The organism is Microlunatus endophyticus (genome assembly GCF_014646195.1).
In the GTDB taxonomy this organism is placed as follows: domain Bacteria; phylum Actinomycetota; class Actinomycetes; order Propionibacteriales; family Propionibacteriaceae; genus Microlunatus; species Microlunatus endophyticus.
Genome location: NZ_BMMZ01000012.1, coordinates 1 through 57,671, shown reverse-complemented (window position 1 = coordinate 57,671; position 57,671 = coordinate 1). Strand labels below are relative to the sequence as shown.

Here is a 57,671-nt window from a genome sequence, read left to right as displayed (position 1 = left end):
GGCAACAACAACGAGCGCGACGCCGGCCTCCGCCTCTGCTAGCCGGCCTTTCGCCGAAGGGTCACATTTTCACTGACGCGTGCGGCATGTCGCGGATCCGGGTCAACCGGTCTCCACGACACGCCGCACAGATTGAGGATTATGTGACCCCTCGGCGGGTTTGGTGCGACCTTCGCCCAACAGCCGCACCAGATGCTGCGAGCCGCACCGTATGTGCACGGTGCGGCTCGCAGGAGGTGGTGCGCGGGTGGCTGACGGGCAGGCGCCCGTCACCCGGTCAGGCGGGGAGCTTCGTGTCGCTCGGGTCGACCTGGATGCCCGGGCCCATCGTCGTGGACACGGTCACCTTCTTCAGGTACTTGCCCTTGGAGCTGCTCGGCTTGAGCCGCAGTACCTCATCGAGAGCGGCGAAGTAGTTCTGCGTCAACTGCTCCGTGCTGAACGACGCCTTGCCGATGATGAAGTGCAGATTCGAGTGCCGGTCGACCCGGAACTCGATCTTGCCGCCCTTGATGTCGGACACGGCCTTGGCCACATCCATGGTGACAGTGCCGGTCTTCGGGTTCGGCATCAGACCACGCGGACCGAGCACGCGGCCGAGCCTGCCGACCTTGCCCATCAGATCCGGGGTGGCGACGACCGCGTCGAAGTCCAGGTAGCCGCCGGCCACCTTGTCGATCAGCTCGTCGGAGCCGACCTCGTCGGCGCCCGCTGCTTCGGCCTGGGCGGCCCGATCCCCGGTGGCGAAGACGAGGACCCTTGCCGTCTTGCCGGTTCCGTTGGGGAGATTCACGGTGCCGCGGACCATCTGGTCCGCCTTCCGCGGGTCGACACCCAGCCGCATGGCCACATCGACGGTTTCGTCGAATTTGGCCGAGCTGCCTTCCTTGGCCTTGGTCAGGGCTTCAACCGGGTTGTGGAGCTCCTCCGGGTTGATCTTCTCCGCGGCTGCGTTGTAGTTCTTGCTGCGCTTCATGGCTAGTTACCTCTCAACTAGTTCTGGTGCGGGCCGCGCCGGCCCTCCCAGGGTGAGCAATCCCTCGTACGAGAGATCACTTCTCGACGGTGACACCCATCGAACGGGCGGTGCCCTCGACGATCTTCATGGCGCCTTCAACATCGTTGGCGTTCAGATCGGGGAGCTTGGTCGTGGCGATCTCGCGGACCTGGGCGGCGGTGATCTTGCCGACCTTGGTGGTCAACGGGTTGCCGGCACCCTTGGACACACCGGCGGCCTTCTTGATCAGTTCCGCGGCCGGCGGGGTCTTGGTGACGAACGTGAAGCTGCGGTCTTCGTAGATGGTGATCTCGACCGGAATCACGTTGCCACGCTGGGATTCCGTCGCGGCGTTGTACGCCTTGCAGAATTCCATGATGTTGACGCCGTGCGGACCGAGGGCGGTACCGACCGGTGGCGCGGGAGTCGCGGCGCCCGCTTGCAGGGCCACCTTGACCAGCGCCGCAACCTTCTTCTTGGCGGGCATAACTTAGGGTCCTTACCTACTGTTGTCTCCTGCGGACCGGGATGGTCCGGCAGGCTTTCTTGCAATCCGGTACAGCGCCATTGCCGTACCGGAAATTCCTGGGTCCTTGGTCAGGACAGTCAGACCTTCTGGATCTGGGCGAAGGTCAGGTCGACCGGGGTCTCCCGGCCGAGGATCTCGACCAGCGCCTTGATGCGCTGGGCATTGGCGTTGATCTCGGTGATCGTGGCGTGCACCCCGGCGAACGGGCCGTCGATGACCATGACGGAATCGCCCGGGGTGAAGTCAGCGACCTCGACCTTCTTCTTCTTGCGGGTCGGGGTCTCCTTGTTCGCGGTCGCTGCGGCGACCACGGCCGGGGCCAGCATCTTCTCGACCTCGTCCAGGCCCAACGGAACCGGATTGTTGGAGTGCCCGACGAAGCCGGTGACCGACGGCGTGTGCCGCACGGTCGACCAGGACTCGTCGGTCAGGTCCATCCGGACCAGCACGTACCCGGGCAGCGTGGTCCGCTTGAGAGTCTTGCGCTGGCCGTTACGGATCTCGGTGACCTCTTCGGTGGGGACCACGATCTCGTGGATGTAGTCCTCCATGTTGAGCGAGGTGACCCGGTTCTCCAGATTCTGCTTGACGCGGTTCTCCATGCCCGAATAGGTGTGCACGACGTACCACTCGCCGATCTTGGCGCGCAGTTCGGACCGGAAGGCCTCGAGCGCTGCCTCTTCGGCGGCGTCGGCGTCCTCGGCTGCCTCGTCCTCCTCCGCCTCAGCGGCCTCGTCCTCCTCGGTGCGGAAGTCGAGGTTGATGTCGGAGTCGGTGTCGGAGAAGGAGTCGCCGCCGAAGTCGAGGTTGATGTCGACATCAGAACTGTCCGAGCCGAAGCTGTCGGAGCCGAGATCGACCTCGAACTCCTGCTCCTGCTCGGTGCTCTGGTCACCATCCTGCCGCTCGACCTGCTGGCCGTCGTCGGTCTGGGGGCTTTCCAGCGACTCGCTGCCTTCGGGCTGGAGACCCTCGGGCTCGGAGTTCGTGGGAAAGTTCTCTGACACGTCGTTCTCTCCGTCGTTCGATTCGTACTCGCGGTCGTTGCCTGCGCTTTGCTCGGTCATCAGCTGAACACCCTCAGCATCACCCATCCGATGCCGTAGTCGAGGCCGGCCACGATCGCGATGATGATCAGCACGAAGACCAGCACCACCACGAAGTAGTTCAGCAACTGCGGCCAGGTCGGATAGACGACCTTCTTCAGCTCCGAGACCGACCCCTGGATGAAGCTGATCGGTCCGCCGCGGCCGGTCGATTCCTTGCGAGCGCGCTGTTTGGGAGTGGCGCGACCTTTGCGACCGCCCCCGGTCCCGGACGTCGCCGTCTCGGTGTCGCCGGCCGAGCGGGACTTGGCTGCGGCGCCGACCGCCACCAGTTCGCGATCGCCGTCCTCGTCCTCGTCGCCGTCCTCGTCCTCGTCGCCGTCCTCGTTTTGGTCGTCGCCTTCGTCATCGACGTCGGACCCGTCGAACTCGTCCTCGCGGTCGTCCAACGCGTCCAGCTCGGCCAACTCGTCGTTTTCAGGGGTGCCGGAGTCCGACTCGGACAGGCCCTTGTCGGGCGCCGGATCCGTGTCCTTCTCTTCTGCCACGTCCTGATTCCTCACTCGGTCGGTGCCCACGCGCTCGCCTGACTCGGAGGGCGGACCTCTGCTTCGCAGGGCATGAGGGACTCGAACCCACAACCTTCGGTTTTGGAGACCGATGCTCTACCAATTGAGCTAATGCCCTACGGCGGATGTCCACGCCCGACCGAGCCCGTTCAAGGGCGCGACCGACCATGGTGCAACCACCAAGATGAAGAGTGTACGCAACCGGGCTCCCAGATGCGAACTCGACGGTTCACAGGCTCCCCAGGTATGGGATCGGATTCTACTCGCCCGAGGTCGTCCGCCCGGGTCCCGCACGACTACCCTGGCGCGATGACGGGCCAACGGCCAGTCAGCGGGTTCCGGAAGGATTGGTGGCCATCGTGGGCCTCGCCAGGTTCCTGGCCAAGCGCATCGTCGCTGTGGCCGTCACCGCTGCAGTGATGGTGGCCGTGGCGTACCTGCTGATCTATGCCGCGCCCGGCGCGCGGCCCGGAGGGGACCAGCCGCTGTCCGTGCAGGTCCTGCGGTCCGTGTGGCAGACGGTGACGCTGGACTTCGGTCCCTCGTACGGGAATCCGGCGATGTCGATCCGGCATCAGTTGGCCAGAGCGTTCCCGATCAGCGCCATCCTGACCATCGGATCGATGACTTTGGCCCTTCTGGTCGGCATCCCCCTGGGTGCGCTGGCTGCGCTCAAGCGCAACACCTGGATTGACGGAGCGCTGACGACCCTGTCACTGGCGGGGCAGGCGATCCCCGCCTATACCCTCGGCGTGATCCTGATCCTGATCTTCGGGGTCTGGGCCCCGGGCATTCTTCCGATCAACGGATGGGGCACCGTCGGCGAGGCAGTGTTGCCGATCATCGCCCTGTCGGCCGGCAACGTCGGGATCATCACCCGCTATATGCGCAGCTCGATGATCGAAACCCTCCGGAAGGATTACATCCGGACGGCCGAGGCCAAGGGCATCCGGCGTGAGCCGCTGGTCATGCGCCACGCGTTGCGCAACTCCCTGACCGCGTTGACGACCGTGGTCGGGCCGACCTTCGCCTTCACCGTGGTCAGTGCGGTCTGGGTCGAGCAGATCTTCTCGATCCCGGGCATCGGCAGCCTGATGAGCACCGCCTTCCCGACCAAGAACGTCCCGCTGTCGATGACCTCGATCTATCTGCTGTCGCTGATGGTGCTGTGCATGAACATCATCGTGGATCTGCTCTATCGGGTCTTCGACCCGAGGGTGACCCTCGGCTGACCTGTCACGGCAATCGCGATCAGCCGTCGGATTCGGCCGTTCAGTCGTCCGATTCAGCATGGGCGATGCTCGATAGCTGTCGCCAGACCAGCGCGAGAGTGATGCCGGCGCCGGCGAAGGCGAACCAGAACGGGGCGACGACCCCCCACTTCTCGGCGATCATCCCACCCAGCGCCTGACCGGCGATGATCCCGGCGTAGACGCTCATCATGTAGACCGCGCTGACCCGGCCCTGGAACCGGCGCGGTACCGCCCGCTGCCGGACGGTGTTGGACACCGTGCCCCAGACGAAGGCGTACGCCCCGAACTCGACCATGATGGCGATCGCCAGCCAGCCGGCCGTGGTCAGCGCGAAGGCAGCGTGGGTGAGCACCTCCAGCAGCAGGCAGGCCCGCATCAGGGTCGCCAACGAGAAGCGCAGCTCGAGCCGGCCGTAGAGCAGCGTGCCGATGATGCCGCCGACGGCCGAGCCGGTGGTGAGCAGGCCGAAACCGACCGAACTCATGCCCAGCCGGTTCTTCGACCACAGCACCAGCACCGACCAGGCCGCCGCCCAGGTGATGTTGAAGGCCAGGATGACCAGCGCCAACGTCCGTACGGCGGCATTGGCCCACACCCAGCGAAGTCCCTCGCCGATATCGCGCAGTACATGGGTCCGCTGCCCGTCCTCGCTGCCGGACGCCAGCCCGGATACCAACTCCGTCTCCGATCCGGAGGCGGCGATCCGCGCGACCAGCAGCACCGACAGCAGTACGCAGACGACCTGGACCACGAACGGCCAGGCAGCGCCGACCGCGAACAGGAAGGCGCCGACCGGCGGGCCGACCAACTGGTTGCAGGTCAGGAACCCGGCCTGCAGTCGCTGGTTGCCGGTGCCGAGATCGTCCCTGGGCACCAGCATCGGCAACAGGGTCGAGGTCGTCGTGTCGGCGAAGACCTCGGCCACCCCGTAGAGCAGCATCACCACCAGGACCACGGTGATGCTGACCTTGCCGGTGAAGATCGTCACGCACAGAGCGGCGACCACCAGCGATCGCAGGGTGTCGGCGATCATCACCACCTTGCGCCGGTCCAGCCGGTCGGCGAGTGCGCCGGCCCACAGACCGAAGAACAACCACGGCAGTTTCTGGACCAGGGCCGCCATCGCGACCAGGAAGGCGGAGTGGGTCTGCGAGGCCACCAGCAGCGGACCGGCGGCCACCGCGATTCCGTCGCCGATGTTGCTGGTCCAGGATGAGGCCAGCAGCCAGCGGAATCGTCGCCCCATCCGCGCTGGGACGATCGTTTCCACCAGGGAGCCACAAACGGGTGAGCTTACCGATTCCGTTGCCGGATCGAGCGGGATTCATCCCCGCAGCAGCTTGGTGACCGCGGCGAGCAGCACGCAGGTGGCCACCCCGTCGATCGCGGCGGTCACCTGGTCCAGCGGCGGGAAGGTGGGCGCGATCCGGATGGTGCGATCCTGCGGATCCTTGCCGTACGGATGGGACGAGCCGGCCGGGGTGAGCGCGATCCCGGCCTCCTTGGCCAGCCGGACCACCTCGGTCGCGGTGTTCTCGACGACGTCCAGGGTGACGAAGTAGCCGCCGTGCGGCTGGGTCCAGGTGGCCACGCCGTACGATCCGAGCCGATCGCCCAGGATCCTTTCCACGGCGTCGAATTTCGGGGCGATGATCGCTCGGTGCCTGCGCATCAGGGCCCGTACGCCGTCGGCATCCTTCAAGTAGAGCGCATGCCGTAGGTGGTTGGTCTTGTCCGGGCCGATGGTCCGTTTGGACAGGTGCTTCAGATACCAGGCGACGGTCGCGGGTGAGCCGCCGAAGAAGGAGACTCCGGCACCGGCGAAGGTGATCTTGGAAGTGGAGGCGTAGACGAAGACCCGGTCCGGGTTTCCGGCCTCGGCTGCCAGCCCGAGCACGTCGACCGGTGCGAGCTCATCGTCGGTCAGGTGATGGACCGCGTACGCGTTGTCCCACAGGACCGTGAAGTCGTCCGCCGCAGTCGGCATCGAGACCAGTTCTCGCGTCACGGCCTCGCTGTAGACGGCGCCATTCGGGTTGGCGTAGGTCGGCACCACCCAGATCGCCTTGATCGCCTCGTCCTCGGCGACCAGCCGCTTGATCGTCTCCAGGTCGGGGCCGTCCGCGGACAGGTCGACGCTGATCAGCTCGAACCCGAGATCCTCGGCCAGCTGGAAGTGCCGGTCGTAACCCGGGGTCGGGCAGAGGATCTTGTGGGGCCGGGTGGCCCAGGGCGTACCTCCGGCACGCCCGTGCAACAGCGCGAAGGCGAGGCTGTCGTGCATCACCGAAAGGCTTGAGTTGTCGGCGGCGATCAGCTGCGCGACAGGAATGCCCAGCAGGTCGGCGAAGATCTGCCGGATCTCCGGCAGCCCCTCGAGACCGCCGTAGTTGCGAATATCGGTCCCGGAGCCGTCGGTGGTCCGGTCCGCGCCGGGCAGGCTGAGCAGTTCGTTGGACAGGTCGAGCTGTTCGGCCGACGGCTTGCCGCGGGTCAGATCGAGCTTGAGGCCCGCGTCCTTGAGCTCGGCGTAGGAGGTGGTGAGTTCTTCGGCCAGTGCAGACAGGTCTGCCGGCGACAGCTCGGCCAGGCTCATGGTGACGGGATCCTCTTCTCGGTAGCGGGTTGACCCGGCCTGAAATTCTAGTGGTCGGCTCCCCTGGCTCCGGTACGGGATTACAGTGCGCCCATGGCAGGCAATGACGCACCCAGCAGCACCCCGGCGCAGACAGCGACCGCCGCTGACGCGACCGCCAGGACAGACGGCGCCCCAAATGCCAACATCGCGACCTGGCTCGCCGACCAGGCGGCTCGGAATCCGGACGCCCCGGCGATCAAGCAGGGCGACCTGACGATCAGCTACGCGTTGTACAACGAGGCGTCCGCTCGTGCGGCCGGACTGCTACGGGCCCGCGGGGTCGGTCCCGGGGACCGAGTGTCGTTGATCATGCCGAATGTCGCCTACTTCCCGATCGTCTACTACGCGATCGTCCGGCTGGGCGCGGTCGTGGTGCCGACCAATCCGCTGTTGAAGGCAGGCGAGATCAGTTACGTCTGGCAGGACTCCGAGATCAAGACCGCGGTGGTGCTCGACATGTTCGCCCCGGAGGCGACCAAGGCGGCCAAGGACACCGGCACCGACATGATCACCGTCGTCCCCGGCGAATTCGATCAGCTGCTGATGGCCCAGGAACCGGTCCGCGAGGTGGTGCATCGCGACCCGCAGGACACCGTGGTGATCTTGTACACCTCCGGTACGACGGGCCGGCCCAAGGGGGCCGAGCTGTCCCAGAGCAACATCAGCACGAATGTGATCACCAGTATCGAGACGTTGTTCCACGGCGGCCCCACGGACGTGATCTTCGGTGGGCTGCCCCTGTTCCACACCTTCGGCCAGAGCTGCGCGATGAACGCCGCCGTGTACGGCGGCTCCTGCCTGGCTCTGCTCCCGCGCTTCGATCCGGCCGAGGCGCTGAAGATCATCGAACGCGAGAAGGTGACGATCTTCCTGGGTGTGCCGACCATGTACATGGCCCTGCTCTCGGTGCCGGACAAGGCAACCTATGACACCTCGAGCCTGCGGCTGGCCGCATCCGGTGGATCGTCGATGCCGGTCGAGGTGCTGCACGCGGTGGAGAAGGAGTTCAGTCTCAAGTTGCTCGAGGGTTACGGGCTCTCCGAGACCTCGCCGGTCGCGACCTTCAACCATCCTGACCGGCCGAGCAAGGCGGGCTCAATCGGATATGCGATCCGCGGGGTCGAGGTCAGGGTGGTCGATCCGGACGACAATGACGTGCCGGTCGGGGAGATCGGCGAGATCGTGATCCGTGGCGAGAACATCATGAAGGGGTATCTGAACAACCCGCAGGCGACCGCGGATGCGATGCGGAACGGCTGGTTCCACAGTGGTGATCTTGGTCGGGTGGACGAGGACGGCTACTTCTCCATCGTCGACCGGGTCAAAGACATGATCGTCCGCAACGCCTACAACGTGTATCCGCGGGAGGTCGAGGAGTTGCTCTTCACCCATCCTGCGGTCGCGGAGGCCGCTGTCGTGGGCGTCCCGCACCCGATCCACGGCGAGGAGATCGCGGCGCTGATCACCTTGAAGCCGGGAGTCGAGGCGACCGAGGACGAGATCCGCGAATGGACCAAGGAACGGATCGCCGCCTACAAGTACCCGCGGATCGTGAAATTCGGCCCGATTCCCAAAGGCCCGACCGGCAAGGTGCTCAAGCGCGAAATCAAGATCAACTGAGCCGCGTGGAGCACGACGTCGGGCTGACGGGGATCGCCGCCGAGCAGTGGCCGGATCACGACTGGCCTGCTGCCGAGGTACTGCACGGGGCGTTCCACGTCGTCATGATCCCGCCGGGAGACGACGTCGTGTTGCGGGTCGTGACCGGGCGTGGATTTGATGCGCGGTGCACGCGGGAGGTCGGAATCGTCCGTACGCTCGCAGCGACGATCCTCCCGCTGCCGGTGCCGAAGCTCCTGGCGGATCCGATCACGACCGCCGAGTGGTCGGCGTACCTGGTCAGCCGACTGCCCGGCAGGCCGCTGGACACAGAGGATTCCGATCCGGTGCCGACCGAGGACTACCGACAGATCCTGTACGGCTTCGCGCAGCTCGACCCGTCGCGGCTGGCTGATCTCCCGACGCCGCGATCATGGTGCGGCGGGGACGAATGGCCCGGGATCGTCGAACATGATCTTGTACCACTGCTGCCGCCCGAAGCCCGGCAGGGCGCGCTGCGCGCCATCGATGACCTGCTGGCGGCCGAGCTGCCCGCGTCGCAGACCTTCTGCCATGGTGATTTCGGGCCACACAACATCCTCTGGCAGAACCGCATGCCGACCGGGCTGATCGATTGTGATCATGCCTGTCTCGGCGACCGGGCGATCGACGTCGCGCCGCTGATCAGCTGGCACGGCGTACGCGCGCTGGAGGCCGTGTTCGACCGGACACTCCTGCGTCGGGCGATGACCCACCGCGCCACACTGTCGCTCCAGGTCGCTGCCGCAGCGCACCTGGTGGATTCGACCGCGCTCCGTGATCATGCGTTGGGCAACTTCACCCAGCGGCTGGAGAGCGGGAGGCTGTACGACCCTCAGGGCCGGCAGCCGGCAGATCTCCGGCCCGTTTGACGGTCGGTGCCGGGGTGCGAGACGGACCAACTGCCGCGGCGTCAGCGAACCGGAGCAGGGACGAGACGGGCGACCAGCGCGCTGTGGCTGCCGAGCTCGACCGCGAGGTCGTCCACGCCGACGTCTCCGACTGTCAGCAGGGTCTCCACTCCCGATGCCGGGTCCGGTGAGCCGGCCGGGCGCAGCGTGGCCGGCCGGTCAGAGAAGTTGATCATGATCAGCACCTCGCCGCGACGGATGCTCAGGGTCCGGCTCTCGTCGTCGGGATGTGCCGACGTGTCGAAGAAGCGCGGATCGGTGATGTCGGGTAGCTGTCTGCGCAGCCTGATCACCCGCTTGGCGAGCCCCAGCAGCTCGGAGTGCGGACCGGACCGGACTTCGGCCCAGTCCAGTTTGGAGCGCTGGAAGGTCCGCGGATCCTGGGGATCAGGCACCGAGTCGGTCTCCCAGTCCATCGCGGCGAACTCTCTGGCCCGGCCTTCGGCGACGGCCTTGCCCAGCTCGGGTTCGGGATGGCTGGTGAAGAACTGCCAGGGCGTCGAGGCGCCCCACTCCTCGCCCATGAAGATCATCGGCGTGAACGGGCTGAGCAGGGTCAGCACGGCTGCGAGCTGCTGCTGCCGATGATCGAGCTTGGCCGACAACCTCTCCCCCGTCGCCCGGTTGCCGATCTGATCATGGTTGTCGGAGAACACCACCAGCCGCCAGGTCGGAACGTGCTCGGTGTCCAGCGGCCGGCCGTGGCTACGCCCGCGGAAGGACGAGCCGGTGCCGTCGTGGAAGAATCCGCGCTCGATGGTCTTGGCCAGTGCCGACGGCGAGACGAAGTCCGCGTAATAGCCACTGGTGTCGCCGGTCAAATCCGCGTACAGCGCGTGGTGGAAGTCGTCGCTCCACTGTCCGGTCAGCCCGTAGCCGCCTGCCTCGCGCGGGCTGATCAGCCGCGGATTGTTCAGATCCGACTCGGCGATCAGGGTCAGCGGCCGGCGCAGATGGGCGCTGAGCGCATCCACCTCGGCCGCGAGATCCTCCAGGATGTGCGAGGCGCGGGTATCACTCAACGCGTGCACGGCGTCCAGCCGCAATCCGTCGACGTGATAGTCCCGCAGCCACATCAGGGCGTTCTCGATGATGTAGGCGCGGACCTCGTCCGAGCCGGGTCCGTCGAGGTTGACGGTGTCGCCCCAGGTGTTGGATCGACCCTCGGACAGGTACGGCGCGAACCGCGGCAGGTAGTTCCCGCTCGGGCCGAGATGGTTGTAGACGACGTCCTGGATCACCGCGATGCCGCGCTGGTGGCAGGCGTCGACGAATGCCTGGTAGGCCGCCGGTCCGCCGTAGCTCTCCTGGACCGCATACCAGCAGACGCCGTCATAACCCCAGCCGTGATCACCGTTGAAGGCGTTCACGGGCATCAGTTCGACGGCGTCGACACCGAGATCGACAAGATGATCAAGCCTCTCGACCGCGGAGACCAATGTGCCCTCGGCGGTGAATGTGCCGACGTGCAGCTCATAGATCACCATCCCGGCCAGTTGCCGACCGGTCCAGCGCTGATCATGCCAGTCGTACGCCTCCGGGTCGAAGCTGCGGGACAGGCCGTGGACGCCGTCGGGCTGACGACGCGAGCGCGGATCAGGCAGCGGCTGTTGATCATCATCGACCAGGAAGCCGTAATCGACCTCGCGGCTTCCCAGCGCTGACAGCAGATCGGCGGGCAGCTCCGCGGCAGGGCGCCACCAGTCCTGCTCATCCTTGATCAACTCAATGCGCTTCCCGTCCGCGACAGCGGCCAGTCGCTGCGCTCGGGGAGCCCAGACGCTCAGCAGTTCATCCATGATCACCAATCGGTTTGGTCATAGGGCGCAATTCACCAGATTCGGCTCGGGGACCAACTCGACGCCGAACCGGTCCAGCACACCGGCCCGCACCTCCCGGGCCAGCCGCAGCAGATCCTCTGCGGTGGCAGTGCCCCGGTTCGTCAGCGCCAGCGTGTGCTTGCCGGACAGGGTGGCCGGCGGCGTGCCATCACAGTTCCCGCCGTAGCCCTTCTCAAACCCGGCGTGCTCGATCAACCAGGCGGCACTGGTCTTGACGCCGCCGTCCGCCTGGGACCACCGCGGAGCGGCTTCCGGCAGCCGCGCAGCGGCGTCGGGGGTCAGCACCGGATTGGTGAAGAACGAGCCCGCGCTCCAGGTGTCGTGATCATGCTCGTCCAGCACCATGCCCTTGCTGCGCCGCAGCTCCAGCACGGCCTCGCGGACGGCAGCGGCCTTGACCCGGGTGCCGATCGGCACCTCGAGGGCCTGCGCCAGCTGGGCGTAGCCGACCGGTGCCGACAGATCGCCCAGTCTGGTCTGCAGCGTGACACTCAAGATCACGTACCGTCCCGGTTCTGCCTTGAACCGCGACCAGCGGTAGCCGAATCCGCAGTCGGAGACCGCGAACGTCTTCTGTTGTCCCAGCTGCCTGTCGTAGGTCCGCACCGAGGCCAGCGTCTGGCTGATCTCTGCGCCGTAGGCGCCGACATTCTGGATCGGGGTCGCCCCGACCAGACCGGGGATCCCCGACAGTGCCTCCAGCCCGGACCACTCCTCGCCCACCGCGTGCGCCACGACATCGTCCCAGGGCTCGCCTGCGGCGATGGTGATCATGGCACCCGAACAGGTGCTGACGTCGGCGTCCAGGCCGCGGGTGGCGATCCTGACCACGGTGCCGTCGAAGCCGTCATCGCCGACCAACAGATTGGATCCACCACCGATGATCAACAACGGCTCGCCGGCGGTGTCGGCTTCCCGGACCGCCTCGACGATCTCGGCCTCGGTGGTTGCGGCGACCAGCTTCTTGGCCGGGCCGCCTACTCGCAGCGTCGTCAGCTCCCCCAGGGTCGTCACGAGATGTCCACCTCGGCGGTGGCCATCCCGAGCACCTTCTCCGAGCCGTGCCGGACGTCCAGCGCAACGGTCGCGATTCCCGCGGCGATCTTGGTGACGGTGCCGGTGATGACCAGTTCGGCGCCGATCGCATCGTCCGGGACCGGAATCGGGCGGGTGAAGCGTACGAAGGCACCGCGAACCCGGGCCGGGTCCTGGACCCAGTCGGTGACCGCGCGCAATGCCAGGCCCATGGTGAGCATCCCATGACCGATCACGCCCGGCAGCCCGAGCGCGGTTGCGTGGAAGTCGGAATAGTGGATCGGGTTGAAGTCGCCCGAAGCGCCGGCGTAGCGGACCAGGGTCTCGCGGGTCACCATCGTGGCGAGGACGGGGATCTCACTGCCGACCTCGGCGGCGATCGCGGTCATTGCTGCTCCTGCTGGTCGGCCGGGCGGGTGTGCATGAAGGTCGACGAGGCCGTGCAGATCTCTTCGCCGTCGACGGACGACAGCACGACGCTGGAATTGATGATGTCGACGCCACCGCGGTTGCGGACCTTGTCGATCGTCGGCGTCGCGGTCACCAGGTCGCCGGCCCGCAGCGGCCGGCGGTGGCTGATCCGCTGGTCGCCGTGCACGATCCGGCGCAGCTCGAGCCCGAGCTCGTCATCGGACCAGAGTGCGCCCCAGGCCTGTCCGGCGATCACGGCGGCGAAGGTCGGCGGCGCGATCGGGGCATCGCCCCGGTAGGCGGGATTGTCGTCGCCGAGCGCGGCGGCGAATTCGGCGACCTTGGCCCGGGTGACCTCGTACGGCTCGGTCGGCGGATAGCTGCGACCCGCGTGCGCATCGGAAATCATGGACCGAACTCTAGTTAGTGATGATCGTCTAGCTAGTGATGATCGTCGGGGACCGTAGCAGCCCGTGCCACCACCAGCGGCGCGAGCAGGTCCTCCAGCGGCGCCGACACCTGGAGACCCTGCTCGGCCGCAGCTGCGCGGATCTTGTCCAGCAGCAGTCCATGACCGACGAACAGAGCGAGAACGCCGGCCACGCCGGGCCGGGCCAGCAGGTCGGTCGCGCGGGGCTCGCAGGTCGCGAAGCCGACCTCGACCGGTCCCTGACGGACCGCGGTCAGCCGGTCGGCCAGATCGACCACCGCGGCGTTGGCCTCCGGCCGCGACGAGCCGACCGCGGCCAGTACCAGTGTCCCGGTCACCGGGATCCGGGCATCGGAGGCCGCCAGGCCCAGGATCGGGATCAGCGCATCGGGCGTACCGAGGATGTCGGTCAGCACCAGGTCGACACCGGACGCCGACCGGGCCGCGGCCACCGTGGCCGGGGCATCCGTACGGGCATGGAAAGCGGGGGTGAAGAGCAGCGGCACGACCGTCGCCCGCCGGTGGCCCGACGCTCGGATCGCGCATGCGACCGCGGTCAGATCGGGCTCGTTCAGGTCGAGATAGGCGGCGCGGACCGGAGCCGGCCAGGAAGCGTCGACAGCGGCGCGAAGGCGCTCGACGGAGGCCGTACCGAGGGAGTGACGGCTGCCGTGGGCAAGCAAAACGACCGGTCCCCGCTCGCGGGAACCGGTCGGAGACACTGAACCGGAGGTCAGCGGGTCTCGCGATGCGCCGTGTGCTTGTGGCAGCGCGGGCAGAACTTGTTGAGCTCGAGCCGGTCGGGATCGTTACGCCGGTTCTTCTTCGTCAGGTAGTTCCGCTCCTTGCACTCCGTGCAGGCGAGCGTGATCTTCGGCCGGATATCGGATGCCTTGGCCATTGCCTAGTCCTCGTGCTCTTTGTCGTCTTGGTGAACTTGTCGTCTCGGGTGAAACGGGTCGTCTCTGCTGATCTGTAGCGGGAACGGGACTTGAACCCGTGACACAGCGATTATGAGCCGCTTGCTCTACCGTCTGAGCTATCCCGCCTTGGGTTTAGCGTGACCACCCATGATCACACCGAGCCCCCATGCGGAATCGAACCGCAGACCTTCTCCTTACCATGGAGACGCTCTACCGACTGAGCTATAGGGGCATCAGGCACGGTTATCTACGAATCGCGCCGACGCACAAAGATACACAATCTCTCGACTCCAACGCGAATCGAGACAGAACAGGTGGGAACCATGCGCATCGTAGTCACCGGCGGGAACGGCAAGGCCGGACAGTGGGTGGTCCGCGAGCTCGCGGCAGCCGGCCACGAGGTCGTCAACTTCGACCTCGTCCCGCGGCCCGAGCTGGCCCTGCCCGGCACCTTCTGCCGGGTCGAGCTGACCGACGCCGGCCAGGTGTACGACGCCCTGGCACAGTTCCGTCCGGAGGGGATCGCGCATCTGGCCGCCAACCCGGCACCGTCGGGACAGGCACGGATCGACGTTTTCGACAACAACGTCCTCAGCGCCCACAACCTGCTGCAGGCCGCGGGCGACCTCGGCGTACGACGGGTGGTGTACGCCTCCAGTGAGATGGCGACCGGGCTGATGCACGAGGACGTGGTGCCGGCCCGGATCCCGTTCGACGAGTCCGAGCGGCGGCCGTCACCCAACGCGTACGCCCTCAGCAAATTCATCAGCGAGGTGATCGTCGACTCGCTCGCCCTGGCCCACCCGCAGACCTCCTGGGTGGGCCTGCGGATCAACAACGTGATCCCGCCGGACGACTACGACCGATTCCGCGAGGAGTGGGCCGATCCCAGCCGCAACATGGTGAATTTCTGGAGCTACATCGATGCCCGCGACGTCGGCACCGCCTATCGGGCCGCACTCGAGGGCGACAGCCTCGGTCACGAGGTGTGCCTGATCGCGGCCGCCGACACCAGGGCCCGGCGCGGCCTGCGCCAGCTGATGGCCGAGTACTACGACGGCTACGACGCCTTCGCCGACGACTACCGGGATCCGCAGTCGGCACTGGACTGCAGCAAGATGCGCGATCTGTTCGGCTGGACGCCCAGCCACAGCTGGCGCGATGAGCTCCCCGAAGGATCCTGAGCCCGCCGAGGGACCCGATGGTCCTCCCGGTCGGGTGACTTTCGACCCGACCGCCGGGGGCGCGGGTGCTCGACGCTGGTGCCATGACCAACGACGTCCCGGCCAACGCCGATCTCGGCCTGTTGCTGCAACACCAGCCGCACCTGATCTCCGGAATGTTCGACAGCATCGCCGCCCGCTACGACGGGCTGGACTCGCTGCTGAGCGCCGGCCTGGACGATCACTGGCGCGCCGAGTTGATCAAGGAACTCGGACCGATCGAGGGTGCGGACGTGCTGGATCTGTGCGCCGGTACCGGCGAGGTCACACTCAGCCTCGTCCATGCCGGAGCACGATCGGTCACCGGTGTCGACTTCGCGCCCCAGATGCTGCGAATCGCCTATCACAAAGCACATCGGGAGGGCCTGGACGGCATCCGGTTCATCTGTGCCGATGCCCTGCACGCCCCGGTCCGTTCGACCAGTATGGATGCGGTGACGATGGCCTTCGGGCTGCGCAATGTCGTGGATCCGGCGGCAGCGGTTGCCGAGATCCACCGGGTGCTGCGGCCCGGCGGCCGACTGGCGATCCTCGAGCTCAGCCATCCCTCGCATGTCGTCGCGGGCCCGTTCCGCGCCTACTTCGAGCATGTCATGCCGATGATCGGCCGGCTGGTCTCCCACAATCCGGAGGCCTACCGGTATCTCCCGGAGTCCGTTGACGCCTTCCCCTCGCCGGACCGGGTGGTCGGGATCATCGCCACGGCAGGATTCGCCGACGTACGCGCCCGTGCCTTCAGTCAGGGCGTGGCGCACTGCTACACAGCGCGCAAGCTGTAGCACGTCGTCAGGAGACGGGGACCCGGTCGTCGGCCAGCGGCACGGCGACCACCGGGATGTCGGCGTGATGGAGGCAGTAGCGGCTGACCGAGCCCTCGAGGAAGCGGTCGAATCCGACGTGTTCCCGGGTGCCGACCACCAGCAGATCCGCCCCGCGTGCCAACCGGACCAGCTCCGGACCGGGAGTGCCGGCCAGCTGGGTCAGCGTCCAATGCGACTCCGGGCGAACGGCGTAGTACAGCGCCGCGACCTCTGCTTCCGATTCCTTGCGCCACGATTCCTGGTTGACTAACGGCGTGCCCGCGACGCCGACCGCGTACGGGTAGCCCGGCGTCCGGACCGGGTGGACGGCCACCGCGTGCAGCGATGCGCCCGTCCGGCGTGCATAGGACGCTGCCCACTCCAATGCCGTCCGCGATTGCGGCGACTCGTCGACGCCGACGACCACGATCTCTCTGTTCATTTCCTCTCCTCCGTCTCAAGATCAGTGACGGGCATGATCAACCGCGGGCATATCAATTGCAGGGGTGGGCGACCGAACCTGCCAGCTTCATGGCAGGGATATAGAGCTGTCGCCGGACCAGGGCATCCGGCCAATTGAGCGGCAATCGATCGTCGGGTACGGCCGGATCCAACTCGTGACCGACGCCGCTGAGCAGTACGGCCCACCGGCCGGCGTCGTTGTCCTCTCCGTCCACCTCGAGCGTCACGTAGCGGTGGACGGCGTACTGGAACAGCTGGTTGAACGCGGGAACGGTGATCACCACTCCGCGGGCCTGACCCGCAACGTAAGGCCGGTACTCCGTGACCAGATGGTGCACGCCGGTGCCGGTGAGGACCTCGAGCCGCCCCTCGGTTGAGGTCGCGAGGCGGATCCAGCAACCGGTCTCGTCCAACGATTGGACCCACAGGCTCTGACGAGCCCGGAGGATGTGATCAGTCATCATGATGACCTCGAATCCAGATCTTCTCCTGTCCCCATCCTGGTCGGATCGGGATGGCTGCGACCGGGACGAAAGGCCTGCAATGTCCGGGACTCCTGGAAGGTCATCCTTCACGGCGGACTGCCTAGCGTGGATCCATGGCCACCACGTCAGCCCGGCAGGCCGGGCACCTCAGCAAACTTGATCTTCATGACTGCCACGCTTTGCTGGCATCGGAGTCGGTCGGGCGGATCGCCTGGTCGGCCGGATCCGGTCAGATCATCCGGCCGATCACCTACGTCTACGCCGATCCGGTGATCGGATTCCGCACCGCGCCGGACGGCAGACTGGCCGAACTCGTCCGTCCCACAGCCGTCGCGTTCGAGGTCGACCGCCTCGATGACCTGCACAACGAGGCGGTCAGCGTCATCGTCCAGGGCGTCACCAGCGGCGCGAACCGGGAATCCGGCCGGCCCGGCTGGGTCGACCAGGTGGTGCCGTGGGCCGGCGGAGCTCGCGAGCTCGCGATCGAGGTGCACATCACCAAGATCACCGGGCGCCGGATCCACCGGGGCCACTCCTGAACGCCGGCGGGTCAGGCCACAGCGCCTTCTGCCACAGGCCGTGCACCAGGAACGGGCGGAAGCCGAGCGCGCGGTTGATCGCCAGCATGGCGGCATTCTCGTCGGCGTTTCCGGTGGTGACTCTGCTCGCACCGTGATCGACCGCATTCAGCAGCCGAAGGTTGTTGATCTTGATCTTCGGTCCGAGATTGTGGCCGCGGTGTCTCGAGTAGATCCGGCTGTCGACGACTTCCCGCACGAGAGTGTTGTAGAGCTGCGTCCTGGCCACCAGCTCGTCCCAGCCGGGTCCACCCTGGGACGGTGGGATCACCAGCTCGCGAATCTCGATATCGGTCACGTTCGCGATTATCCGCTGCCGGAGTCGTACGCGCCGGGCCTTTCGGCAGGACGAGGCATGCAGTTCGCTGCAAGGCACGAGCGCTCGGCCCTGCGACCGGGCCCCGGAGACATTGCACCGATGCGCTTTGTTCCTGGCCGAATTCCGTGCTGGCTGGAAGATCACCGGCGCCGGCGGCAGACCCAGGACGGACCGGCTGTACGCCTGCAGCGTGAGGGCCTGAAGATGCGCGCGGTCATGATCATCACGGTTACCTTCATCGCGATCTACCGGCGTCAGAGCGGACCGCCCGGGTCCGAGCCGGTCGGCGCTCCGCACCACAGCACCGGGCTCGAGGGTTGATCACTCGCGTATGAACGCCGAGTCGTCGGGACGGAAGCGCCGACTGGTGAGGATCAGGCCGACGAAGCCGAGCGCGGTCAGGCAGGCCGGGATGAAGAACAGCCGCGGGATACCGAGCCAGCCGACGCTGAACGCGCTGATCACGCCGCCGACGGCACCGGCCAGTGGCAGCGCACTGCTGTAGAGCGACGAAGCCAGGCCGATCCGACGCGGCTGGAGTTGCTGGGCGACCGTGATGCCCAGGCCAGCGATGGCGGCCCACAACCCGGACATCAGGATCTGGCCGAGGAACAGTCCCCCGACCCCGGTGCTGGTGGCGTACGCGATGTGAGCACACACCCCCAGGAAGGCGGCGACCGTCAGGGTGCGGATCGGTGTGATCTTGTCGGCGAGCCGCGCGAACACCGGCATCAACAAGAATTCGGCGAAGGGTTGCATGGCGATCACCGCACCCCGCAGGGTGTCGCTGGTGTGCAACTGGTCGGCCATGAACAGCGGCAGGAATGCGACCTTCATCGTGTCGCCGTTCATCACCAGCACGATGCAGCCGAGATAGATCAACAGCGGCGTGATCGCCGACCGTCGACCCAGGCCGCGCGACCCGGACCGAGAGAGATCTTGATCATCCGATGCCGCAGCGGGAGCGCTGATCACCGTGAAGCGTTCGATCCGGCGCAGACCGAGCGGAATCAGCTGGGCCAGCAGGCAGCCCGCGTTGGCGAGCAGCAGCGTCCGCAGACCGAAGGCGGCACCGAACCAGCTCCCCAGCACCGGGCCGATGATCCAGCCGGCCGAGAACGCCATCCGGACCCCGGCGATCACCCGGTTGTTGGCCGGGGTCGGATGCCGGCTGAGCTCGTCCCGGGTGGCAGCGAACAGCTGGCCCATGGCTCCGCCGCTGACGCTCAGCACCACCCCGCCGATCACGAACGGCATCCAGGCCCGGGTGGCAAAGGCCATCGCGACCCAGCCGAGCGCGCCGATGATCGTGCAGGCCCGATAGAGGAAGAGTCGGTTGGAGAGCCGTTCGGACAGCGATCCGACCAGGAACGCCGCCACCGGCGCCATCAGGTTCACCAGGTAGTACAGACCCGCCAGATGGATCGGGATGTGCAGATCGGTGGTCAGGTAGAGCGTCATCTGGGGCATCGTCGACGAGACGCCGATCCCGGAGATGAACAGGCCGATGCAGGACGCGCGCAGGAACGGTGTCCGCCACAGGATGCGGATCAGTGACGTCGCTGGGTCGCTCTCGACGCGAGTCGGAGTCTCGGTGCTTTTCGTACGGTCTCCTGGAAGCCGGAGTTCTCGGTGAGAACGCGGACAAGCACAGACGTTATCGTGACGGCTGCCGGGACGTCCGGGACGTCCGCGTGATCACCGGCCCGCTAGGCCGGTAGGAAGGTCTCGAAGTCCCGGTCGAAGTTGGCGAGGAAGCGCCGGTGCAGCATCGGCGGCTCGCCGGCCGGGCCGACCGTGATCTGCGAGCCGTAGCAGCGAATCGCTGCCTGCTTGCATTCCCTGGCCACCGGCTCCAGCACCAGCCTGGCGATCCGGTCCCAATCGACGTCCGGGTGGTCCGGATCCGCCCAATGCCACATCCAGATCGGATACTGCCAAAGCTCCAGCCGGTGGGCCGCAGCGAGCTCGACGGCGACTTCGCCGAGGACCCGATGATCACGATGTCCGTCTCCCGTCCAGGTCGACACGACCAGGCTTCTGGTCCCCGCCGACCCCTCCAGACGCGCGGCCAGTAGCTTCATGATCAATTCACGTTCCTCGCGCACCGCTCCGTCGGGTCGGCCAAGCAGCTCCAGTCGAATTCGATCATGGTGGCCATCGGCCAGTGCGGCGGTCGCGGCACGGGCCTCCCGGGCGCGGGTCATGATCAACTCAGCAGGGTCGATCGCCGGGTGCGACGCCGCACCGTCGGTGACCATGATCACGTCGACGGCGATGCCGGATCGTACGGCCGCCGCGATCAGCCCACCGGCACCCACGGTCTCGTCGTCGGGATGTGCTGCCAGCACGATGATCCGGTCGAAGCGCCCAAGATCAACCTGCGGTGCCGCGGCGAGCCTTGGGCTGCGGAGCCATTCCTGGTTGGACGTACCGGGATCACGGGCGTCGAAACTCACCATGGGTCATCGGCGCCGCGCACCCTGCGTCCCTGCGAGGCATCGTCGCGCTCCGCGTGGTGCTGGCGGACGTACAACTCGAGATCGGCGACCTGCTTGGCGTGTTCCGCGTCATTGGCCAGCGGGCCGGGGCCGAGCGCGTGGCCGACATGCCGGATCACCGCTTCGCAGCTGCGGGCGACCGTCGAACGGACCCGCTGGGCCAGCAGATCGCCCGCGTCACCCTGGGCGGTGGGGCTGGCGGCATCGATGCGGGCAGCAGCATCGGCCAGCATGCACCGAGCCTCGGCCAGCCTGGCATCGACGGCTCCGAGATGCATCATCAGCAGCTGGTCGTCGGCCGAGCGCCGCCGCGCGGCTTCCAGCAATCGCCGGCCGATCCCGACCGCCCCGCCGAACCAGCAGGCGGCTACCGATATCCCGCCCCAGGCGAAACCGGGTCGCTGGAGATACCAGCCCGGATCACCGACCGGGTCGGCCATCACATCGTCGAACCGGACCGGCCCGCTCGGGATCTCGCGGAGCCCGAGCGCCGACCAGGCACCGGCCTCGACCTCGACGCCGGGTTGCCGGAGATCGACCCGGAAGAGTTGCCGCCGATCGTCATCCACCCAGGCGGTGATCAATGCGTGGGACAACATCCCGGCCAGCGAACACCACGGTTTGGTCCCGTCCAGCTGCCAACGGGGGCCAGCCGGGGTCGCCGCCAATCGGACGCCTGGTCCCTCGGCCGCGAAGACGCCGAAGCGGTCGGTCCGCTCGCTCCGCTGGCCGGCCTGGTCGAGGATCGTCACGGCGTCCAGATGGGGCTCGATCGCGCGAGCAAGGGCGAGGTCCCGCGCGCCCAGGGTGGCCAGCGCCTCCCAGAGGTCGGCGGTCCGGCCCTTTCCGACGTACGGCTCGAGCGTGACGAGTCCGGCGCCGACCTCAAGTGCCTCCTGGACCGTCGACGGGCCGCCGTCCACCACCGCCCGGGTGACCTCGGCGGGTTCGTCGTGGACGATCAAGACCGGCTTCACCGCACCGTTCATCGGGCCGATCACTGGGCCGGTCACAGAGACACCGCCAGATGGTTGGCGTACCCACCGGGTGTCCGGCCGATCCGGCGGCCCGAGGTGATGACCTCGCAGGCGTCGGAGGCGATCAGCGTGCGGCCCAGGGCGCGGAGTCGGTCGATGATCAGGTTGTCCTCGTGTTCGGCCACGGTGGGGAAACCTCCCGCCTGCTGGTAGGCGCCGGCGCGAATGCCGAGATTGGCACCGTGCACGTGCCCGTTGGGATGACCCGGCCGGTGGCCGGACCGCCAGCGCTCCCACTGTGACGGCGTGAGATCGGCCGGGTCGGGCCGGACCGTCCCGATCATGGCGTCGGCTCCGCTACCGCCCAACTGCCACTGGTAGCTCAGCCAGTTCTCCGGCACCACCGTGTCGGCATCGGTGTTCGCGAGCCAGCAGTCGGCGCCCGCCACTTCCGGCGCATCGTCCAGGACGGTCCGGATTCCCAGCGACCGGGCCGCGCCGACCTGGCCGGCCGCCGAGGTCACGACCTGAACGCCCGGGATCGACTGAGCGATCCGTGCCGTGTCGTCGAGACAGGAGTCGGCAACCACGACGACCCGGCATCCCACCTCGGGGTGCTCGATGAGCAGCCGGGAACGGGCCAGCACGATCGACTGCAGGCAGCGGCCGATCAGCTGCTCCTCATCCCGTGCCGGCACGACCACGGCGATCAGGCCGGCACCGCCGTGCTGACTGCGGCTCACCGGTCGGATCCTTCACCGGTTGCCGGTGCGACGGCAGTGCGGATCACGACGTGCAGCAGGAAGTCCTCCTCCTGGTGGCTGATGATCAACTGCCACGCCGGATCAGAGAGCACCCTGCCGTGAACATCCGCGGGTCGCTGGCGAAAATCGCCCTCCTGATGGCGCCAGTGGCACAGCAGCAGCTGACCAGATGGCGGCGTCGATTCGGTGATCTCCCGTACCAGCCGATCAAACTGATCTTCGCTCAGGTAGTAGCCGACCTCCGACAGCACCACAAGATCGAAAGCTCCCTCGGGGATGCCCTGGGTGATGTCGTGACACTGCAGCTCGACCTGCTTCAGGCCGTCGAGCCGTTGCCGGGCCCGCTCGATCGCCGCGGACGAGAAATCCACCGCGAGCAGTCGATCGGACCGCGCCGCCAGCTCGTGCGAGAGCACGCCGGTGGAGCAGCCGAGCTCCAGAACCCGACCGTAGTGCTCGTCGGGCAGCGCGGCCAGCAGCAGCCGCCGCTTACGGATCTCGTACCACCGGCTCATCACCCGCCAGGGGTCGGCCGAGGCGTCATGGAGTCGGTCGAAATGCCCCACCAGTGTCGGGGCGGCTGACGCCGGATCCGCACTGTTGATCACTGCCACCTGACGGTATTCCCTTCATGATCATCGACTGCCCCAGCATCCCCGAACCGGGCCTCCACGGTGTACCCAGCTCGAGCGGTCCGAAGCTCGCGGATCAGCGCTGCAGCGTGCGGGTCAGCTCGGCGAATCCCTCGTCCAGGCCGACCGCCGGACGCCAGTCCAGCGCTTCGCGGGTCCGCCGCTGGTCGAACCAATGGGCCGTGCTCAACTGCTCGACGAGGAATCGGGTCAACGGCGGATCGGCATCATCACCGGGCCACAGCGACCAGAGCGCCTCGGCCGCAGCACCGGCCAGACGGGCCACGGCGACCGGAACGTGCTGCTTCGGCAGCTGTGCTCCTCCGGCCCGGGCGATCGACCTCAGGAACTCCCCGATCGGCCGCGGTTCGCCGTTGCTGACCACCAGCGCCTCACCGTGCACGTCGTCGGGAGCGCAGTGGTCGACGGCCGCGACCAGCGCGCCGACCGCGTTGGTCACATAGGTCGTGTCGACCAGCGCGGTCGCCTGCCCGAACAACGGCAGCCGACCCTGCCGGGCGCGGGCCACGATCCTGCCGACCAGCTGGGTGTCGCCAGGCCCCCAGACGATGTGCGGCCGGATCGCCAGGACGGCAAGGGATGGCGAATCCGCGGCCAGCGCCAGCAGTTCGGCTTCGGCCTTGGTCCGGGCGTACGGCCCGCGGGCCCGCTGCGGATCCGCGGGGCCCGCGCCCGCACCGACCAGCGAGGACCCGCTGTGTGCCACCGAGGGCGACGACACGTTGACCAGCCGCTGCACCCCTGCAGCACGACAGGCCTGCAGCAGCGTCCGGGTGCCGTCGACGTTGACCCGCCGGTAGTCGGCCTCGGTGCCGGTCACATTCACCTTGGCGGCCAGATGTACCACCGCCTGCTGACCCCGTACGGCCCGGTGCACGACGTCGGGGTCGGTGACGTCACCGAGTATCTCGCTGAGCCCGAGCCCGGCGGTCCTGCGCTGGAGCACGGTGACCTCGTCGCCGCGATCGGCCAGCGCCCGGGCGGTGGCCGCGCCGAGCATTCCGCTGGCTCCGGTGACCAGGATCTTCATGCTCACGGCTTTCCGGCCCGCTCTCCGGCCAGCAGCCTGTCGGCCCAGCGGCGGAGCCGCGCCCGGTCGACCTTGGAGGCGTGCCGGATGTCCACCGGCAGCGCGGCCACCACCAGCACGGCAGCGAGCGAGACCGGCGAGGCGCGGCGAACCGCTGCCGTCAGGTCCGGGTCGGCAAGCCGGCGTCGCGATCCGGATCCCGACGCGGGCACCACGACGGCAACCACCTGCTGGGTGCCGGCCGGGCCGACGCCGACCGCCGCCGCGGCCCGGACCCGGTCCAGGTCCTCAATGCGTTGCTCGATGCCGACCGGCGTGACCGGGCCGTCGGCGGTGGTGATCACATGCTGCAGGCGGCCCTCGACCCAGAGCCGGCCCTGATCGTCGAGATGCCCGACATCGCCGCTGCGGTGGAAGCCGGGATTGCGGGAGGCGTCCCGCTCGGTCGCCCAGAGCCGGTCGTAGCGCTCCTTGCGGTGTCCGGCGGAAATGCAGATCTCCCCGGTCACGCCGGCAGCGTCGGTCAGCGGCCCGTCGGCCCGGCCGAGCTCGTCGAGCGGACTGATCCGGATGCTCACGCCGGGAAGCGCGGTGCCGACACAGACACCGTCGCCGGGACCGGCGGCCTCGATCTGGGCCAGCGAGATGTCGGTGGCCGGCAGCACCTCGGTCATGCCGTACGGCGTGTGCAGTTCGGCGTCCGGCAGCAGCTGCTGCACCCGGCGCAGCAGTGCGAGCGGAACCGGCGCTCCCGCCGACAGCACCGTGTGCACCCGGTGCAGCACCTTCGACTGCACGGGCGTCAGGGAGTCAGCGGTGGCGACCACGTTGCGCAGTGCGGCGGGCGCGGCGAACACCACCGTCGCGTCGATCGCCGCGACGGCATCGGCCAGGGCCGGCGCGGTCAGGGTGCCCGGTGCGGTGACGTCCATGTCCGGAACGACCGCGGCGATGCCCATCGCCGGCCCGTAGAGCGCGAAGGGCGCGAAGGCCGCCACCAATCGATCGTCGGGCCCGATCCGCATGATGTCGGCGACCTTGGCAATCTGCTCCTTCAGCTGGCTCTGTCGGTAGACGACGCCCTTGGCAGGCCCGGTGGCTCCTGAGGTGAAGAGCACCGCCCCCTCGGTGTCAGCCGGTGCCCGGGCAGGCAGCGTACGACCGCGGCCGTCGGCCTCGAGCGCGGCCAGGTCGGTGTCCCAGCCCCCGACGACGGCCGGTGCACCTGATGCACCGACACCGATCCTGCGCCCGGGCACCCGCAGCGCCCGCATGGCCAGCAGTCCTTTGGTGATCCCGATCAGATAGCGGGGCCGGGCACTGCGCAGCGCATGTGCCATGCCGCGGACGCCGAGCCCGGCATCGGCGACGACGATCACCGCCCCGATCCGCCAGCAGGCATAGACCGCGATCGTCAGGTCGATCCCGGGCGGCACCAGCATCGCCACCCGATCACCCGGCCGCAGGCCGTAACGGCTCAATCCTGCGGCGGTGGCGGCGATCCGCCGTTCGAGGTCGGCGAAGGAGAGGGTGGTCGTCACCGTGTCCCGGATCTCGGCCGCCGCCGGGGCCGGATCGTCGGCGCGCCGCAGCAGGGCCGCCCAGGGCAGGTCGTCCTGGGTCCAGGTCACCGGTTCGGGCGCGGGCTGTGGGTGCGGCCGTCTCGCCCGGTCCTGCGTCCTCGGACCTTGGGTCACCCGCTCCTGCACCCAGCGCCAGGTGTCGGCCGCGGTCCGCGGCGCGTCCTCGGTCACCAGGTGCGAGGCGTGCGGGTACCGGTGCACGTCGGGGTTGCTGAACCGCTGCTCCAGGTCGGCGAGGAAACCGTCGTGGAAGACCGGGTCGCGACCACCCCACAGCAGCAGCGCCGGGACGTCGAGTCGGCCTGCGCCGGTTGCGATCGCCTCAAGAGCGGGCCGGCTGACGTGGTCGGTCTCGAGCGGGATGTCGGCCACGAAATCGCCGACCGCCTGCCGTCGGGCGGGGGTCGCGTACGGCTCTGCCAGCGCCGCGCGCACCGCCCGCGGCAGAGCCGGGTGGGAGAGCGCGGCCGCACCGCGGACGAAGGCCGGCGTGCGGACGCAGGTCGCATCCAGCAGCATCGGGTTGTGGGCCAGCCGGATCAGCCCGGGGAGCCGGCTTCCGACCGGAAGGTCGACTCCGGTGTTGGCGAGGACGACACCGGACAGCTGCTCGCGGTGCTGCAGCGCCCACCCCAGCGAGATGATCCCGCCCCAGTCGTGACCGACGGTGACCACCGGGCCGGTGACACCGAGCCGGTCGGTCAGTGCGCCGAGGTCGGCGACCCGCTCGGCGAGGGTGCGCGGCGCGGGAAGTCGCTCGGACCAGCCCATCGAGAGCTGGTCGACGGCGATCACCCGCCAATCGGCCGGTGCCGCGGCCAGGAACCGACGCCAGAGAAAGGACCAGGTCGGGTTTCCGTGGACGCACAGCATGGTGCCCGCGACGAGGGCTGGGCGGTCGGCCGGATCAGGGTCGGCCGGGTCACGGTCGGCCGGGTCACGGTCGGCCGGGTCACGGTCGGCCGGGTCACGGTCGGCATGGGTGTCGAGGATGTGCCAGCGGTGGACCGAACCGTCCGCCTCCGGTACATCGACCAGCCGCGACCACGCGGGGTCCAGATCGGGACAGCGGCCGAGATCCGGCTTCGCTGCCGGCAGACCGACGTGCCCACCGGGCCGGCGAGCCCGGCGATTCACCAGGCGATCTCGGCGAAGGAGGTGTTCAGGCCTGAGCCGATGCCCATCAACATCACCCGCATCCCGGGTTGCAGCCGATCGACATGGCGAGCCAGCGTGAAGGGAACCGCGGCGGCGGCGAGATTGCCCGAGGTCTCGACCGTGGTCGGGCAGCGGTCGGTGCCGACTCCCATCGCGGCTGCCATCGCGGCGATGTGCTTGGTCGAGGTCTGGTGGCAGAAGAAGTAGTCGATGCCGGACCAGTCGAAGCTCCCGGCGGCGTCCTGCCAGGTCTCGATGGCCAGCGCGATGCCAGCCTTGAACAGCGCTCGGCTGTCGGTACGCATCAGATTCATGTCGCCGACGCACAGCTCGTGATGGTCACTGCCGGACCGGCTGACTCCGCCGAGGACGCGATGGCCTTCGCTGTGGCGATCGGTGCGCCCGAGCACCATCGCCGCGGCTCCGGAACCGATGGTCAGCGTCGCGAACTGGTCCTTGACCTCCTGGGCCGTTGCGTCAGGAGACTCGAGCCTGCGCAGGGTGGCCTCGTGCAGCGTGCGCACCGATTCGGCGTCGACGACCAGGGCGTAGTCGATCTGACCCGCGTCGATCATCAGGCCGGCAACCTGGATGCCGTTGAGGAAGCCGAGGCAGGCATTCGCGATGTCGAAGCTGAGGCAGCTGCTCTGCAGCCCGAGCTGGTGATGCACGGCGACCGCCGACGACGGCTCCAGATGCGGCCGGCTGACAGCAGTGCTGATCAGTACGCCGACCTGCGCCGGGTCGACGCCGGCCTCGGCAAGGGCCTTCGCGCCGGCCGTTGCAGCGGCATCGGCGAAGCTGACATCCTCGGGCCACCAGCGTCGCTCCCTGACACCCGCCAGCTCCTCGAGCATTCCGCGCTGCATGCCGGTGCGCTGGTAGGTCTCCGCCAACCGATCGTCGATGGCGGTCGAGGTCACCACGACCGGGGCTTCGACGGCGCAGACCGACAGGATGCTGGTGTTCTTCAGCCGATATTCCGCATTCCCACTCACCATCCCTGTGTACCCGATTCTGCGAGCGAGCACACAGGAACGCGCGGAGCCGGGCTCCGCCGAATCGGCCGTTGTCCGACTCGACCCGTCCGATCGCGGCAAGGACCTGCCACGGTAGCAAGCAGTTGGTTCGCTTGCGGCGGCGCCGGTAGGCCTGCCCGGCGATGACGGGGCTGCCACTGGCGTCCAGCGCCGCGATCACCTTCGTGCTGGTCAGCACGGTTCGTACGGATTGGGACACCTTCCCCGGGCCCATCGGCACCGCGGCGAGCAGCTTGGGGGCGAGGTACGGCTTGACAGTCGCGTCGCCAACGCCGCTACCGGGCACCGGCCGTGGTTGCCTGGCCGACGGCCACCGTCCCGCTGTAGCCCAGGGCGAAGGCCGCGACGGTGACCGCCGGGAGACAGGCCCGCGTCGTAAGGATCTGCCGGTCGACGACCGGCTGAGCTCCTACGACCACGGGTCCGACCGCTGGTGTGGCATTGTCCCGATCCCTCGTCTCGACGATGATTCACCGGGCATTCGCAGCCGGGGCCGGGACGGAATGCGCCGGGGCCGTCAGGCGGTGGAACCGGCCGCGTCGAGACTGAATCCCGGCGCGTAGCCCAACCGGGTACGCGCCCGGGTGATCGACAACATCGGTGCCCGACCCGGCAACGGCTCGGTGACATACGGCTCCAGATCCGGCCGCAGCCGCCGGATGATCTCCATCGTCGGCTCGGGCAATCGGGTGTCGCCGGCGCCGAGCACCATCGGAGCCGACGTCACGCCGGGCACGGTCGCGGCCAGCACGATCCCGGCTGCGACGTCCTCTTCGTGGACCCACTGACCAAGATCAACCGGGAAGGTCTCGGTCGGCGGCAGCCCGTCGGTCAGCCACTTTTCGTAACGCTGGTTGGAGATCACGCCGGCGAACCGCAGGTTGACCACTTCGGTGCCGAAGGCCCGGTGGTAGGCATGCCCGATCTCCTCGGTGAGGAATTTCGTCAAGGAATAGGGATCCTCCGGCACCGGCTTCTCGTCCTCGGTGAGCGGCAACTCCCGGCGCACCGGGTCGCGACCGGACACCCGCCAGAAGAAGGTGCCGTAGGCGTTGATGCTGGACGCGTTCACGAATCTCCGGACGCCGAGCCGGCGGACCAACTCGAGGATTCCGGTCGTGCCGATCACGTTGGTCTGCAGGGTGGGCATCACGATGTCCCAATCGCCGACCGGGATTGCGGCGAGATGGATGACCGCTTCCGCGCCGGCGGCGAACTGCTCGAGCCGGGCGGTGTCGGAGAGGTCGGCCTGCAGGTACGGCCAGGTCGTCTCCAGCGGAACCCGCCGTCGGCCGCCGGGCGCGGTGCCGTCGAAGATCGTCGCCTCCGCGGGGTCGGCGGCATCGGTGAGCAGCAGCTCGTGATCATGCTGCTCCAGCTGTGCGGCCACTTGGCGGCCGAGCCATCCGGCCGCCCCGGTGATCATGATCTTCATCGCTCACTCCTCCAGTTGATCACCGAGGCGGGTGGGACGGGTACGCCGCCGATCAGGTCGGTGAAGAATGCGCCGGCCTGATCGACCTCCACCTCGGCCGTGGGAATCCTGCTGAAGCCGGGCTCGTCCCTTTCGATCGCATCCAGCACCCGGGTGAGCCGTTCGCGGGTCCAGCCGGACTGGAAATGTGCGGTGATCGAATGCTGCTGGAGGACCGTCATGCTCGCCCACGCATCGGGCATGCCCGGCGTGAATCCGGAGTACACAACCTGTCCGTAGTCTCGTGGCAGGGAGTCGATCACGATCGCGAAGGACTCGGCGCTCTGGATCGTGTCGATGATCGCTTCCGGTGTGAAGGCCCTGACGTCCTGGCGAGCCGAGGCGCTGTCGATCGCGATCCCGCCAGCGCCGGTGGCGATCGCCAGTCGATCTTCGTGGCGACCGACGACCGCCACCTGGTATCCGAGCCCGACCGCGGTCAGGGCCGCGGACAACCCGATGATGCCGTCACCGATCACCGCGACCCGGCGCACCCGGGCGGGCTGGATCCGGTGTGCGGCGTTGTAGCCGACCTGGATGGAGATCCCGAGCGACAGTCGCGGGTCGAAGAATCTTCGCCCCGGTTCGGATCCCTGAGCTTGCCGAAGGGCGTAGACGTGTTCCAGCCGGTGGTTGCTGTATTCGGCGTGGCCACCGCTCTGCGCCGCCGCATCACCGAAGTCGTGCGCGGACGCGACGAACACCGCCCGGCCCACCCAGTCCTCCGCGCCTTCCCCGGCGTCGACGACAAAGCCGACCTTCTGGTAGCCGGGAACCAGCGGAAACCGGGCAGTCCCCCAGTCGAACCGGCCCTGCGCCGTCCACCGATCGGTCCCGGTGCTGACCCCGGAGAATTCGGCCCGGACGGTGACCTCGCCGGGGTCCGGCGCAGTGACGGTCACCTGCGCCAGCTCGGCGACCCCTGGCGCCGTGATCACCACGGCCCGACTCGTGCGCTCCACAAGGCAACACCCCCAAGAGCATTCCTACCGCAACGCCGTGCAGTTGCGCCGGGGTGATCAGCGGCTGTCTCGCCGCCACCAATCCGTGACTGCCGCGATGAAACGATCATTGACCTCTGACAACCAGACCGTATAGCGCACACCCTGGCCATCGAACGGGCGGGCGATGATGCCCGCGTCCGCGATCCGGGCAGTGAGCTCGGCCGTCCCGTCGCCGACCGGCAACCAGACGAAACTCGCGTCGCTGTCCGGCACCGGGACGCCCGCCGCCAGCAACTCGGTCCGGATCCGCTCGCGCTCAGTGATCAAGTAGGTCAGCCGCTGTCGGACCTCGGCCTGCCCGGCGGGCGAATAGCAGTAGGTCGCCACGGCAAGACCCAGCCGGGACACGGCTGCCGCCGAGCGCATCCGTGCCACGCCCTCGATGATTCGCGGAGCAGCGAGCATGAAGCCCATCCGGAGCCCGGCGAGGCCGATCGCCTTGGAGAAGGTCTTGAGGACGACGACGTTCTCCGGCAGGTCGGGGTGTGCCGCCCCGATGAAGGCATCCGGCGATGTGGCGAAGTCGGCGTACGCCTCGTCCAGACAGATCAGCACATCCGGCGGGGTACCGGCCACGAGTTCCTCGTACTGCTCCCGCCGCAGCGAGGTACCGCTCGGATTGTTCGGCGAGGACAGCATGATCATCCGCGTCTGGTCGGTGATTGCCCCGAGGATCGCCGTGACGTCGTGGCCACCGTCGTCCGCCCACGGGACCTTGACCGGTGTCGCCTCGTTCATCTGGGCCGACGTGAGGTAGCCCGGAAAGCTCAACCAGCTGAGCAGCACCTCGTCGCCGAGCCCGCAGATCGCGGCCGTGATCGCCTGGATCAGCGCACCGCTGCCCGCACTGATCAGCACCTCATCGGTGCGCCGGCCGTACGCGGCCGCGATCGCCGCGGTCGCTCCCGCCATGTCGCCGCCGTAACGGCCGAGATGGGGTATCTCGGCCGCGATGGCCTCGGCGACGCCCGGCATCGGCGGGAATGGGGACTCGTTCAGGCTGGCGCGGACGAGTTGCCCGTCGGCGGACGGGCGAGAAGGGCTGACGACCCCTTCGCCAACGGCACGGAACCGCACCTGGGCAGGTCGGGCTTCCACTGACATCAGGACTCCTGCCGGTTTTCTGTAAGGAGCGTTTCCGCGGTCGAGGTGTTCCGCGGGTGAAGCGATGTTGGACAAGTATTACATCCACTGCCTTGGCCACCGATACCGTACCGAACGTTTCACCAACCGAGCACTGACCGACTCGTGAATAACCTCGTTTGAAACGTTGCATTCCATCGCTGGATCGGCCAGGGTCTTCTTCATGCCACAGACGGTGCCGGATTGTCGCGTCGACCCGATCTTGCTCAAAACCGATCCCTTCGCCGGACACGATCCGTCATGGTCCCACCGGGCCTGTTGGCCCGCGCGCTGGATCAGCGTCCCGGACGCAGCGGCCCCGGTGGTTGCCGGCTATCGGCTCGCCGTCAGCTGTGATGAGGCCACTCACGGCATCGTGCACGTCTCGGCCGACGAACGCTTCGAGTTGTACGTGGACGGTGCTCTGGTCGGTCGCGGTCCGGAGCGCGGGGATCCCGAGCACTGGGCCTTCCACAGCTTCAGCGTCGATCTCGAGCCGGGAGACCATTGGATCGCCGCGCGGGTCTGGTCCCTCGGTGAGGAGGCGCCGTATGCGCAGTTGAGTGTCGGGCATGGGTTTCTCCTGGCCGGCACGGATTTCTCCGGCGGCCTGGTCGACAGCGCCTTGGACACCGGGAGCGCCGACTGGCAGGCCACGGTGCTCCCGGGATACGCCACCCGGACGAAAGGTGACGCGTGGGGCTGCGGCGCCAAACTCGTCAGCGACGGCCGGCAGATTCCCTGGGGCTGGGTGACCGGACAGGACACGGCCGGCCGTACCGACTGGACTCGTCCTCACGTCGGCGACGTCGGATATTCCCTGGCCTGGGTCAACGACATGCCGCCCGGTCGGATGCTGGTGCCCGCAACGCTGCCACCGCAGCGCGAACAACTCGCCCCGGCCGGCCGGGTGCGGCACCTTGCCGCCCACTCCCCCGGTGTCAGCACCCATGACGTCCCGGTCCGAGCGGCAGATTCCCGCCCCGAGGAGCTGGCCGGATGGCAGCGACTGCTCGGCGGTGACTCGATGATCATCCCGCCGCATTCCTGCTGGCGGGCGCTGATCGACCTCGAGACCTACACCTGCGCCTTTCCGCTGGTCGGGGTCCGTGGTGGCGCCGGTGCCGCGGTACGGGTCCATTGGCAGGAGTCGTTGTACGCGCCCGACGGCAGCGGCAAAGGCAACCGCAACGAGATCGAGGGCAAGATCTTCGGGCGACCCGGTCTTGACCAGGACGGACCGGGTGATCTCTTCATCGCCGGGGGCGGCGACGAGCAGCACTCGACGCTGTGGTGGGAGGCCGGCCGTTATGTCGAGGTACTGGTCACCACTGCCGACGAGCCGTTGGAGCTGACCTCACTGGAATTCCTGGCGACCCACTATCCCTATGACGACACGACCGCTTTCTCCTCGTCGGACCCGCGACTCGCCGGAATTGCTGATCTTGCGCTGCGCACCCTGCAGATGTGCAGTCACGAGACGACAATGGACTGTCCCTACTACGAACAGTTGCAGTACGCCGGTGACACCCGGTTGCAGTGCCTGGTGGCGTACGCGACCTGTGACGACGACCAGCTGGCGCGGCAGGCATTGGTCGCCTTCGACCGCAGCCGCAGTATCGACGGCCTCACCCGAAGCCGTACGCCGTCACGGATCGTGCAGCGGATCCCGCCGTTCTCGCTGTGGTGGGTGGCGATGGTCCACGATTTCGCCTTGTGGCGTGGCGATCTGGAGTTCGTCGCGGACCTGATGCCCGGCGTCCGCGCCGTCCTGGACGCCCACCGGCGCAATGTCGATCAGGATGGCGTCTTCCACGCCCTCGACGGCTGGAATTTCACCGACTGGGTCGACGGCTGGGACGCCGGCGCACCGCCGGGAGCACAGTGGGACGTCTCGGGGGTGCTCCAGTTGCAGTTGATCAACGTCCTGCGGCTGGCAGCAGAGCTCGAGACCTGGCTGGAGGAGCCCGAGCTCGCCGCCCGCAGCACCAGGCTCGCCGACCGGTTGTCGGCCGTCGTCGATCCGCTGTTCTACGATGACAAGTCCGGGTTGTATGCCGATGACGCTTCCAAGATCACCTTCAGCGAACATGTCCAGGCCTTGGCCGTGCTTGCCGGCGCGGCACACGGTGAGGCGGCGCTCCGGACCATGATCAACCCGGGGCGTACACTCCCACTCGCCCGGACCTCGGTCTATTTCGATCACTACCTTTTCGAGGCGCTGCGGCAGATCGATCGCACCGACGTGGTCCTCGACCGTTTCGGCCTGTGGTTCGACCAGCTCGACCACGGCCTGACCACCGTTGTCGAGCAGCCGGAGCCGACCCGCAGCGATTGCCACGCCTGGGGAGCACACCCGCGCTTCCATCTGATCGCGTCGTTGCTGGGCGTACGACCCACCTCGCCGGGGATGCGTACGGTCAGTGTCGTTCCTCGGCTCGGCGGGCTGGACTGGGCCGAGGGAAGCGTCACCTCTCCGCACGGTGCGATCCGGGTCCGGGCCACTGCGGGCGGCGAGTTGCAGGTGGAGGCTCCGAAGGGCGTCAGCGTGGCCTAGTGTTCTGTGCGTGAGCGCCCAGATCCGCGTTCCCGGCGACGTGCTGATCCACCTGCGTCGCGCCGCGACCATGCCGACCGGAACTACGCCGAGCCGCTCTGTCTCGATGATCTTGCCGCGGTCGCGGGGCTGAGCAAGTTCCACTTCCAGCGGCTCTTCACCGCGACGTACCGGCTCTCGCCCGCCGCCTACATCTCGCAGCGGCGGGTGGAACGTGCCCAGGACCTGCTGCGCAGCACCAATCTCACCGTGACCGAGGTGTGTCACGCCGTCGGCTTCACCAGCCTGGGTTCCTTCAGCAGCAGATTCCGAGAACTGGTGGGCGAGACGCCCCGCGACTTCCAGCGCCGCTACGGTGGGACCGGCGCGCACATACCGGGCTGTTACGTCTTCATGCTCGGGCTGGCCGAACGCTCCGCAAGCCAGGAGAAGCAGAACGGCCGGGGTCGGTCATAGCGTGGTCGCATGATCACCAACGTTTCTCTCGTGACCGTGTGGGTCAAGGACCTCGACGAGTCCCTCGCGTTCTATACCGATGTGCTCGGCTTCAAGCCGAACGCTGATGTCGCCTTCGGCAGCGACTACCGCTGGCTGACCGTCATCCACCCCGATCAACCCGAACTCGAGTTGCACCTCAGCACACCCGGCGCTCCGCTGTCCGACGAGTTGGTCGGCGCCATCCAACGGGCGATGGACCAGGGCCAGATGCCCGGGATCGGCCTGGCGGTCAATGACTGCAAGGCCACCTACGAGGACCTCACCGCCAAGGGCGTGGAGTTCCTCCAGCCTCCGTCCGAGCGGCCGTACGGCGTCGAGGCGCTGATGCGGGACAATTCCGGGAACTGGCTGGTCCTGGTCGAGCGCAACGATGTCAGCCCGGATCAGATGAACGGAGCCGCAATCGCCTGACGCTAGGTTGTGCGTCTGTGACGGCAACCCAGCGACGCGGCAGGAGGTGGCGCTTCGGGCTGCTGGTGATCATCACCGCGATCACGCTCGCCCCGCTCGGTGGCGTCCTGTCCAGCGCACTGGGGCTGACCGGCGACCGGGGTACGGCCGGTGCGGGATCCTGGCTCGTGACTGTCGGCCGTTCGATCGCGGACACCCTCCGGGGGCGGTCGCTCTACTGGTTCGAGAACAGCCTGGGGCTGTCGTTCGGGGCCGTCCTGGTGTGCGTCCTGGTCGGTGCGCCGGCGGGGTACGCGTTGGCCCGCGGCCGCGACCGTGCGGTCTCCGGTTTCGCGCTGGTGGTGTTCCTGCTGCAGTCGTTCCCGCCGGTGCTGCTGCTCGTTCCGTTGTTCCTGATGTTCGCGCGCCGGCAGTTGGTCGACAACCTGTTCGGCCTGGGCGTGGTCTACATCGCACTGACCCTGTCGTTCGCGATCTGGATGTTCGCGGCCTACGCCGGGACGATTCCGGTCGAGCTCGAGGAAGCGGCCTGGCTCGACGGTTGCTCGGTCCTCGGCGCCTACCTCAGGGTTGTGCTGCGCAACAGCCTGCCGGCCGTCCTGACGACGTCGATCTTCACCTTCCTTTCGGTGTGGAACGACTACCTGGCCGCCTTCACCTTCGTACGATCTGAAGACAACTACACGCTCGGCGTCGGGCTCCAGGCCGCCGGCCATTCGCCGGTCCTTGCCGTACTGGTCGCTGTCCCGCCGCTGTTGATCTTCGTGCTGCTGAACCGCTATTTCAGCGTGGGAGGTGTCGCCGGTGCGATCGGCGCGCGCTGATCAATTCGCTGCAGAGCCGCACACGGAAGTCCGAGAACAGAAGGAGGCGTGATCACTCGTGATCAAGACAGCCGCAGGCGCTGATCAGCAGGCCCTGAGGGTGGCCGTCGTCGGCCCAGGTGGCTGGGGCCGGCAGCACACCCGGGTCTTCGCCGGCCGGCCGGACACCACCCTGTGTGCTGTCGTCGGACGCGACCAGGCCCGTACCGACGCCGAGGCGTCCCGGCTCGGAGTCCCCGGCTACATCGACATCGAGCAGATGCTGGCCGAGCAGCACCCCGACCTGGTGACCGTGTCGCTGCCCAACGAAGATCACTTCCGCCCGACGCTCCAGCTGCTGCACCACGGGATCCCGTTGCTGGTGGAGAAGCCGCTGGTGTTCGATCTGGACGAGGCCGATGTGTTGCTGGCCGAAGCGGCCCGGTCGAACACCTTCTTCGCGGTCGACTTCAACCATCGCTACGCCGAGCCCGTCATCCGGACCCGCGCTGCGATCATGGACGGGAGTCTCGGACAGCCCGTCTTCACGACCTGGCGGTTCGGAGGTGAGGCCAACAAGGGATCCTCGCCCCACAAGAACATCATCGAGACCCAGTGCCATGCCTTCGATCTGTTGGAACACCTGCTCGGGCCGATCGACTCGATCGCCGCCCAGATGACCGACATGACCTACGGCGCCTGGAGCACGATCGCCTTGTCGCTGAGTTTCGCCGGCGGGGCGGTCGGGACGCTGCTCGGTTCGTACGACTCCTCCTACGCCTACCAGGACACCCATGTGCTCGAGGTCAACGGCACCCTCGGCCGCGCACTCATCCACGACACTGTGCAGCGGTACAGCTTCCAGCGCGCCGGTGACGAGACCGCCACCACCTGGCGTCCGGGCTACTTCAACGACGCCGGTCGCTGCTTCCACCACACCTTCGATGCCTATGTCGAGGACATGCTGACCGCGCTCCGGGCCGGCCGACCGCCACAGGTCCCGGCGTCGGCCGGCCGGCGCGCGTTGCTGCTGGCGCAGCGAGCGATCGAGTCCCACGAGTCCGGGCGACGCGTCAGCGTGGAGCCCGATGGCTATGCTCCGCTGATATGAAGATCACCGGCTACCGCGTCGTGCCCACGGTCTTGGACTGGGGTCGGCGGATCGGCGACATCAACGGCGTGATGCCGTCCAACGAGACGCCCTCCAGCATCCTGGTCCTGGAGACCGACTCGGATCTGGTCGGTGTCGCGATCGGTCAACCCGGCCTGATCGACTCGGTGTTCCCGGCCATCGAGGGCGAGGATCCCCGGTCGGTCAACGCGCTGTACGACCGGATGCTGGCCTGGTCGTTCAAGGCGGGGCATGCGGGCACCGTCTACGGCGCCATCGGGACAATTGATCTTGCGCTGTGGGACCTCAAGGCCAAGGCTGCCGGCGAGCCGCTGTGGCGACTGCTCGGCGGGCGTGACCGCACAGTTCGCGGCTACGCGTCGGGGCTGGACGCCGGCCTGGACGACGACGAACTGCACACCCTGTACCGCTCGTTCGCCCAACGCGGCTTCACCGGCGCCAAGCTCAAGGGCGGCTGGAATGTGGCCGACGACCTGCGCCGGCTGGCTGTTGTCCAGGACGCCCTGGGCGTCGACCACCCGGTGCTGGCCCTCGACGCCAACGAGAGCTGGAATCCCAAGCAGGCCGTACGCTATCTGGCCGCGCTGGAGCAGCAGGTCGACCTGGCCTGGATCGAGGAGCCGGTGCGACGCTGGGACGCCCAGGGACTGGCAGCAGTCTCCCGGCAGGCCCGGGCCGCAGTCGCGACCGGTGAGAATCTCACCGGCGTCGACCAGTACCTCCCGCTGATCACCGGTAACGCCGTTGACATCGTCCAGGCGGGCGGCGGCTGGGGCATCAGCCATTTCCTGCGGGTCGCTGCGCTGGCCGCCGGCCACAATCTGCCGGTCAGCCCGGTCGGGTTCTTCGGTCACCTGGCCGCCGCCGCAACCGCGGTGCCCAACCATGCGCTCACCGAGGTCCAGGGCTTCACCCTGCCGGCGGGGATCAGCGCGGACTGGGACATCGACGACGGCAGAGTGATCCTCGGCACCGAGCCCGGCAACGGGCTCACCTTCGACGAGTCGGCCGTACGCTCCCCCGCAGACGTCGGGGATCTGCCGGTGGAAGGTCCACACGTACGACCCGCCGACGCCGGCCTCCGATTGACGCTCCGCGGCTAGAGATCCAGGAGATGATCATGCAGAAGCGAGAAACACCACCGAGGCCGGCTCGTCGCATGGTCGTCGGCGTTGCGCTGGCTGCGCTGGCGCTGTCCGTCCTCGGGGCGACGACACCGAAGTCCACGGCAGCCCCGATGCGCCACCGGAGTGTGCATACCCTGATCGTTGCGCCCGACGGCTCGGATAGCGGCGCCGGTACGGTGGGCGATCCGTTGCGGACGATCCAGGCGGCTGTCAATCGCCTCGAACACGGCGGCCTGGTCGAGCTCCGAGGCGGCACCTACCACCAACGGGTACAGCTGTCAGGCACTTCACATCTGACCATTCGGCCTTACGGCAAGGAGCATCCGGTGCTGTCCGGGGCCGGGCTGACCGTCCCGGCAGATCGATCCGCGATGATCGACATCGAGAACAGCAGCGATGTCACGGTGACCGGCCTCGATATCACCGGGTATCGGACGACACAGCTTGATCACATGCCGATCGGCATCTACCTCCACGGCCACGATTCCGTGGTCTCCATCGCTGGAAATCATGTCCACGACCTGGGCAACGACAACCCGACCCTCGGCAGTTTCGATATCAACGCCCACGGCATCGCTGCCTACGGGGATGATCCCCGGCGGCCGATCCGCAACCTGCGGATCAGCGGTAACGTCGTCGACAACCTGCACCTCGGCGCGTCGGAAAGCGTTGTGGTCAACGGAAATGTCACCGACTGGCAGATCACCGGGAATCGGATCCACGACAACAACAACATCGGGATCGACGCCATCGGCTATGAGCCGACCTTGAGCGGGAAGTACCGCTACACGCAGGTAAATCGAGCCCGGCACGGGCTGATCGCGAACAACATCGTGCGACGGATCAGATCCCAAGGAAACCCTGCCTACTGGGAAGACGGCTCGTGGTGCAACTGCGCCGACGGGATCTATGTCGACGGTGGTGCGCACATCACCATCCAGCACAACATCGTCACCGGCAGTGACATCGGCATCGAAGTCGCCGCAGAGAATGCCAAGGGGCAGGCCGATCACGTGGCCGTACGGCACAACCAGATCAGCGGCAGCCTCTTCACCGGCCTGACCACCGGCGGCTACTGCAACGGCGCCGACGATTGTGGTGGGGTCGAGACCGGGAAGTCGTTGCACAACACCTTCGAGTACAACACGCTCCGCGACAACAACCAGCTCGACGACGGCTCACCCGAGTTGCTCGTGCAATATCACGCCCATCACGATGTCTTCGCCCACAACACGATCACGGCCACCAACAGCGATCACGTCGTGTACGGGACCGTTCCGGACTCCGATAGCGGCGGCAACCGCAGTGATCACAACCGCTTCCGGGCGATCGGCGGGAGCCCGTCGACCGCCCAGTTCGGCTGGAACGGACAGACCTACAGCGGATTCGCGGCGTACCGATCAGCGACCGGCCAGGACCGCCATTCGAGATTCTTTTAGCACCGACCGGGAGAGCGCAGCGACGATCCGGTCTCAGATGTTCAGATTTCCGGTGAGCCTGCCGTGGAAGGCGGTGCTCCGCTCGTCAAGGCCGAGGAACGTGACCTGCGAGCCGCGATCCCGGTACTTCGCCTCCAGGGTGTCCAGAGCCGCAACCGTCGAGGCGTCCCAGATGCCTGAGTGCGTCAGGTCGACGACGACTGTCGTCGGATCGTCGGCGTACTGGAAGTGATCGACGAGGTCGTGGCTGCTGCCGAAGAACAGCTGGCCGTGGATGCGGTAGTGAACTGTGGTGCCGGCATCGTCGACGATCCGCTCGACGCGGATGCCGCGGGAGATCCGGCGCACCAGGAACACCATCGCCAGAATCGTCCCGACACCTACCCCGACAGCGAGGTTGTCGGTCGCAGTCACCACCGCGACGGTGACGAGCATGACGATCGTCTCGGGGACCGGCATCCGCTTCAGCGTCGCCGGCCGGACGCTGTGCCAGTCGACGGTCCGGATCGCGACGATCATCATCACCGCTGCCAGCGCGGCCATCGGGATCCGCGCCATCACGCCGTTGAGCACAGTGACCAGCAGCAGCAGGAACCCGCCGGCGACCAACGTCGACAATCGCGTACGAGCCCGGCCGATCCGGACGTTGACGACGGTCTGTCCGATCATCGCGCAGCCCGCCATCCCGCCGTACAGTCCGGCCAACAGATTGGCGATGCCGAGACCGACGGACTCCCGCGCCTTGTTGGACCGGGTCGCCGTGATGTCATCCACCAGCTTGGCGGTCAACAGCGTTTCCATCAGGCCGACGAGCGCGACGCTGATCGCCACTGGTGCGATGATCCGCAGCGTCTCCAGGTCGAGCGGAGCCCGCCAAGCGGTGAAGCCGGGAAGACCGCCGCTGATCTTGCCTTCGTCCGCAACGGTCGGAACAGTCAGGTGCGCCGCGACCGCGATGGCGGTCACGATTCCGACGGCCACCAGCGGCGCCGGAACGGCCTTGGCGACACGCGGCAGCAGTACGACGATCACCAGTGTCAGAGCGAACAGCGGGTAGACCGCCGTGGGCACGTTCAACACGTGGCGGACCTGAGCGAGGAAGATCAACACTCCCAGCGCGTTGACGAAGCCGATCATCACCGACCGTGGGATGAATCGCATCAGGCCCGCAAGGCCGGTGGCTCCGAAGCCGATCTGGATGAGGCCGGCCAGCAGGACGGTCGGCAGCACGTATTCGACACCGTGGGCCTTGACCATCGGTCCGATCACCAGCGCCACCGATCCGGCTGCCGCGGTCACCATCGCCGGTCGACCGCCCAGGACCGACATCGAGACCGCGAGGACGACCGAGGACACCAGGCTGACGATCGGGTCGACCCCGGCGATCACCGAGAACGAGATGACTTCGGGAATCAGGGCGAGCGTGGTGACCAGACCGGCGAGAACCTCGGTCAACAGGGCCCTCGGATCGTGGCGGATCGCAAACACCGATGAGCGTGGGTCGTCGGCCAACCAGGCGAGACGACGGGCCCGGCCGGCACGCGGAGGCTGGGCCTGATCGGGTGCGATCACTGCATGAGATTAGCGGCATTCGTCGTGCTGGCCGCCGTCGCCCTGAAGCATCGGGCCCGAAAGCGATCGGGCTGTCGCCACAAGCGAGCGTCTGCCTCGATGCCACGTGTCCGCAGGTAGGGACTGATCTTGTCTGCAGGTGAGGACAAACCTCGGCGGATTTGAGGCGGACAGCTTGCATGACGATGCCGCACCGGAAACCGGGAGAGACCACGGTCGGAGCAATGGCAGAACTCGTGGCGGAAGGCACGGCCCGCGACCTCGGACTGAGTGAGGCGGCCCCGACACGATCGGTCGCGCCTCGCGACCCAGCCGATCACCGCGATTCAGACCGAGTGGTCGCTGTGGTCGCGAGACATCGAGGACGAGGTGATTCCGCTGACCCGCGAGCTCGGCATCGGCGTGGTGGCCTACAGCCCGCTGGGGCGCGGCATGCTCACCGGCGACTCAGCGCTGACCGACGGTCTGATGGGCCATGGCGGCCCAGAGATCCGCGTAGCGGCCGGGCTGCTTGATCAACTCCTCGTGCGGGCCGTCCTGGACGATCCGGCCGTTGTCGACGACCAGGATCCGATGCGAAGCCCGGGCTGTCTGCAGCCGGTGGGCGATCAGGATCGTCGTACGGCCGCTGGCGACCAGGCCCATCGCCCGCTGCACGTGTGCCTCGGTCGCCAGGTCGAGATTCGCGGTCGCCTCGTCCAGCAAGAGGATCGACGGGTCGACGAGCAACGCCCGGGCCAGGCTGAGCAGCTGCCGCTGCCCCGCCGACAGCGACTTTCCCTGTTCGCTGACCGGGGTGAGATATCCCTGCGGCAGGCCGCGGATGAACTCGTGTGCGCCGACCTCGCGGGCCGCCCGTTCGACCGCGAGATCACTGGCTTCCGTCCGGCCGTAGGCGATGTTGGACCGGATCGTTCCGGAGAACAGGAACGGCTCCTGCGGCACGAAGCCGAGCTGGTGACGATAGCCGGGCAGGTCGAATTCGCGCAGCGGCAGCCCGTCGATCAGGATCCGGCCGGCGTCGGCGTCGTGGAACCGGGCGACCAGCTTCATCAGCGTCGACTTGCCTGCTCCGGTGGTGCCGACCAGCGCCACCACCTGGCCGGGCGGGATCTCCAGGCTGACGTCGTCCATGGCGACCAGCCCGGTGCTCTCGTAGGCGAAGGTGACGTTGTCCAAGGTGATCTCGCCGCGCAGCCGGCTCGGCACCGGCAGTGCCGGCTCGGCCTGCGGGGTCGCGCTCGGCGTCTGCAGCAGCTCCCGCAGCTGCCGGGACGCGACGGTCGCCTGCAGCCATTGGTCGAAGACGACCGACACCTGCCGGATCGGCGCGAAGAACTGATCAAGGTAGAGCAGGAAGGCGATCAGCACACCGGAGGTCAGTCCGCCGTTGGCGATCAGGCCGGCGCCGATCGCCAACGTGATGGCCTTGGCGATCACGCTCATCAGGTCGATGAACGGGAAGAAGCGGGCCTGCAGCTCCATGGACCGCGCCCGCGCCCGGAAGTAGTCCTCGGCCAACCGCCCGAAGCGGTCCTCGTTGGCCGGCTGCTGGTTGTACGCCTGGCTGACCGCGACCCCGTTCAGGCTCTCCTGCATGTCGGCGTACAGGATCGAGATCCGCTCCCGGGCCAGCAGGTACGTGGCGGTCGACACCCGCCGGAACCACAGGGTCGTGATCACCAACGGGATCAGCAGCACCGAGACACACAGCGCCAGCCGCCAGTCGAAGACCACCAGGACCACGGCGATGCCCAGGCAGCTGACCATCGCCACCGTCGCCTGCACCAGGCCCTGCTGCAGCAGCTGACTGAACGCCTCGACGTCGGAGGTCATCCGGGTCATGATCTTGCCCGCCTGGAACCGCTCGTAGTAGTTGAGCGAGAGCCGCTGCAGGTGGGCGAAGGTCCGCACCCGGAGCCCGAAGAGCATCCGCTCGGCGGTCTTCTGGGTGAAGAAGGTCATCAACCGCTGGTTGGCCCAGCTGATCACCTGGATGACCACCAGCACGACAACCGCCCCGTACAGGATCCGTACGGTCCGGGTGGCGATGCCGTGGTCGACGCCGAAGCGGATGATCGCGGGGGCGGTGAGGCTGAGCAATGCGTCGAGGACGACCATGGCGACGCTGATCAACAGCGGCTTGAGGAACGGCTGGAAGACATTGGCCATGGTGAAGCTGTCGTTGACCTCCGTGTGCTCGGCGAGGTTCACCTCGGGGTCGCCCTCCAGCGGTGGCAGCTTCTCGACCGCGGCCTGCAGCTGCGGTGACATGGTTGCCAGGCTGCCGAGCCTGCCCATGTCGGGGCCGCCGCCGCCCGCGGCCGACCGGGCGAGCATCTCGCCGGCGAACGAACTGATCTTCGCCGCGCCCTCCCGATCTGCGTCGACCGGCCAGGCCGCGGGGTCGATCAGCTCCACCCGCTCCGGGGGCGCCAGAACCTCGTCGGCGTCCGGCCCGGTGAGCAGGTCGCGGAAAAGCTGGGACCGCGCCGCCAGCTCGTCGGTGGTGCCCTGGTCAACGATCCGGCCCTGGTCGAGCACGATGACCCGGTCGGCCAGTTGCAGGGTGGAGTAGCGCTTGGCGATCAGCACCGTCGTCCGCTGCTCAAGCACCTCGCCCAAGGATGCATGGATCTGGTGCTCGGTCCGCGCATCGATGGCTGAGGTCGCGTCGTCCAGCACCAGCACCTTCGGGTTGGCCAGCGCTGCCCGGGCCAGGGCGATCCGCTGCCGCTGGCCACCGGAAAGCGTGAAGCCGCGCTCGCCGACGGTGGTCTCGTACCCTTCGGGCAGACCGGAGATGAAGCCGTGCGCGTGGGCGGCGACGGCGGCGTGCTCCACCTCGTCGTCGGAGGCGCTCGGGCGGCCGAAGGCGATGTTGTCGCGGATCGTCGTGGAGAACAGGAAGCCCTCCTCGAAGACCAGGCCGACACAGTCGCGTACGGACCTGATCGTGTAGTCGTGCAGGTCTCGGCCGTCGATCCGCACCGAGCCCGAGGTCGGGTCGTAGAACCGGGCGAGCATCAGTGCCAGCGTCGACTTGCCGGAGCCGGAGGCGCCGACGATCGCGATCTTCTCGCCCGGCTCGAGGGTCAGCGTGACGTCGGTCAGCACCGGCTCGCCGTCGGCGTAGGAGAAACTCACGTGGTCCAGTTCGACCCGGCCGGTCGGGTGTTCCAGCACCACTGCGTCCGGGCTGTCCTGGACGGTCGACCCCTCGGAGACGATCTGGATGATCCGCGCCGCGCCGGCTTTGGCCTGCTGGCTGGTGGTCAGGATGCTGGACAGGAACCGGACCGGAGTGACCAGCTGCACGACATAGCTGGTGAACGCCAGGAAGGTCCCGATGGTGATGTGGCCGCGCATCGCGAGGATGCCGCCGAGGGCCAGGATGCCGGCTTGGGTGAGGCCGGGGAACGCGTTCAGTGTGGCGGTGAAGATCGCGCCGATCCGCGCCGAGCGGATCCGGGACTGGAACAGCGTCCTGGCCTCGCCGTTCAAGGAGGCCTGCTCCTGCGCCTCCTGTCCGAACGCCTTCACCACCCGTACGCCGGTGACGGCCTCCTCGACCACGCCGGCGACCGAGCCCTTGTACATCTGGTCGGTGAAGCTTGCGGGGAACGATCGGGCCCGGAACTTGTAGGTGATGTACATGAAGACGGGCATCGTGACGATCAGGACCAGCGTCAGCAGCGGAGACAGATACGTCATCACGACCAGCGCCACCACCAGCAGCGTCACGTTGCCCCAGGCGACGCCCAGCTGCTGCAGGAACATCTGGATCACCGTCAGGTCGCTGGTCGCCCGCGACATCAGGTCACCGCTGCGGAACTTGTCGCGGCCGGTGGGGTCCAGGTACTGCAGGTGGTGGTGGACGAGCTTCTGCAGATCCCGCTGGCTGGCGGCGGCGGCGCGCGAGCCGACCGAGCGGCGCAGATACTGCAGCACGAAGGTCAGCCCGCCGGCCAGGGTCAGGATGGCGATCCAGACCGCGAGCGAGCGCTGGTGCGACAGGATCGTGTCGTCGACGATGACCTTCTGAATGAGCGGCAGCATCGCCAGCCCGAGCTGGCCGATGATCGCCAGGATGATCCCGAGGTGGATCCGCCGCATGGTGGATCCGAGCAGCGGGGTGAGCATCCGCAGTGTCCCCTGCTCACGAGTCTCCATCGGCCCCTCCGCATGTATCGATCGCCATCAATTGCCTGCCGGCAAGCATCTATGGCGAAGGCTAGCGTGTCGGACGGACAGGGATTCAGCGAGATGCCGCGAGACAGCACATGGACAGACGCCAACGGCCCCGGCCAGAGAGTTCCCTGGCAAGGGGCCGTTTTCAGCGTGTGGCAGGTGATGGATTCGAACCAACGTAGGCGAAGCCGACGGTTTTACAGACCGTTCGTCAAACTGCGTCTGACTAGGCCAAACGCTCTCGGTCACGATGCAATGGGAACGAATAGGGATCGAACACCCGCCACTGGCCGACCAGAACCACCACCAGTTCGGACAACCCCAGCGACACTGCCGGAGCCCTGGTAGCCAGCCTCAATCCAGCTCTCGAGTTTCCATCAGCTGCATCTAGACGAGTGCATCAGTTCGCCCAGATTAGGACCCGTCAAGTGTTCACCCATCCGCGCAGCACATCCGGGGAACTGTGTGATTCAGTCCCACCCAGCTGTGCAGATGGGTCGGAGGCGCTATCAGACTGCGGCGAAGTCGGTTGTTGCCCTCGCGACAAGGTTGGGGCCGTTGACGGGGTCGATCCCTGTCAGCAGGTCGAGCCAGAGGCCGCGAAGGTTGGCTTCGGTGTCGATTGGTTGGAGTCCCCGATTCTCCGCTTCGAACATCCCGAAGCTCGCCGTCAGGAGCCTGGCTGCGATAGCAGTTGCAGGCTCGGTAGACACCAACTCTCTGCTGCTGAGACTTTCCTGGATCCGTTGGACTGCGTGATTGCGCCAGACGAACGGTTGCTCTGGAACCGCAAACCCGAGGACGTCTCGCTCGGCGAGCAACCTCACCGCACCGAGGGTGACCGGGTCACCTCGGGACTCAAGACCAGTGGCTAGTAGCAGGCACAGAAGCCGGGTCACGCTAGGTAGCGGCAGCGCGTCGGCTGCCTGCCGCAGCTGATCCCATCGCTGCCACTGTTCCTCGATGATCGCGAAAGCGAGTTCTTCCTTGGACGCGAACTGGTGATAACCGACGGCAGACTTCGGCCGTCCCATCTCAGCGGCTATCTGAGCAATCGAGGTTCCCGCATACCCACGAGATGCGAACTGGTGGGCTGCCGCAGTCACGATCGATCGGCGGGTCGCAGCCTTCTGCAGTGCTCGTTGGCTCGTCACTCTTCCCCCGACATTCCATGCCCGGCTCCAGGACCGAAGAGTCCAATCGGTCCCGACCGACGCTCCCGGCGCGTGGTCCGCTCGACTCTATTGAACACGCGCCCCGCAGGATTCGCCAACGACCCGCGCGACGTGGTTCCGAGCGTATATCAGCCCTGTGAGTATCCCCGCAGTGCGGGTGATTCGGCCATGGCAGCATTTATTCGATCACCCCGGAACGGACCGTCGGGACCAAAGTCGCTTTCGGACACGCGAATTGGCCATTTTCCACAGCGCGCTACATGGAACGGGGCTTTCGCGATACGATCGTCTGGCGAGTTGCCCGGTGGAACTCAGGATCCGGCGTTCCGCCGCACAACGCCCGGGCTCAGGTCGGTCCGCATACCAGGTCCCGGGCAGAGGCCGTGCTGGGGGCGGCAGTCGGCGCATTCAAAACCCCGTTTGAGTGTCGCATTTCTGCTGATACCTGGGTCGCGGGAACTTGTGCGTAAGTCACAGGACCCGAGTCTCCGGCTGTGTTCCCTCAGAAGATCTGTCGCCGTATTTATGCCCACCATCCGTTCCTCACAGATTGGAATAGTCATGAAGAAGTCCCTTGTCGCCCTCATCGCGACGTCATTCGCGGCTGCCGTCGCAGCTACTGCGCTGACTACGCAGCCGGCCCATGCCGACGACACCCAGACCACCACCGTTACTACCGAAGTAGCCTCCGGTGACCTTTCCATCAGCGCCCCGGCCACTCTCGACCTCGGGACCATCGCTCCCGGGCAGTCCGGCACAGCCACGCTCTCCGGCGTTGAAGTCACCGATGCGCGCGCCGGGACCGCCGGGTGGACGGCCTCGGCGACTGTTGCGGCTATCACCTCCGCATCGCTCAGTAGCACCATTCCCGCCTCGAGTCTCACCATCAGCACGGATGACGCTGAGGTGACCGGCACCGCCACTGTGACCGCATCCGACATCACCGGCGGCTCGGACGATGCAGCTGTGCAAACTGCGACAGCCGTGACTGGCAACAACAGTGCCACCTGGGATGAGCACATCAGCCTCCAAATCCCCGGTGACGCACTTGCCGCGAACGACTACACGACCACCATCACACACTCCGTCGCCTGACATGGGAGGTGGCATCCGGAGGACAACCGCGACCGCTCGGGCGGGTGCGACGTTCCTACTCACTGGAGTCGTCATGCTCATCGGCACGACTCTGGTTGAAGCAGCCCCACCGGATGCCACACCCTCAACCACCCCGGCGGCCGGCATCGGAATCCGGCTTCTGGACTATCCCCACAGCCAAGCCGGCGACCCGCGCGACCACGAATACATCGTCCAAACCGTGAAGCCCGGCACAACTCTGACCCGTCACATCCAGATAACAAACACCACTAGCATGGCCCAAGCCATCGAGATCAAAATCACCGGCGCAACAATCGATGACGGACACTTCAACGTCGCCGGCGATGCCCGCAATCAGCTGGCAAAATGGACTAGCACGAACGTGGATACGGTGCGGCTCCGGAGCAATACCCATTCCACGATCACCGCCACAATCCACGTTCCCGAGAAAGCTACCCGGGGCGAACAGTACGGCGTGATCTGGGCGCAGCTGAGAGCGACTGCCACCACACCCACCCACCGTGTGTCCGTGATCAACCGGGTCGGCATCCGCGCATACATCAACGTCGACACCAAGAAAACGCCACCCGCGTTCACTCTCGGCCCGATATCTGTCGACCGTGACAACACCGGAGCGCCGGTCCTACAAACCACCGCAACCAATACTGGGGAAACCGCTGTCGACCTCACCGGCCGCGCCAGGCTCGCCAACGGGCCTGGGCACACCAGCGCCGGCCCCTACGAAACCACCGCGACCACAACTCTGGCACCAGGCCAACAGGCAAACGTCCGCATACCTACTGCTCCTCAACTCGCCGCCGGAACCTGGACCGCGACCATCAAACTCCGCAGCGGCGACACCACTCGCAAAAGGACCGACACCATCACCATCCCCCACCAGCACCGCGCTCCGCCGCGTCCAGCAAAGCAGACGAAGCCGAGCCACCCCATCGCAGTGCCCGTCGGCATCACCATCGGGCTGATCCTCGCGATAGCCGTGACAGCCAGCATCCTGATCAGAAGGGCTCGAAAACACAGAACGCACGAGTGAGCCGCGCCAGAAGGTCGGCAGCCGAACCCGCACCGGGAGAGTCACTTTCGCCCACGCGACAAACGTCCGGGAACGTCGCTGTTCGGCGCCGCCGAATCTGTGACAACCGATGGAGAATCGATGACCTTCGCCCTGACGCATGCGAACGTCGTTAACCCCGACAGCGGGGAGATAGCCCGAGATGTCACCGTCCTGATCGTCGGCGATCATGTCGCCGCCGTCAGCACCCAGACGCCCACCGGCGCACAGGCAATCGACACCGCCGGCGCCTACGTCGTACCAGGCTTCAACGACATGCATGCGCACACACTGGAACTCGACGATTCCGACGCCGCACACCAGCTGATGATCAGCTACGGCATAACCGGCTACCGACAGATGTCCGGGTCAGCAGCACTCCTCGCCAGGCGGGCAGCCGGCGACTTCGCCGAATCTGCCGACGCCCCGACACTGCTGCAGTTGCCCGGAGCACGACTCACCAATCTGAACGCCAATTCCCCGCAAGCAGTCATCTCCGAGATCCGCAACCAACATGAGCAGGGCGCCGACTTCATCAAAATGACGCAAGTGCCCAGCATGATCTATCGGATCGCACAGGCCCAGGCGAACCTGCTCGGTATCCCCTGCGGAGGACATCTTCCACCGCTCACGATGGCTGGAGACGCCGCCAAAGCAGGCATTGGCTTCATCGAGCACCTCGGCCCTGGACTCGGCCTGCTGATCTTGTGTGCAACAAACGAAGATCAAATCCGAGGCGAGCTGACCGCGCTCGAGAACAGGACCCCGACCATCGGGCTACCGTTCATGAACAGGCTCTTCAACGCTCGGCTCGACTGGATCGTGGCCGACTCGCAACTCCACAACGGCTCAAGAATGGTGCCGCTCATCAACCGCGCGATCGATGCCTTCAGCGAAGACAAGAGCCGCGCCACCGCCCAAATTCTCGCCCAACACAACACGTGGCAGTGCCCAACCCTGATCCGAGCAAAACCGAATGAGCCCAGCGATGACCTCCTAAGGCACCGCGATCCAGACCTGGCCACCGCGTCCGCGAAAGCACGAAAGCCGCGGCACAAGGCGACGAACAAAGCAATCTCGCTATCGACGCAGTCGACGTTCGACCGCCTCTACAACACACGACAACGGCTCACCAAGATTCTCGCGGACGAGGGCGTGCCGATGCTCGCCGGCAGCGACATCGCAGGAGCCTCCTCGGAGGTGCCCGGCGCCAGCCTCCACCAAGAGTTCGACGAACTGGCCGCGGCCGGACTGTCGCCCCTGCAGATCCTGCAAATGACAACCTCGGCGCCGGCCAAGTTCACCGGACGCGATGACATCGGGTCCATAGAAGAAGGAAAGCGAGCCGATCTAGTGCTGTTACGCGAAGACCCAACCCAGTCAGTCGCAGCACTCCACACCATCGTCGGACTGGTACGCAATGGCGTCTACCGCGGCGAATCTGACCTGAACACCATCAGAAAACCCATCGCCCACGAACAAGGCGCAAGCTGATGCCTGGGCAGTCGTCATCGGCGCACCCACTTACCTCCTCACTGCCAGCCTCGACAGAGTCTCCGACGGACGACCGCGGCCGCAGCGTGGCCCACTGGTCAGGGGCGCATTCAGCTTGCACAAACGTCTGACCTTGTCCAACTGGGCGTCAGAGGCGCATTCATCCTCCGGACCGGCGGAATGAAACTGACACATACACAACATGTCCGCGGGCGTCCGATGCTGAAAATCGCCACGGTCACGAAGACAGTGCCCGCCCCACGGCAAACGCCGACCGCTCTCTACGGAAAAGGAGAGTGCCGCTGTCCCGATCCTCCTAGCCACGCCCCCCGTTCTGATCAACCGGAGTTTCAACGCTTTCGATACCGCGAGTCATCGTCACCAATATTGGCGCCGTCCGCGAACCCCGATGATCCCGGTTTCCCGACCAGCTCAACAAGTTGACGGATACCGATCACTGGGCCGCCAGAGCTAGCCGCTGACAATCACTAGTCACATGGCCCTGAAATCACGACCGAGCGCCCACGGATAACGATCGGCGCGACATCCAGACCCGAGGCACCGCCCGGAACGACTACCGGCGGCGAACACTCCGTGGCCCTAACAGGATGGTTATCGAACCTTCCGGCGACCGCCACTCGGATGTTCATCGGCGCGAAGCCCCTGGTCAGACCCATGTCCTCTGGAAGCGCCGTCCAACGCACCCGCCGACGGAGCGTCCACCTGTCAAGACAACAGCGTGACGACCTGGTTGCGCGGGACTGTCAGGAGAACGGTGTGTGGGGTCTGGCCTGACCGAAAGGACAGGTCGGAATGACGACCGAAATGACACCACGGCTGGATCCCGGTCGCGACACGTCGCCGATCAGCGGTGCCGGCGACGACTTGGGCGTGATGCTCGATCCCGTGACGGGTGAGCCGATTGATGAAAGAGAGCTGGCCGAGCAGCTGCTGGCCCAGGCCAAGGCCCAGGGCGTCAGCCTGGTCGGACCGGGCGGACTGCTGTCCAGCCTGACCAAACAGGTGCTGGAGACCGCCTTGGAGGCCGAGCTGACCGAACACCTCGGGCATGAGCACGGCGAGACCCCGGCCGGGTCGAACGTTCGTAACGGCACGAGATCGAAGACGGTGATCACCGAGATCGGGCCGGTCGAGATTGAGGTCCCACGAGACCGAGAGGGCAGCTTTGAGCCGCAGATTGTGCGCAAACGACAACGGCGGCTGGACGGCATCGACGAGATCGTGTTGTCGTTGACTGCCCGCGGGCTGACTACCGGTGAGGTGGCAGCGCACTTCGACGACGTCTATGGGGCCAAGGTCAGCAAAGACACGATCAGCAAGATCACCGACAAGGTGGTCGCCGAGATGGCCGAGTGGGCCAGCCGGCCGTTGGATCCGATCTATCCGGTGATCTTCGTCGACGCGATCGTGGTCAAAGTTCGGGACGGGCAGGTCCGCAACACCCCGTTCTACGTGGTCATGGGTGTGACCACGGCCGGGGAACGCGACATCCTCGGGATCTGGCCCGGTGACGGTGGCGAGGGGGCACGGTTCTGGCTGCAAGTCTTGAGCGAGTTGAAGAACCGTGGCGTCGCTGATGTGTTGATCGCGGTCTGTGACGGACTGAAAGGGTTGCCGGAGGCGATCACCACCACCTGGGACCGGACGATCGTGCAGACGTCATCAATCAACATTGCTGGTGGCGAGATGGTCTCGCCGGTCACCGCACCATCGGGAGAGGACCTATGCAAACGTGTTGCCTTCGAGGCCCTCACGCAGACCCGTTCCTCCCGGTGGATGGCGGGCCGGAAGTTGGCTAGCGGGAGTAGCGCTTCGAGCGCCGTGATGAGGTACCAGCACGGCCGCCGGTCGGTGACGTGTCTGGAAGGAAGTCATCGGCAGTGGAGCCATTCACCCCACCAGCAGATATCCGGCACTTCGCTGGGATCGACTGGGGCAACAGCCATCACCAACTGTGCATCCTGGACGACGACGGCAATGTTCTCGACCAGCTCAAAGTCACTCACGACGTCGCCGGCTTGGACGAACTGACCACCCGGCTACGGATCTACCAGCCGGCCTTGGCAGGAATCGCTATCGAGCGGTCCGAGGGCCTGCTGGTGGAAACACTGCAGGCCGAGGGATTCCGGCTGTTCTGCGTCTCGCCGAAGCTGTCAGCGCGCGCACGAGAGCGGTATCGGATCGCACCGACGAAGTCGGATGCCTTCGATGCCTTCGTGTTGGCCGACTCGCTGCGCTTTGAACATCATCGCTGGCGACCACTAGCGACAGCATCGCCACGGCTTGCTGAGCTTCGGGCGCTGACCCGGGACCGGGAGCGGTTGATTGTGAATCAGCGCGATGTTGAGAATCAGCTCCGTTCGATCGTGATGGCCTACCACCCGGGCGTCCTGCATCTGTTCTCCAGTCTCGACCGCGACATCGCCTTGGCTTTCCTGCGTGACTATCCGACCCCGAATGCAGCCGACCGACTCGGACCATCTCGGATGGCGGCATTCTGCAGCCGGCATGGCTACTCCGGTCGGACCCGGCCTGAAGTGCTGGTCGAGCGGCTCCGACCACACCTCCTGCACGCGGCACCGGGAACCACCGACGGCAAAGCATTCAGTGCCGGACTGTTCGTAGATCAACTCGACCTGCTCAACCGACAGCTCCGCCTGATCACCAAACGAATCCGTGACCGTCTTGCCGATCACCCCGACGCCGCGATCTTCCTTAGCTTCCCCGGAATGGGGCAGATCACTGCTGCGACACTCCTGGCCGAGATGGGCGAGGATCGCAGCCGATTCCCTAATCCCGGAGTTTTGCTAGCCGAGACCGGAACCGCGCCAGTCACCAAGTCCTCCGGCCGCAGCCGGGTCGTTCGATTCCGCTACGCAGCCAACAAACGAATGCGTCATGCGATCGACTGGTGGACTTTCGTCGCTGCCCGCGAAGACGACTGGTCCGGCAGTATCTACCAGCAAGCACGCGACCGCGGACAGCTCCACAATCGAGCTCTGCGCGGTCTCGGCGCCCGCTGGACACGAATCCTCTGGCGCTGCTGGGCCAACCACACCACCTACGACCCCGCCCTGCACCACAAGATCAACAGGCCGACCACGACCTGACCTCCAGGATCAGCGGACCCGCGTAATCACTCGATACGCGGGCCGTCAGCATGCCCCAACTCAAGATCAACAACACACCATCACCGAACCGCAGGTTGACAGGGGGAGTCTGTGTGGTGCATCTGATCCGCAACAGTTTCGGCTATGCCGGCAAACAACACCGCGATCAGATCGCCAAGGCGTTGCGGCCGATCTATACCGCACCATCCGAGGCCGCCGCGAAGGAACGCTTCGTTGAGTTCGCCGACCAGTGGGGCCAGAAGTATCCGGCGATCATCAGACTCTGGGAGAACGCCTGGGCCGAGTTCGTGCCGTTCCTGGACTACGACGTCGAAGTCAGACGGGTCATCTGCACGACGGATGAAATCGTCAAGTTCGTTGAGGGATCGGGTGACCAGGTCGGGTCTGCCAGTGCGAGGTCAGGACCTGGTAGGCATGTTCGGCTCGTTCGGCCTCTTGTCGTTCGGCGGTGCGACGGTCCCGGTCGTTATAGGCCGCTCCTGGTCGCCGATGGTTGCCCCGCTCGGATGGCGCCCCGGCCGCGAGCTCGAGCTTGCGGCGTTTGTGCTGGACCAGGCTCGGCCGAGCGAATGCGTAGTCCTGGTCCTTGGTGATCAAGTGCCAGGCCAGCACGGTCATCTTCCGCGCGGTTGCGACGATCGCTTTCTGAAAGCCGCGGCGAGCTTGGACGCGTTGATAAAACGCCCGCAACGGTCCAGGCGCTCGGCTGGCCGACCAGGCGGCTTCGACCAGCACACCGCGGACGTGGGCGCGGCCAGCCTTGGTGATGCGCCCATGCAAATGCGCCCGTGCACCGGCGCCGAGTTTCCCGATTGCCGCACGCGTGGATTCAGCCCGACATAGGAGACCAGCTTGTCCGGGCTGTCGAACCGGGAGAAATCACCGACCGCAGCAACAATCGCGATCCCTGCGATCGCGTCAACTCCAGGGATCGTCATCAGCCGCGCCACTGCGGAATCGGTCAGGGCCTCGGCAGCGAGTTCCTTGTCCACGATCGCCAACTCGTCGCCGTGGAAGTCCAGCTGCCGCAACAGTGCCGCGACGGTGCCGCGACGGTGGCACGTTCATCGTCCGGCAGCTGCTGCTTGGCCAACCAGTGTCTGCCGGCTCGGCCGAACAGGTCACTGACCGGCGGCGTCGGAACCAGGTTACGAGTCAAGATCGCGTGCACCTGGTTCTTGATCCGCGTCCGTTGCCGCACCAGATGAGCCCTGCGCATCACCTGACGCCGCAACGCCCGGGTCCGCTCATCGGGCAGCCAGACCGGCGGCAGGAAGTCCGCAGCCAGCAACTGAGCCAAGATCCTGGAGTCGACCTTGTCAGTCTTGACCTTCGCTTCGGCAATCGCCCGCGTCTTCGACGGGTTCGACACCACCACCCGGCCCACCAGCGGGACGAGCAGGTTCGCGATCGCATCACTGTTCCCGGTCGCCTCCAGGGCCACCTGATCATCGGCGAGTAGCGTGTCGGCCCAAAGCCTCAGCGCCCCTGGCGTCACCCCGATCCGGCCGGCATCACGCAGCAACCCGTCCTCGACGATCGCCAGCTGCGCGAACTCCCGATGCACATCCATTCCGATATAGCGAACCATTCCCCACTCCTTCCTCGGAATTGATCAGCGTCGGGGAACCGCTGGGACGAACGACACCTACGGATACGCGCTCACAGCGCAGCCGGACCAGTCGCAGGGGCGGCCAACTACTAACACGGGCTCGCAGCCCAGCGAGCAAGAACGGCCTGCCCACACGGTATTCCCCAAGAGCCCCTGTTCCGGACGGTCGCACCGTATGCCCAACACGAGACGCCAGGCCAGCAGAACAACAAAAAGGCCCTCGCGAACTTTCATACCGGATACGAATGCGATCGAGTCGAATTGGTTGTGCAGATGACCTTGCGGATCTCCACGTCGTATTCCAGGAACGGCACGAACTCCGCCCAGGCGTTCTCCCACAACCTGACGATCGCCGGATAGCGCTGGCCCCACTCGGCAGTGAACTCGACGAACCGTTCTTTCGCAGCGGCCTCCGACGGGGCGGTATAGACCGGCTTGAGTGCCTTGGCGATCTGGTCGCGGTGTTGTCGGCCGGCATATCGGAAGCTGTTGCGGATCAGATGGACAACGCACTGTTGGACCACGGTGTGTTCCCAGGTGGTGGTGATCGCCTCCGGGAGCCCCTTGAGGCCGTCACAGACCGCGATCAACACGTCGGCGACGCCTCGATTCTTCAACTCGGCAAAGACTTGCAGCCAGAACCTGGCCCCTTCGCCGCCCTCGCCGCCGGCCCAGATCCCCAGGATGTCGCGTTCCCCGCCGACGGTGACACCCAGCACCACGTAGAACGGCATGTTGCGGACCTGGCCGTCGCGAACCTTGACATGGATCGCGTCGACGAAGATCACCGGATAGACCGGATCCAACGGCCGGGCAGCCCAGTCGGCCAGCTCCCCGGCGACCTTCTCGGTGATCTTGGAGATCGTGTCCTTGCTGACCCTTGCCCCGTAGACTTCCTCGAAGTGAGCGGCGACCTCACCGGTCGTCAAACCCCGCGCGGTCAGCGACAAGACGATCTCATCGATCCCGTCCACTCGGCGTTTCCGCTTCGGCACGATCACCGGGTCAAAGGAGCCGTCGCGGTCCCGAGGCACCTCGATCTGCACTGGCCCGATCTGGGTCAACACGGTCTTGGGCCGGGTGCCGTTGCGGATGTTGGACCCGGTCGGAGTGTCTCCGTGCTCGTGCCCCAGATGCTCGGTGAGTTCGGCCTCCAGGGCTGTCTCCAGCACCTGTTTGGTCAGCCCGGACAACAGCCCGCCCGGGCCGACCAGGGACACGCCCTGTTCCTTGGCCTGGGCCAGCAGCTGCTCGGCCAGCTTCTTCTGATCGATGATCTCTCCCGTCACAGGATCGATCATCTGGTCTACGTCCTGCTTGGTCGTGTCCGACACGGCCCGATCCTTTCAATCAGGCCGAACCCACCCACCGATTTTCTGACAGTCCCGCTGGACCCGACCGGTGGCGGCAGGGCACGATGGGTGACCAGATGGAAGCCGGCGCTGAACGCGTTCGCCATCACCTTCGAGGGCCGGCTCGAGTCGACCACTCACTAATGAAACTGCCGGATCTCACACACCGTTCGACGGACAGGTCCCGTTGCGTCGATCGATAGAGGTTCCAGGGCGTCGTGCGCACACGACGCGCGTATTGCCTCTGACACATGGAGCATTATCGCGGGTAGTAGGACACCCAGTTGGGCAGCTGGATTGGCCGGTTCGTCCCAAATTCAGGTCTGGTGGCGGTCACGACTGGATCAGCATCTGGATCAGCATCGTGAATGGTCGCGACTCCGACCGGGCATGATGGAGGCATGAGCCGTGCCGCTGGGAACGCGCCGGGATCGACGGTGTCTCGGTTCGGGCGTCGGCGACGACCGACCGTATTGGCGACCTTCGGATTGGTGCTGGTGCTTGCCGGTTTGGCCTGTCTGGGCTATGTGGGCTATCAGATTTGGGGTACCAATATCGGCGCGCACAGGGCTTACGACAGCGAACGCGCGAGAATCAAACAAAGTTGGAACAGTTCGACTGGTCCGGGTGAGACTTCGGCGCCGGACGGTACCGCATCTGCCGGGCACGGGACGCTGGTGCCGGGTGATGCGATCGGTTTGATCTCGATTCCGGCGATCGGTGTCGATCAGGTGCCAATTCTGCAGGGTGTCGGCCTTGGTGTGTTGGCCCGCGGTGTTGGGCATTACCCGGGCACCGCCGGGCCGGGAGCGGTGGGGAACTTCGCGGTCGCCGGCCATCGGATCACCCACGGCGAGCCTTTCGCCAACCTGCTGAAGATGCAACCAGGCGACAAAATCATCGTCCAAACCCGGACCACGGTTTTCACCTACCAACTCGACCAGGCGCCGCGCAGCCTGACCGTAGAGGAGACCGCGGGCTGGGTGATCGACCCGGTCCCTGGGCACCCGAACCAGCGACCCACCAGGAAGCTGATCACGTTGACCACCTGCCAGGATCTCTTCCACTCCCCCGACCGCTCGGTCGGTTTCGGACACCTGGTCTCTACCAGGACCAAATGATCACGTCCAGGACGGCGAGCATGGCGAGTTAATTCTGGCTGAACCTCTCGCCTGCTCTGATGGTTCGCCGTCCTAGACATCGGCAGCGAGGCGGATCGTAAGTAACCATCCCCGCCTGCGATGAGGGAGCGGGTCGGGGTATGGATCCGATCCTCTCGCGAAGGATCGGATCCATACCTGACCCGGCTCACCTTTTCTTCTCTTACTTGGCGAGCTGGTTGCGGCGGCGGATGAGGGCGAGTCCGGCGAGGATGGCGAGGAGTCCGGTTGCGGCGAGGGGTGCGAGTCCGGTGGGTGTTCCGGTTTCGGCTAGCCCTTCCCCGTTCGTGCCGGTTCCGGTGCCGGTTCCTGTGTTGTTGGTGGTGCAGGTGATGGTGAAGGTGACGGGGTTGGATGGGTCGGAGCTGATGATGAGGGTGTCGAGGGTGACTGCGGTGTTGGTGGTTTGAAGTTGGGTTTGGATGGCGTCGATGGTGT

The 57,671-nt window shown here is 66.6% G+C and carries 54 protein-coding genes, 3 tRNA genes and 5 pseudogenes (1 of these 62 running past the window's edge); 23 read left to right on the top strand and 39 right to left on the bottom strand.

Annotation, left to right across the window (positions count from 1 at the left end):
* On the top strand, window positions 1-42 hold the end of the coding sequence (locus IEY07_RS19480) for a hypothetical protein (protein WP_188897070.1). It extends 357 nt beyond the left edge of the window; only the last 42 of its 399 coding nucleotides appear in the window; the start codon falls outside the window, past its left edge; the stop codon is at window positions 40-42.
* Window positions 43-277: 235 nt separating this feature from the next.
* Here the strand turns inward: IEY07_RS19480 and rplA are convergent, their stop codons facing one another.
* From rplA to IEY07_RS19455, 5 genes are all read right to left on the bottom strand, one after another.
* Window positions 278-976 (bottom strand): 50S ribosomal protein L1, encoded by a 699-nt coding sequence (gene rplA, locus IEY07_RS19475; protein WP_188897069.1) that lies wholly within the window; start codon window positions 974-976, stop codon window positions 278-280.
* 76 nt (window positions 977-1,052) lie between these two features.
* Entirely contained in the window at window positions 1,053-1,484 is a 432-nt protein-coding gene (gene rplK, locus IEY07_RS19470; protein ID WP_188897068.1) for a 50S ribosomal protein L11, read from the bottom strand.
* Between the two features lie 119 nt (window positions 1,485-1,603).
* A complete protein-coding gene (nusG, locus tag IEY07_RS19465) occupies window positions 1,604-2,593 on the bottom strand; it encodes a transcription termination/antitermination protein NusG (protein WP_188897067.1) in 990 nt (329 codons plus the stop codon).
* A complete protein-coding gene (secE, locus tag IEY07_RS24335; RefSeq protein ID WP_229670372.1) occupies window positions 2,593-3,120 on the bottom strand; it encodes a preprotein translocase subunit SecE in 528 nt (175 codons plus the stop codon). The genes nusG and secE overlap by 1 nt, the downstream gene beginning before the upstream one ends.
* A gap of 66 nt (window positions 3,121-3,186) precedes the next feature.
* Window positions 3,187-3,259 (bottom strand) — tRNA-Trp (locus tag IEY07_RS19455).
* Between the two features lie 232 nt (window positions 3,260-3,491).
* Here IEY07_RS19455 and IEY07_RS19450 point away from each other — a divergent pair.
* Window positions 3,492-4,373 (top strand): ABC transporter permease, encoded by an 882-nt coding sequence (locus IEY07_RS19450; protein ID WP_229670370.1) that lies wholly within the window; start codon window positions 3,492-3,494, stop codon window positions 4,371-4,373.
* A 40-nt stretch (window positions 4,374-4,413) separates the two neighbouring features.
* On the opposite strand, the gene IEY07_RS19445 is transcribed toward IEY07_RS19450, so the two are convergent.
* Both IEY07_RS19445 and IEY07_RS19440 read right to left on the bottom strand, forming a co-directional pair.
* Complete coding sequence (locus IEY07_RS19445; RefSeq protein WP_229670368.1) at window positions 4,414-5,664, bottom strand: MFS transporter; 1,251 nt, start codon at window positions 5,662-5,664, stop codon at window positions 4,414-4,416.
* Window positions 5,665-5,718: 54 nt separating this feature from the next.
* On the bottom strand, window positions 5,719-6,990 hold the full coding sequence (locus IEY07_RS19440) for an aspartate aminotransferase type Ic (protein ID WP_188897066.1): 1,272 nt from the start codon (window positions 6,988-6,990) through the stop codon (window positions 5,719-5,721).
* Between the two features lie 93 nt (window positions 6,991-7,083).
* On the opposite strand from IEY07_RS19440, the gene IEY07_RS19435 reads away from it, so the two are divergent.
* Entirely contained in the window at window positions 7,084-8,652 is a 1,569-nt protein-coding gene (locus IEY07_RS19435; protein WP_188897065.1) for a long-chain-fatty-acid--CoA ligase, read from the top strand.
* A gap of 5 nt (window positions 8,653-8,657) precedes the next feature.
* Window positions 8,658-9,542: an aminoglycoside phosphotransferase family protein gene (locus tag IEY07_RS19430; RefSeq protein WP_188897064.1), complete on the top strand. Its 885-nt coding sequence runs from the start codon at window positions 8,658-8,660 to the stop codon at window positions 9,540-9,542.
* Between the two features lie 41 nt (window positions 9,543-9,583).
* Here IEY07_RS19430 and treZ read toward each other — a convergent pair whose 3' ends face one another.
* The 8 genes from treZ to IEY07_RS19390 all read right to left on the bottom strand — a co-directional run bounded on the left by treZ (window position 9,584) and on the right by IEY07_RS19390 (window position 14,453).
* On the bottom strand, window positions 9,584-11,380 hold the full coding sequence (treZ, locus tag IEY07_RS19425; RefSeq protein WP_188897063.1) for a malto-oligosyltrehalose trehalohydrolase: 1,797 nt from the start codon (window positions 11,378-11,380) through the stop codon (window positions 9,584-9,586).
* 18 nt (window positions 11,381-11,398) lie between these two features.
* Window positions 11,399-12,436, bottom strand: a complete 1,038-nt coding sequence (locus IEY07_RS19420) for a UDP-N-acetylmuramate dehydrogenase (protein ID WP_188897062.1) — start codon at window positions 12,434-12,436, stop codon at window positions 11,399-11,401.
* A complete protein-coding gene (locus tag IEY07_RS19415) occupies window positions 12,433-12,846 on the bottom strand; it encodes a MaoC/PaaZ C-terminal domain-containing protein (protein WP_188897061.1) in 414 nt (137 codons plus the stop codon). Before IEY07_RS19415 ends, IEY07_RS19420 begins: the two co-directional genes overlap by 4 nt.
* Window positions 12,843-13,277, bottom strand: coding sequence for an FAS1-like dehydratase domain-containing protein (locus IEY07_RS19410; protein ID WP_188897060.1), 435 nt, complete (start codon window positions 13,275-13,277; stop codon window positions 12,843-12,845). Before IEY07_RS19410 ends, IEY07_RS19415 begins: the two co-directional genes overlap by 4 nt.
* Before the next feature lie 32 nt (window positions 13,278-13,309).
* Window positions 13,310-14,020: a sirohydrochlorin chelatase gene (locus IEY07_RS19405; RefSeq protein ID WP_188897059.1), complete on the bottom strand. Its 711-nt coding sequence runs from the start codon at window positions 14,018-14,020 to the stop codon at window positions 13,310-13,312.
* A gap of 11 nt (window positions 14,021-14,031) precedes the next feature.
* The gene (gene rpmG, locus IEY07_RS19400; protein ID WP_188897058.1) at window positions 14,032-14,199 is read right to left on the bottom strand and encodes a 50S ribosomal protein L33; all 168 of its coding nucleotides are present in this window, start codon (window positions 14,197-14,199) and stop codon (window positions 14,032-14,034) included.
* Window positions 14,200-14,274: 75 nt separating this feature from the next.
* A tRNA-Met gene (locus tag IEY07_RS19395) sits at window positions 14,275-14,347 on the bottom strand.
* A gap of 33 nt (window positions 14,348-14,380) precedes the next feature.
* Window positions 14,381-14,453, bottom strand: a tRNA-Thr gene (locus IEY07_RS19390).
* A 91-nt stretch (window positions 14,454-14,544) separates the two neighbouring features.
* Here IEY07_RS19390 and IEY07_RS19385 point away from each other — a divergent pair.
* Both IEY07_RS19385 and ubiE read left to right on the top strand, forming a co-directional pair.
* On the top strand, window positions 14,545-15,405 hold the full coding sequence (locus IEY07_RS19385) for an NAD-dependent epimerase/dehydratase family protein (protein WP_188897057.1): 861 nt from the start codon (window positions 14,545-14,547) through the stop codon (window positions 15,403-15,405).
* An 83-nt stretch (window positions 15,406-15,488) separates the two neighbouring features.
* On the top strand, window positions 15,489-16,223 hold the full coding sequence (gene ubiE / locus IEY07_RS19380; RefSeq protein ID WP_188897056.1) for a bifunctional demethylmenaquinone methyltransferase/2-methoxy-6-polyprenyl-1,4-benzoquinol methylase UbiE: 735 nt from the start codon (window positions 15,489-15,491) through the stop codon (window positions 16,221-16,223).
* Between the two features lie 7 nt (window positions 16,224-16,230).
* Here the strand turns inward: ubiE and IEY07_RS19375 are convergent, their stop codons facing one another.
* Both IEY07_RS19375 and IEY07_RS19370 read right to left on the bottom strand, forming a co-directional pair.
* Window positions 16,231-16,686 (bottom strand): universal stress protein, encoded by a 456-nt coding sequence (locus IEY07_RS19375; protein WP_188897055.1) that lies wholly within the window; start codon window positions 16,684-16,686, stop codon window positions 16,231-16,233.
* Window positions 16,687-16,738: 52 nt separating this feature from the next.
* Window positions 16,739-17,167 carry a hypothetical protein gene (locus IEY07_RS19370; protein ID WP_188897054.1) on the bottom strand — a complete coding sequence of 143 codons (429 nt, stop codon included), beginning with the start codon at window positions 17,165-17,167 and terminating at the stop codon, window positions 16,739-16,741.
* Between the two features lie 137 nt (window positions 17,168-17,304).
* Here IEY07_RS19370 and IEY07_RS19365 point away from each other — a divergent pair, with 137 nt between their 5' ends.
* Window positions 17,305-17,730, top strand: coding sequence for a pyridoxamine 5'-phosphate oxidase family protein (locus tag IEY07_RS19365; RefSeq protein ID WP_188897053.1), 426 nt, complete (start codon window positions 17,305-17,307; stop codon window positions 17,728-17,730).
* Here the strand turns inward: IEY07_RS19365 and IEY07_RS19360 are convergent.
* On the bottom strand, window positions 17,696-18,067 hold the full coding sequence (locus IEY07_RS19360; RefSeq protein WP_188897052.1) for a hypothetical protein: 372 nt from the start codon (window positions 18,065-18,067) through the stop codon (window positions 17,696-17,698). The genes IEY07_RS19365 and IEY07_RS19360 overlap by 35 nt on opposite strands.
* A gap of 120 nt (window positions 18,068-18,187) precedes the next feature.
* Between IEY07_RS19360 and IEY07_RS19355 the strand changes: the two genes are divergently transcribed.
* Window positions 18,188-18,409 (top strand): hypothetical protein, encoded by a 222-nt coding sequence (locus IEY07_RS19355; protein WP_188897051.1) that lies wholly within the window; start codon window positions 18,188-18,190, stop codon window positions 18,407-18,409.
* On the opposite strand, the gene IEY07_RS19350 is transcribed toward IEY07_RS19355, so the two are convergent.
* The 12 genes from IEY07_RS19350 to IEY07_RS19295 all read right to left on the bottom strand — a co-directional run bounded on the left by IEY07_RS19350 (window position 18,410) and on the right by IEY07_RS19295 (window position 31,376).
* Window positions 18,410-19,591 carry an MFS transporter gene (locus tag IEY07_RS19350; RefSeq protein WP_268239248.1) on the bottom strand — a complete coding sequence of 394 codons (1,182 nt, stop codon included), beginning with the start codon at window positions 19,589-19,591 and terminating at the stop codon, window positions 18,410-18,412.
* Between the two features lie 206 nt (window positions 19,592-19,797).
* Window positions 19,798-20,550, bottom strand: a complete 753-nt coding sequence (locus tag IEY07_RS19345) for a PIG-L deacetylase family protein (RefSeq protein ID WP_188897049.1) — start codon at window positions 20,548-20,550, stop codon at window positions 19,798-19,800.
* The gene (locus tag IEY07_RS19340; protein WP_229670366.1) at window positions 20,544-21,602 is read right to left on the bottom strand and encodes an acyl-CoA dehydrogenase family protein; all 1,059 of its coding nucleotides are present in this window, start codon (window positions 21,600-21,602) and stop codon (window positions 20,544-20,546) included. The genes IEY07_RS19345 and IEY07_RS19340 overlap by 7 nt, the downstream gene beginning before the upstream one ends.
* Complete coding sequence (locus tag IEY07_RS19335) at window positions 21,599-22,309, bottom strand: glycosyltransferase family 2 protein (protein ID WP_229670365.1); 711 nt, start codon at window positions 22,307-22,309, stop codon at window positions 21,599-21,601. Before IEY07_RS19335 ends, IEY07_RS19340 begins: the two co-directional genes overlap by 4 nt.
* Window positions 22,306-22,938, bottom strand: coding sequence for a class I SAM-dependent DNA methyltransferase (locus IEY07_RS19330; RefSeq protein WP_188897047.1), 633 nt, complete (start codon window positions 22,936-22,938; stop codon window positions 22,306-22,308). The genes IEY07_RS19335 and IEY07_RS19330 overlap by 4 nt, the downstream gene beginning before the upstream one ends.
* Before the next feature lie 100 nt (window positions 22,939-23,038).
* On the bottom strand, window positions 23,039-24,013 hold the full coding sequence (locus tag IEY07_RS19325) for an NAD-dependent epimerase/dehydratase family protein (RefSeq protein WP_188897164.1): 975 nt from the start codon (window positions 24,011-24,013) through the stop codon (window positions 23,039-23,041).
* Window positions 24,014-24,015: 2 nt separating this feature from the next.
* Window positions 24,016-26,733: an alpha/beta fold hydrolase gene (locus IEY07_RS24520; RefSeq protein ID WP_268239247.1), complete on the bottom strand. Its 2,718-nt coding sequence runs from the start codon at window positions 26,731-26,733 to the stop codon at window positions 24,016-24,018.
* Complete coding sequence (locus IEY07_RS19315) at window positions 26,730-27,755, bottom strand: 3-oxoacyl-ACP synthase III (protein WP_229670362.1); 1,026 nt, start codon at window positions 27,753-27,755, stop codon at window positions 26,730-26,732. The genes IEY07_RS24520 and IEY07_RS19315 overlap by 4 nt, the downstream gene beginning before the upstream one ends.
* 314 nt (window positions 27,756-28,069) lie before the next feature.
* Complete coding sequence (locus IEY07_RS19310) at window positions 28,070-28,213, bottom strand: hypothetical protein (RefSeq protein ID WP_188897045.1); 144 nt, start codon at window positions 28,211-28,213, stop codon at window positions 28,070-28,072.
* A 98-nt stretch (window positions 28,214-28,311) separates the two neighbouring features.
* Complete coding sequence (locus tag IEY07_RS19305; RefSeq protein WP_188897044.1) at window positions 28,312-29,229, bottom strand: NAD-dependent epimerase/dehydratase family protein; 918 nt, start codon at window positions 29,227-29,229, stop codon at window positions 28,312-28,314.
* Window positions 29,226-30,230, bottom strand: a complete 1,005-nt coding sequence (locus IEY07_RS19300) for an alcohol dehydrogenase catalytic domain-containing protein (RefSeq protein ID WP_188897043.1) — start codon at window positions 30,228-30,230, stop codon at window positions 29,226-29,228. The genes IEY07_RS19305 and IEY07_RS19300 overlap by 4 nt, the downstream gene beginning before the upstream one ends.
* A 57-nt stretch (window positions 30,231-30,287) precedes the next feature.
* Complete coding sequence (locus IEY07_RS19295) at window positions 30,288-31,376, bottom strand: aminotransferase class I/II-fold pyridoxal phosphate-dependent enzyme (RefSeq protein WP_188897042.1); 1,089 nt, start codon at window positions 31,374-31,376, stop codon at window positions 30,288-30,290.
* A gap of 202 nt (window positions 31,377-31,578) precedes the next feature.
* On the opposite strand from IEY07_RS19295, the gene IEY07_RS19290 reads away from it, so the two are divergent.
* From IEY07_RS19290 to IEY07_RS19260, 7 genes are read left to right on the top strand one after another with little or no spacing between them, the layout of a single operon-like run.
* Window positions 31,579-33,951, top strand: coding sequence for an alpha-L-rhamnosidase-related protein (locus IEY07_RS19290; protein ID WP_188897041.1), 2,373 nt, complete (start codon window positions 31,579-31,581; stop codon window positions 33,949-33,951).
* 6 nt (window positions 33,952-33,957) lie between these two features.
* Window positions 33,958-34,407, top strand: coding sequence for a helix-turn-helix domain-containing protein (locus IEY07_RS19285; RefSeq protein ID WP_229670360.1), 450 nt, complete (start codon window positions 33,958-33,960; stop codon window positions 34,405-34,407).
* A 9-nt stretch (window positions 34,408-34,416) separates the two neighbouring features.
* Window positions 34,417-34,860 (top strand): VOC family protein, encoded by a 444-nt coding sequence (locus tag IEY07_RS19280; RefSeq protein ID WP_188897040.1) that lies wholly within the window; start codon window positions 34,417-34,419, stop codon window positions 34,858-34,860.
* Window positions 34,861-34,877: 17 nt separating this feature from the next.
* Window positions 34,878-35,684 (top strand): carbohydrate ABC transporter permease, encoded by an 807-nt coding sequence (locus IEY07_RS19275; RefSeq protein ID WP_188897039.1) that lies wholly within the window; start codon window positions 34,878-34,880, stop codon window positions 35,682-35,684.
* Window positions 35,685-35,742: 58 nt separating this feature from the next.
* A complete protein-coding gene (locus IEY07_RS19270; RefSeq protein ID WP_229670358.1) occupies window positions 35,743-36,774 on the top strand; it encodes a Gfo/Idh/MocA family protein in 1,032 nt (343 codons plus the stop codon).
* A complete protein-coding gene (locus tag IEY07_RS19265) occupies window positions 36,771-37,898 on the top strand; it encodes a mandelate racemase/muconate lactonizing enzyme family protein (protein ID WP_188897038.1) in 1,128 nt (375 codons plus the stop codon). Before IEY07_RS19270 ends, IEY07_RS19265 begins: the two co-directional genes overlap by 4 nt.
* 17 nt (window positions 37,899-37,915) lie before the next feature.
* Window positions 37,916-39,361 carry a right-handed parallel beta-helix repeat-containing protein gene (locus IEY07_RS19260; RefSeq protein ID WP_188897037.1) on the top strand — a complete coding sequence of 482 codons (1,446 nt, stop codon included), beginning with the start codon at window positions 37,916-37,918 and terminating at the stop codon, window positions 39,359-39,361.
* A 33-nt stretch (window positions 39,362-39,394) separates the two neighbouring features.
* Here IEY07_RS19260 and IEY07_RS19255 read toward each other — a convergent pair whose 3' ends face one another.
* Window positions 39,395-40,933 (bottom strand): SulP family inorganic anion transporter, encoded by a 1,539-nt coding sequence (locus IEY07_RS19255; RefSeq protein ID WP_229670357.1) that lies wholly within the window; start codon window positions 40,931-40,933, stop codon window positions 39,395-39,397.
* Window positions 40,934-41,203: 270 nt separating this feature from the next.
* On the opposite strand from IEY07_RS19255, the pseudogene IEY07_RS24580 reads away from it, so the two are divergent.
* Window positions 41,204-41,323: pseudogene (locus IEY07_RS24580) on the top strand (hypothetical protein); the annotation flags it as partial.
* Window positions 41,324-41,380: 57 nt separating this feature from the next.
* Here the strand turns inward: IEY07_RS24580 and IEY07_RS19250 are convergent.
* Entirely contained in the window at window positions 41,381-45,106 is a 3,726-nt protein-coding gene (locus tag IEY07_RS19250; RefSeq protein WP_188897036.1) for an ABC transporter ATP-binding protein, read from the bottom strand.
* Window positions 45,107-45,633: 527 nt separating this feature from the next.
* Window positions 45,634-46,230: a TetR family transcriptional regulator gene (locus IEY07_RS19245; RefSeq protein ID WP_188897035.1), complete on the bottom strand. Its 597-nt coding sequence runs from the start codon at window positions 46,228-46,230 to the stop codon at window positions 45,634-45,636.
* A gap of 594 nt (window positions 46,231-46,824) precedes the next feature.
* Between IEY07_RS19245 and IEY07_RS19240 the strand changes: the two genes are divergently transcribed.
* From IEY07_RS19240 to IEY07_RS24860, 6 genes and pseudogenes are all read left to right on the top strand, one after another.
* Complete coding sequence (locus IEY07_RS19240) at window positions 46,825-47,394, top strand: WxL domain-containing protein (protein WP_188897034.1); 570 nt, start codon at window positions 46,825-46,827, stop codon at window positions 47,392-47,394.
* 73 nt (window positions 47,395-47,467) lie between these two features.
* Window positions 47,468-48,445 carry a hypothetical protein gene (locus IEY07_RS19235; protein ID WP_188897033.1) on the top strand — a complete coding sequence of 326 codons (978 nt, stop codon included), beginning with the start codon at window positions 47,468-47,470 and terminating at the stop codon, window positions 48,443-48,445.
* Window positions 48,446-48,565: 120 nt separating this feature from the next.
* Entirely contained in the window at window positions 48,566-49,957 is a 1,392-nt protein-coding gene (locus tag IEY07_RS19230; RefSeq protein ID WP_188897032.1) for an amidohydrolase family protein, read from the top strand.
* Window positions 49,958-50,851: 894 nt separating this feature from the next.
* Window positions 50,852-51,652: pseudogene (locus IEY07_RS19225) on the top strand (IS256 family transposase); the annotation flags it as partial.
* Between the two features lie 182 nt (window positions 51,653-51,834).
* The gene (locus tag IEY07_RS19220; protein WP_308422959.1) at window positions 51,835-53,088 is read left to right on the top strand and encodes an IS110 family RNA-guided transposase; all 1,254 of its coding nucleotides are present in this window, start codon (window positions 51,835-51,837) and stop codon (window positions 53,086-53,088) included.
* A gap of 50 nt (window positions 53,089-53,138) precedes the next feature.
* A pseudogene (locus tag IEY07_RS24860) lies at window positions 53,139-53,444 on the top strand (transposase); the annotation flags it as partial.
* A gap of 13 nt (window positions 53,445-53,457) precedes the next feature.
* Here the strand turns inward: IEY07_RS24860 and IEY07_RS24315 are convergent.
* From IEY07_RS24315 to IEY07_RS19205, 5 genes and pseudogenes are all read right to left on the bottom strand, one after another.
* Window positions 53,458-53,727, bottom strand: a complete 270-nt coding sequence (locus IEY07_RS24315; RefSeq protein WP_229670394.1) for a hypothetical protein — start codon at window positions 53,725-53,727, stop codon at window positions 53,458-53,460.
* 111 nt (window positions 53,728-53,838) lie between these two features.
* A pseudogene (locus IEY07_RS24515) lies at window positions 53,839-53,889 on the bottom strand (hypothetical protein); the annotation flags it as partial.
* Window positions 53,890-53,975: 86 nt separating this feature from the next.
* Window positions 53,976-54,047: pseudogene (locus tag IEY07_RS24510) on the bottom strand (transposase); the annotation flags it as partial.
* A gap of 23 nt (window positions 54,048-54,070) precedes the next feature.
* A complete protein-coding gene (locus IEY07_RS24305) occupies window positions 54,071-54,700 on the bottom strand; it encodes an IS110 family transposase (RefSeq protein WP_229670355.1) in 630 nt (209 codons plus the stop codon).
* 251 nt (window positions 54,701-54,951) lie between these two features.
* A complete protein-coding gene (locus tag IEY07_RS19205; protein ID WP_373288896.1) occupies window positions 54,952-56,055 on the bottom strand; it encodes an IS256 family transposase in 1,104 nt (367 codons plus the stop codon).
* A gap of 509 nt (window positions 56,056-56,564) precedes the next feature.
* Here IEY07_RS19205 and IEY07_RS19200 point away from each other — a divergent pair.
* Entirely contained in the window at window positions 56,565-57,194 is a 630-nt protein-coding gene (locus IEY07_RS19200; protein WP_229670354.1) for a class E sortase, read from the top strand.
* Between the two features lie 202 nt (window positions 57,195-57,396).
* Here the strand turns inward: IEY07_RS19200 and IEY07_RS19195 are convergent.
* On the bottom strand, window positions 57,397-57,671 hold a 275-nt coding region (locus IEY07_RS19195; protein ID WP_188897030.1), incomplete at its 5' end, for an LPXTG cell wall anchor domain-containing protein.

Coding starts and splice junctions, on each gene's coding strand:
- IEY07_RS19265 (WP_188897038.1), top strand. CDS start 36,771: ATGAAGATCACCGGCTACCGCGTCGTGCCCACGGTCTTGGACTGGGGT.
- IEY07_RS19365 (WP_188897053.1), top strand. CDS start 17,305: ATGGCCACCACGTCAGCCCGGCAGGCCGGGCACCTCAGCAAACTTGAT.
- IEY07_RS19355 (WP_188897051.1), top strand. CDS start 18,188: ATGCGCTTTGTTCCTGGCCGAATTCCGTGCTGGCTGGAAGATCACCGG.
- IEY07_RS19260 (WP_188897037.1), top strand. CDS start 37,916: ATGCAGAAGCGAGAAACACCACCGAGGCCGGCTCGTCGCATGGTCGTC.
- IEY07_RS19295 (WP_188897042.1), bottom strand. CDS start 31,376: ATGTCAGTGGAAGCCCGACCTGCCCAGGTGCGGTTCCGTGCCGTTGGC.
- IEY07_RS19345 (WP_188897049.1), bottom strand. CDS start 20,550: ATGGTGAGTTTCGACGCCCGTGATCCCGGTACGTCCAACCAGGAATGG.
- nusG (WP_188897067.1), bottom strand. CDS start 2,593: ATGACCGAGCAAAGCGCAGGCAACGACCGCGAGTACGAATCGAACGAC.
- IEY07_RS19435 (WP_188897065.1), top strand. CDS start 7,084: ATGGCAGGCAATGACGCACCCAGCAGCACCCCGGCGCAGACAGCGACC.
- rplK (WP_188897068.1), bottom strand. CDS start 1,484: ATGCCCGCCAAGAAGAAGGTTGCGGCGCTGGTCAAGGTGGCCCTGCAA.
- ubiE (WP_188897056.1), top strand. CDS start 15,489: ATGACCAACGACGTCCCGGCCAACGCCGATCTCGGCCTGTTGCTGCAA.
- rplA (WP_188897069.1), bottom strand. CDS start 976: ATGAAGCGCAGCAAGAACTACAACGCAGCCGCGGAGAAGATCAACCCG.
- IEY07_RS19280 (WP_188897040.1), top strand. CDS start 34,417: ATGATCACCAACGTTTCTCTCGTGACCGTGTGGGTCAAGGACCTCGAC.
- IEY07_RS24315 (WP_229670394.1), bottom strand. CDS start 53,727: ATGACCGTGCTGGCCTGGCACTTGATCACCAAGGACCAGGACTACGCA.
- IEY07_RS24305 (WP_229670355.1), bottom strand. CDS start 54,700: ATGGTTCGCTATATCGGAATGGATGTGCATCGGGAGTTCGCGCAGCTG.
- IEY07_RS19375 (WP_188897055.1), bottom strand. CDS start 16,686: ATGAACAGAGAGATCGTGGTCGTCGGCGTCGACGAGTCGCCGCAATCG.
- IEY07_RS19250 (WP_188897036.1), bottom strand. CDS start 45,106: ATGGAGACTCGTGAGCAGGGGACACTGCGGATGCTCACCCCGCTGCTC.
- IEY07_RS19325 (WP_188897164.1), bottom strand. CDS start 24,013: ATGAAGATCCTGGTCACCGGAGCCAGCGGAATGCTCGGCGCGGCCACC.
- IEY07_RS19240 (WP_188897034.1), top strand. CDS start 46,825: ATGCCCACCATCCGTTCCTCACAGATTGGAATAGTCATGAAGAAGTCC.
- rpmG (WP_188897058.1), bottom strand. CDS start 14,199: ATGGCCAAGGCATCCGATATCCGGCCGAAGATCACGCTCGCCTGCACG.
- IEY07_RS19440 (WP_188897066.1), bottom strand. CDS start 6,990: ATGAGCCTGGCCGAGCTGTCGCCGGCAGACCTGTCTGCACTGGCCGAA.
- IEY07_RS19370 (WP_188897054.1), bottom strand. CDS start 17,167: ATGACTGATCACATCCTCCGGGCTCGTCAGAGCCTGTGGGTCCAATCG.
- IEY07_RS19230 (WP_188897032.1), top strand. CDS start 48,566: ATGACCTTCGCCCTGACGCATGCGAACGTCGTTAACCCCGACAGCGGG.
- IEY07_RS19385 (WP_188897057.1), top strand. CDS start 14,545: ATGCGCATCGTAGTCACCGGCGGGAACGGCAAGGCCGGACAGTGGGTG.
- IEY07_RS19410 (WP_188897060.1), bottom strand. CDS start 13,277: ATGATTTCCGATGCGCACGCGGGTCGCAGCTATCCGCCGACCGAGCCG.
- IEY07_RS19290 (WP_188897041.1), top strand. CDS start 31,579: ATGCCACAGACGGTGCCGGATTGTCGCGTCGACCCGATCTTGCTCAAA.
- treZ (WP_188897063.1), bottom strand. CDS start 11,380: ATGGATGAACTGCTGAGCGTCTGGGCTCCCCGAGCGCAGCGACTGGCC.
- IEY07_RS19415 (WP_188897061.1), bottom strand. CDS start 12,846: ATGACCGCGATCGCCGCCGAGGTCGGCAGTGAGATCCCCGTCCTCGCC.
- IEY07_RS19315 (WP_229670362.1), bottom strand. CDS start 27,755: ATGGTGAGTGGGAATGCGGAATATCGGCTGAAGAACACCAGCATCCTG.
- IEY07_RS19235 (WP_188897033.1), top strand. CDS start 47,468: ATGCTCATCGGCACGACTCTGGTTGAAGCAGCCCCACCGGATGCCACA.
- IEY07_RS19305 (WP_188897044.1), bottom strand. CDS start 29,229: ATGAAGATCATGATCACCGGGGCGGCCGGATGGCTCGGCCGCCAAGTG.